Origin of the sequence: Sphingopyxis sp. (assembly GCF_051861155.1) — a bacterium.
Classification (GTDB): Bacteria; Pseudomonadota; Alphaproteobacteria; order Sphingomonadales; family Sphingomonadaceae; genus Sphingopyxis.
The window spans coordinates 114650-170911 of the sequence record NZ_JBHYDE010000003.1 but is presented as its reverse complement, the minus strand read 5'-3'; the positions used below and the strand labels follow the sequence as shown (position 1 = coordinate 170911).

Here is a 56262-nt window from a genome sequence, read left to right as displayed (position 1 = left end):
GCGCCCTGATCGTCGAAATGATGGCTCACTTCATGGCCGATGACCGCGCCGATGCCGCCATAGTTGATCGCCGGGTCGGCATGCGGGTCAAAGAAAGGCGGCTGCAGGATCGCGGCGGGGAAAACGATCTCGTTCATGCCGAAATTGGCATAGGCGTTGACCGTCATCGGGGTCATCCCCCATTCCCAGCGGCGGATCGGCCCGCCGAGGCGGCTGATATTGTCGTCATGCGCGAACTGGTTCGACCGCAGCGCGTTGCCGAACAGGTCGTCGCCGCGGATGTCGAGCTTGCTGTAATCCTTCCAGCGATCGGGATAGCCGATCTTGGTGGTGAAATTGGCCAGCTTCTGCTTGGCCTTGACCTTGGTTTCCGGCTGCATCCACGCCAGTCCGTCGATGCGGCGGCCCATCGCGGCGAGGACATTCTTCACCAGCTTGTCCATTTCCGCCTTGGTTTCGGGCGGGAAATATTTGGCGACATAGTCCTGGCCGACGGCCTCACCCAGATTGCCGGTGGTGAAATCGACCGCCCGCTTCCAGCGCTCCTGCATCTGCGGCGTGCCCGACAGCGCGGTGCCATAGAAGGAGAAGGCCTCCTGGGCGAATTTTTCGGGCAGCACGCCCGAGAAGCCATCGATGCTACGGATCATCAGCATGTCGCGCAGCACCGCAATCGGCGCATCGGCGAGCAGCTTGGCCTCGCCGGTAAAGGCGCTCGGCTGTGACACCAGGATCGCGTTCTCGTTGACCCCGATGCCGCGAACGAAGGTCGCCCAGTCGAAGCCCGGCGCCGCGGCGGCGAGTTCGGCGATCGTCATCTTGTTATACGCCTTGGTCGCGTCGCTGCTGTCGTTCTTGTCCCAATGGACCGCTGCGACCTGCTTTTCGAAATCATAGATCGCCTTGGCACGCGCCGCGGCGTTGGTTTCACCCGCCAGCGTCAGGACATTCTCGAGATGCTTGAGGTAGGCGCCCTGCAACTTGGCGTTGCGCTCATTGTCCTTCAGGTAGAAATCGCGGTCGGGCATGCCAATGCCACCCTGGAACATCGTGTAGATATAGACGTCGGGATTCTTGTCGTCCTGACCGACATAGCCGCCAAAGAAATGCTGGACGCCGCTGCGGTCGGCCTCGGCGAGCAGCGCGGCGAGGCCGGGCTTGTCGACGGCGCGGATCTTGGCGAGCCACGGCTGGATCGGCGCCAGCCCCTTCGCTTCGACGGCGGCGGCGTCGAGATAGGCGGCGTAGTTGCGGCCGATCATGCTGCTGGGATCGCCCTTGGCGGCGTCGAGGATTTCGCGGGTGCGCTGCTGCGACAGATCGCCGAGCGCGGTGAACATGCCATAGTTCGACTTGTCGGCCGGGATCGGCGTGTTCTTGGCCCAGGTGCCATTGGCATAGGCGTAGAAATCGTCGCCCGGCTGCACCGCGGTGTCCATGCCCGCGGTGTCGAAACCGAAGGTGCCGAGTTCGGGCTTGGCTGCGGTGTCGGCGGCGGGCGCAGGGGCCGACTTTTCCGTGGCGAAGGAGGGCGCGGCGGAAATCAGCATCGCGCCCAGCGCGGCGGTCGCCATCAGGCGCGAAGAAGCAAGCAAAAGAGTCATGATAGTCCCCAGTTTTCAAATCGAGGCAAGGATGCGGGGCGTCGTTGCCGCGCACGCGATTGCGATGGGATAGCTATACGACGGCGCGCGCGCCGTTCAACCGGCGGGGGTGTCGCTGGTCGATGCCTCATGTCGTTGGTCGCGCGCCCGCTGCAATTTGCGCCGCCAGCGCAGGCGAATCCAATTGTCCCAGAACAGCGAGGCGAGCACATAGCCGATCGCCGCCGACGCCAGCGAGATCACGAACAGCCCGGCGAGCATCGCGGGTGCGGCGTCCGAAAACACCCAGCGCGCCCATTCGCCCGCCGACGCGCCATGCTCGATCATCGCCGAAAAGGTCGCGCTGTTCGCCTGGAGCCCGAACAGCCAGTCGCCGAGCCACACCGACGCCAGGATGATGAACGGCGTCGTCACCGGGTTCGACAAAAAGGTCATCGCGGCGCCGATCGGGATGTTCGCGCGAACCGGCAACGCGAGCAGCGCGACGCCCAAGATCTGGATGCCGGGGATCAGGAAGAAGATGCCGACGAACAGCCCGAGCGCGGTCCCGCGCGGCACCGACGTGCGGGTGAAACGCCACAAATGGCTGTGCGCGACCCGATGGGCAAACGGCTTGACGAAGCGGCTTGCGAGCAGCTCTTCGCGCGTCGGCGAATTGCGGCGGATCCAGTTCATCACCGCCGCCTTGTCCTTGGGCTTGCCGCCGCTCACCCGCGCTCTTTCATCAACCGCTGCTTGTCGCGCTTCCAGTCGCGTTCCTTGATCGACTCCCGCTTGTCGTGCGCCTTTTTGCCCTTGGCGAGCGCGAGTTCGACCTTGGCGCGGCCGCGGCTGTTGAAATAGACGCTGAGCGGGACGAGCGTCATCCCCTGCCGCGCCACACCCGCATACATCTTGTTGATCTCGCGGCCGCTGAGCAGCAGCTTGCGCGGCCGCTTGGGTTCGTGATTGTGACGGTTGCCGTGGCTGAATTCGGGGATGTTGCTGTTGATCAGCCACACCTCATTGCCCTTCACCTCGGCGTAACTTTCCGCAATCGTGCCTTCGCCAAAGCGCAGCGATTTGACCTCGGTCCCTTGCAGCGCGATCCCTGCCTCGAACACCTGTTCGATGGCAAAGTCAAAGCGCGCGCGCCGGTTTTCGGCGACGATCTTTTTCTTGTCGAATTCGGCGGCGGACTGCGGACGGGCCATGGGAAACCTAAATCACTCCTGCCGCGGACAGTGCGGCATCGACGGCGGCGCACGAGGCTGCGTTCGCCGGGATGATAGGTAGGCGCACTTCGGGCGAAAACCAGTCGTGGACGCGCGACAGCGCATATTTGACCGGCCCCGGCGAGGTGTCGGAGAACATCGCCTGATGCAGGCCGAACATCCGGTCGTGCAAGGTCAGCGCCCGCGCCCAGTCGGCAGCGGCGCAAGCGGCGGCAAAATCGGCGCAAAGGCGCGGCGCGACATTGGCGGTGACCGAGATGCAGCCGACGCCGCCCAGGATTGCATGCGGCAGCCACAGGTCGTCGTTGCCACTGAGCTGGCAGAAATCATGCCCGGCACCGGCGCGGTGGATCGTCACCCGCGCCAGATCGCCGCTCGCATCCTTGATCGCGACGACCGAGGGGATTTCGGCGAGCTTGCACAAAGTTTCGGCGCTGATGTCGGCGACGGTGCGGCCGGGAACGTTATAGACGACGATCGGCAGGTCGCTGGCGTCGGCCAGCGCCTGAAAATGCGCGATCATCCCGTCCTGGCTGGGGCGGTTGTAATAGGGTGCGACGACCAGCGCCGCCGCGGCGCCGGCGGCTTGCGCGTGGCGCATATGGCGAACCGCGGTGGCAGTGTCGTTCGACCCGCACCCGGCGATCACCGGCACCCGCCCCGCCGCCGCCTGGATGCAGCTGTCGATCACCTGATAATGTTCGTCGAACCCCAGCGTCGGGCTTTCGCCCGTCGTGCCGCACGGGACGAGCGCACTGGTGCCTTCGTGGATCTGCCAATCGACCAGGCGCGCGAAGGCCGGGGCGTCGAACGCCCCATCGCGAAATGGCGTCACCAAGGCGGGAATCGACCCCGAAAACATGCCCCGCTCCTTTACAAAAACACAGGCCAGCCGGTAGAGTCGCGACGGCGCGCCGCTAATGGACGCCTATTCAGCGCCCCGCAAGGAGTTTGCCACTAACATGGCCGCCATGATTACGCTGCCCCGTATTTCGCGTCTGGCCTTGGCCTTTGCGCTGCTCGTCCCGACCACGGCCCAGGCCAGCGAGCTGACCCCTGAACAGATGGCCTGGTACCGCGCGCAAATGGGGCTGGCGTCGACGTCGGGGCCGCCGCCCTCCACCAATTCGGTCGGCGATGCGGTGATGGAATGGCGGCGGCTGACCGCGAACAGCGGCGCCTCGTTCGATCAGCTGTCGCGCTTTCTGATGACCAATCGCGGCTGGCCCGACGCCGACAAGATGCGCGTCCGCGCCGAAAAGGCGATCGCGATCGACAGCTTCGATCCGGCGCGCACCCTCGCCTATTTCCAGGCCTATCCGCCGCAGACCCCTAGCGGCCACCTGCGCTATGCCATGGCCCTCAACGCCTCGGGCCGCCGCGACGATGCCCATGCCGCGGTGCGCCGCGCGTGGACCGGCGGGCCGCTCGACGAATATGAAACCAGCCGCGCGCTCAGCCTGTTTCCGGGCGCGCTGTCGATCGCCGACCATGATGCGCGGATGGACCGGCTGCTGTGGTCGGGCGCCACCGCGGCGGCGAGCCGCCAGCTCGGCTATACCTCGCCCGAGCGGCGCAGCGTCTTTGCTGCGCGCCTGGCGATGCGCAACAGCTCGGTCGATGCCGCGTTGCAGGCGTCGGCGGTCGAAAGCGCCAACCCGTCGCTGACCCGCAGCGACGCGGGCTATATCACCGACAAGGCGACCTGGTTGCGCCAGACGGGCCGCGTCGGCGAAGCGCGCGCTTTGCTCGCGGCGCCGCGCGCGCTGGCCAAGGCGCCGACCGATCCCGAGGAATGGCTGGAAACCTTGCTGACCAACGCGCGGCAGGCCGACAGCGGCGGCGACAAGCTGACCGCCTATAATATCGCCCGGCAATTGAGCGACAGCTTTCCGCCGGGCACGGTGATCCGCGAAACCCCGCTCAGCGTGCGCGACGATTATACCTCGCTCGCCTGGCTCGCGGGCCAACTCGCCTACAAGGATCTCGGTCGCCCCGCCGAAGCGGTGGCGCTGTACCGCACCTATGGCGAAGCCGCCCGATCGGCGCAGACGCGCACCAAGGGCTTTTACTGGGCGGGGCGCGCCGCGCTCGCGGCGGGCGACCGCTCGGCCGCCAACGCGCATTTCGCCGACGCCGCGCAGCATTATGACCAATTCTACGGCCAGCTGGCGCTCGAACGGCTGAGCCGCCCGCAACCGCGTCCGACGCCCAATCCGACGATTCAGGTCAGCAACGACGAAAAACGGAGCTTCAACGACGATCGGCTGGTCCGCGCCGCGCGCGCGCTGGGCGAGATCGGCGCCTGGCGCGAACAGTCGCTGTTCCTGCGTGCGCTGGCGCAAAAGGCAACGTCGCCCGCCGACCATGTCCTGGCCGGGCAACTCGCGTCACAGATCGGGCGCCCCGACCTGGGCGTGATGATCGGCCGCAGCGCACAGGCGAACAGCCTCGACGCGGTCGAAGTTGCGGGTTTCCCGACCGTGCGCGTGCCCGCGGGGCATGAGGGCAACTGGACCTTCATCCACGCGATCACCCGGCAGGAAAGCCAGTTCGACCGCGCCGCGATCAGCCACGCCGGCGCGCGCGGGATGATGCAGCTGATGCCCGGCACCGCGAACGAGGTCGCGGGCAAGCTTGGACTGTCGTATAACCGCGACCTGCTGACCACCGACACCAATTACAACATGATGCTGGGGTCGACCTATTTCCAGCAGATGCTGCGCTATTTCGGCGGCAGCTATCCGCTCGCGGTCGCGGCGTATAATGCCGGGCCGGGCAATGTGAACAAGTGGCTGCGCGCCAACGGCGACCCGCGCACCGGATCGATCGAGATGATCGACTGGATCGAGGCGATCCCGATTTTCGAGACCAAGAATTACGTCCAGCGCGTGCTGGAAAACGCCGTGGTGTACGACACGCTGCGCGACGGCAGGACGGCGCCGCAGGCACCGCTGAGCTTCTACCTCGGCAAACGCACGCCGGGATAAGGCCGCGTGGCGGGCGAACGTAGCAACATCATCTCGCCGTCGGGCTTTGCCGCGCTGCGCGCCGAATATGACGCGCTGCTGCGCGACGAGCGGCCCAAGCTGGTCGAGGTGATCAGCTGGGCGGCGGGCAATGGCGACCGCAGCGAGAATGGCGACTATATCTATGGCCGCAAACGACTACGCGAAATCGATCGGCGGCTGTCGTTCCTGGCGCGGCGGATGAAGGCGGCGCGTGTCGTCGACCCCGTGCAGCAGCCCGACAAGAGCCGCATCTGGTTCGGCGCCACTGCCGAGCTGGCCGACGATGACGATGCGCGGCGCACCGTCACGCTGGTCGGCGATGACGAAGCCGAGGCGGGCGACGGCCGGATCGGCTGGAACAGCCCCCTCGCCCGCGCGCTGCGCGGCGCGGCGGTGGGCGATTTGCGGACGGTCCAGCTGCCGGCGGGGCCGAAAGAGTGGGAGGTGATGGCGGTCAGCTATCCCTGATCCGCTACTCGCCGACCCCCGCAATCAATTCGCGCTGATCCTTGCGCAATTCGGGCAGGCTGCGCGCGAGCCGCGCCCAATGCGCCGCCTCCTTCGCATCGGCAGCAACGCCGGCCCCCTTGATATGCGCATCCGCCAGGATCGCGCGCGACCCCGCAAAGCCAGCCCGCGCCGCGACGCCGCAATCCTCGATCGCCCCCGCCAGCGTCTTGGCCGCGAAATGCGCCTCGCACAGCCAATGATTGCCCTCGGGATTGCCGGCGGCGGCGATGGTGCGCAGCCGCGCGAGGTTCGCGGCGCGGGTGTCGGCGAAATAGGTCAGCGCAAAGATCGCCGCCGGATGCCCCTTTTCGGCCGCCTCGGCATAAAGCGCCTGCGAGCGGGCGAAATCGGCGGGGCCAAAGGTGCCCGCCGCCAGCCGATAGGCGAGATGCGTCTTGGCCTTGGAAAAGCCCGCGTTCGACGCCGCGACATAGAGGTCATAGGCACGTTTGACGTCGGCGGGCGACGGATCATTTTCGAGCAGCAGATAGGCAAGTTCCTGCTGCCCCGCGGGGAATCCCTGCGCCGCCGACGCCTCGAGATAGGTGCGGGCGCGCGGCAGATCGCGTTTCAACCCGACGCCGAGCGAGAACATATAGCCCGCCAGCTGCTGTGCCAGCGGATGCCCGCCATCGGCGAGCGCGACCAGTTCGCTGGCGGAATGGCGCGACAGGACGTCGGCGATCAGCACCGGCTCGTCCTCGATCGCCAGCCGGTCGAGCGCAATGTCGGCGAGCGGGTCCGCCGCCGGTGCGCGCGTCGCGGCCCCTGCCGCCGCCGCAGGTCTGCCCCCCGGAAGCGCGATCGTCACCGCGGCCGGTTTCGGGCGCGCAGGCGCCGCCGCCGGAAGTTCGGGCGGCGCGACGAGATAATAATCGTCGAACCAGCTACCATAATGGAACGGCTGCTGCGGCCCCAGTTCCATGCCATAGGTGCGCTTGTAAACCTCGCGCGACACGACCTTGAAATAATCGGATATTTCGAGGCCCGGGATCGCGAGTTGCGTCACCACCGCAGCGGCAAAGGGGCTGACCGGCGATCCGACCGGCGCGAAGTCGAGCGCGGGTCGCCCCTTGGCGGTCGAATAGAAGACCGCGCCCTGCCCGATGTCGAGCAGCCCGAGCGGCGCCGACCCGGCGTCGCCCGCGGCGACATTGACATCCTCGATCCGCACCACCGGCTCGGCGGTGCGGCAGGCATCGACGAACAGCAGGGTAAAGGCACCCGCGGGCACCACCCGCTTCACCACATTTTCGATCGACAGATAGCGTTTTTCGACATCGGCGCGGCGCGTCGCCGGCGGCGCCTCCATCGGTACCAACCAGTTGCGCCCGCCATATTCGAAACCATGGCCCGCGTAATAGACAATTACCGACTTCGCCCCCGCCGCCTCGGCGGCAAAGCGCGTCAGTTCGGTATCGAGCGCCGCCATGTCGGCGTTGCGGACGATGCGCGGCGAAATCCCCGCCTGGGCAAAGGCGGCGCAGACATGATCGATGTCGTTGACGGCATTTTTCAGCGATGGCCATTCCCAGTCATTATAGGCGCTGTTGCCGATCAGCAGCGCGACGCGCTCACCCTGCAGCGGCGCCGCGCCGCATGTCGGGGCCTGGGCAGCGGCGAGCGGCGCGGCGACCAGCGCCGCCAGAACCGCTATAAAAAAGGCGCAGATACGCGCTCGCTTCGCCATGCCTACCCCCATGAAGCGCCCGCGGGCGCCAGCATAAAAATGGCGGAATTCTGCGCAACTTCACGCTGAAATCGCATTACCCCGCGTCCCCCCGACCCGTCGGGACGATGGTAGGTGAGCGGCCCGATGTAGGAAAGCGGAAACTGGGATCAGGGCTGCAACAGCGCCGGGATGATCCAGATCGCCGACATCACGATCACCACCGCGATCAGCGAAAAGGCCAGCACATAGCGGACATTGTGGCCCTTGACCCCGCCGCTGGCTTCGGTCTCGGTCACTTCGACATGCTCATCGACGATCTTCATGGTCCGTTTCCCTTTCAACTGGTTCACCCAGAACGCGAACCGCGCGGCGGCGGTTCCCGCGTGCGGCCAGAGAGAGAATGTTGCCAGAGGGTCTGTAAGCCGGGTTCTGTCCACCCCTTTTGACGGGGGATGGGCGATCATTCCTCTAGGCGAACGGTTACCCGAACGCTCAAGCAGTCAACCCGGACGGCGGGGCCGGAACCAGCCCTGGAATTGCTTCCGTGCCATCCCTATTCGACCTTGCTCCCGGTGGGGTTTGCCGTGCCGCGCCTGTTACCAGCCGCGCGGTGCGCTCTTACCGCACCCTTTCACCTTTCGCCGGGCCAAAGCCTGTGGCGGTCTGCTCTCTGTGGCACTTTCCCTGAACCGATCCGAAGACCGGCCCGCCGGACGTTATCCGGCACCGTGATTTCCGTGGAGCCCGGACTTTCCTCCCCCGGCAGGATACCCCACCGGCGGCGATCGCCCGACCCCCTGGCACGAAGGAGTATAGCGCGAACGGATGCGCAATACGAGCGATTGTGATGAGGACTGTTTTTGCGGATAGGGCGCATCGACCATGGACTAGTTCCATTGGGCGGTCGCTCGACGGGCAATCGCTATGGTAACGTCACGCACCCTTTGGAGGCATCGATTATGAAATTGGCTGTCAAAGCCGCCTTTGCCGACGAAATGGCTGCCGCGCAGTCGGCCGAGGCGGCGGGCGATATGGTCCTGGCCAAATATCATCTGGAGCGCGCCCATATCCTGGGCCAGCGCTGGTATGGCACCCATGTGAGGACGCATTTTCACATGCTGCGGCTCGCGCTGAAACAGTCAGACGCCAAGGAGGCACGCGGCCAGCTGGTCAGGCTGATCGGCGCCGGTCCCTTTCACCTTGCCGGCTGGGTTCCCGTCGGCAACACCGGCGGGGCGGACGTGTCGGCAACGCTGCCGATGCCGATACCGTCGGATCTACAGGCGTATCTGGAGGGCCATTCGCTGCGTAATGGCTTGATTCTGCGGGGTGTTTTGGTCGCTGTTCTGATCGTCGGCTATCTGCTTTATTGGCGATAAACCGGCCATTGGTTCGGGTTGGCCACAGCCCGCCGCTCAATTCCCCTCAGGCTGCGGCAGCAGCAGCGCCAGCAGGATCGCGCGGCACTCGCCGCAGATCGTGCCGTCGATCAGTTCGGGGCGAAAGCGCCGCTGGAATGCCACCGTCGCAGCAAAACCGTCGGTCACGTCGTAACCGAAGCGCTCGAGCGCGAGCAGAAACCCCGCGTCGGTCCACAGCGGATCGGTCAGTTTCTTGCGCGGGCGCGGCAGCGCGAGGCGGCGGCGGGCGAGTTCGTCCCACGGGAATAATTCGCCCGGATCCTGCTTGCGCGTCGGCGCGACGTCCGAATGGCCGACGACATTGCCGCGGGTGATCGCGTGCCGGTCCTTGATGATATGGACCAGCCGCACGACCGAGGCGACCTGCGGGTCGGGGAACGGGACATAACCCCATTCATGCCCCGGATTGACGATTTCGATCCCGACGCTAGCCGAATTGATGTCGCTGATCCCGCGCCAGTGCGACTTGCCGGCGTGCCAGGCGCGCTTGTCCTCGGGCACCATGTGGGTGATCTGGCCATCCTCGCTGACGACATAGTGCGCCGACACCCCCGATTCAGGATTGGCCAGCCAATCAATGGCTTCGGCGCCGCTCTTCATGCCGGTATAATGGAGGACGATCATCGAAATGGGCAGCGCGCGCTCGTCGATATTGGGAGACCAGCGTTCGATAAAATCGCTCATGCGCTCGGGAGACCCGTCCTGTGCTTGCCAGCTCGTCGATTGCGCCAGTGGCGCGCAAAAAGCAAGGTCAGGCCGCCGCGGCGCGCCGCACTTGTTGATCCGCCGGCTCGTATAAACCCCGCAAGCGCGGACTCGCGACGAACTGATCGGTTTGCCCGAGCACCGTTTCGCCCGCGCCGAGCACGAGGAAGCTTTGCGGCGCCGCCATCGCGCGCAGCCGCGCAAAGGCTTTCTGCCGCATCGGCGCCGCGAAATAGAGCAGCAGGTTGCGGCAGAAGATCAGGTCGGCGGGGCTGGCGAGTGGTGGCCGGTCGGTCAGCATATTCTGCACCGAAAAATCGATCCGGCGGCGCAAATCCGCCTTGGCCAGCCAGCCGCCTTCGGTCTGGTCGAACCAGCGCACCATGCGCTGGATGGGCAGCCCGCGCTGGATTTCAAACTGGCTGTACAGCCCGACGCGGGCGCGGCTGATCGCGTGATAGCTGACGTCGGTCCCGACGATGTCGACCTGCCACCCCGCCCATTTCGCGCCCTGTTCGGCGATCAGCATCGCCAGCGAATAGGCCTCCTGCCCCGTCGAAACGCCGCAATGCCAAATCGTCAGCCGCCGACGCAGCTTGTTGATCTCGCGCAATTGCTCAAGCGCAGTGGCAGAAATTTCATCGAAAACGCTGTATTCGCGATAGAAATATGTTTCGTTGTTGAGCATCGCGTCGACCGTGTCGTCGAGCAGCTGGCGGCTGTTCGACGTCACCAGCGCGGCGACCAGCGCGTCGAGATCGGCGATGCCGTGGCGCTGCATCACCGGTTTCAGCGACATTTCGATGCGCCAGATGCGGCTGGGCGACAAGGTCTGCCCGGTTCGCGATTCCAAGACGCCCATCAGCACGCGATACGCCGATTCGCTGGCGCTGCCGCCCATCATGGCTGGCGCCGCCCGGGCAGGAAGCTACCGAGCATCAGCGCGATTGCATCGGGGTTAAGCGTCGCGGCGGCGATGCCTGCTTTCGCGACGGCGCCGGGCATGCCCCAGATCACGCAGCTTTCGGGCGCCTGCGCAAAAATCGTCCCGCCCGCCTCTTTCAGCCGCGCCGCGCCGATCGCGCCGTCGCGGCCCATGCCGCTCAGGATCACGGCAACGCCGCCCTTGCCATAGACGTCTGCGACCGCGTCGAGCATCGGGTCGGCCGACGGGCAGCAGCCATTATCGACGACGCGGCGATCGAGCGCGATTTCGCGGCGGCGGCCCTGCGCGACGACGAGCAGATGCGCGTCGCCGGGCGCCAGATAGATATGCCCGCGCTCGACGGGCATTCCCGCCTGCGCAACGCAGACGCGGCGCTCGGTCATCGTCGCGATCTGTTTGGCGTAAAATTCCATGAAGGCGTCGGGCAGATGCTGGGTCAGCAGGATCGGCGCGGTGATACGCGGGTCGAGATTGGCGAGAAAATTGGTGAAGGCGGGGATACCGCCGGTCGAGGCCGCCACCGCGATACATTCGAGCGGCTGGTCACTGTCGACCGCGAGCGCGACGGGCGCCGGCGGTCGCCGCTCGGCGACCGGGATTGGCGCCGGGAAATCCTGTTGATGCCCCAGCGTCATGATGCGGTCGGTGAGCACCTCGGCAAACCGACCCGAAAAGCTGCCGCGGCCGGGCTTGGCCAGCGTGTCGCTGGCGCCCAGCGCGAGCGCTTCGATCGCCGCCGGCCCGCCTTCGACGCAGTTCGACGAGAGGATAAGGACGCGGGCGCGGGCCGCGCGCGTCAATATGTGCGGCAGCGCGTCGATGCCGTTCATCCCGGGCATTTCGATGTCGAGCACGACGACATCGACCGGTTCGCGCGCCAGAAAAGCGAGCGCGTCGTGCGCCGAAGCGACCGAGGCGCAGACCTGTAGCCCGGCGCGCTGATCGACGATGCGTTCGAGGATGCTGCGCACGACCAGGCTGTCGTCGACCAGCATGACGCGGACTGTCCGCGCCGACGGTTCGGGATCGGAAATCAGGGGTTGCGGACGCGGCATCGCCATCGGCTTAGGCGATGCCGACGAGCTGCAATTTTCCTTCCAGCGTTTCGCGATCGAACGGCTTCATCACATATTCGTCAGCGCCCGCCTCGATCGCGGCGCGGATATGGTCGATGCTGTTTTCGGTGGTGCAGAACACGACCCGCGGCCGTTCCTCATGCCCATAATCTAGGTCGTTGAAGGCCCCGAGAAATTCCATCCCGCTCATCACCGGCATGTTCCAGTCGAGCAGGATGACGTCGGGGCGGTTGGCGCGGCAAAAGGTCAGCGCCTCTTGCCCGTCCGCCGCCTCTTCGACCGCGAAGGACATGCTTTCAAGGATATGGCGCGCGACCTTGCGAATGACTTTGCTGTCGTCGACGACCAGACAGGATTTCAACATATTACCTCCGCAACCCCCAGATTTCACGCCATGCTAATCGGAAGGAGTGTCCAGCCGGTTAACTCACGCGGCCTTTGCCGCAGGTAAGGTGATGAAATGCGACGGATCGACGACGAGCAGCGACGCGCCTTCATGCTCGATCATCGCGTCGGCGACCCGCGCCCAGCCGGGCAACAGCTTGCCCGCGACGCGCGTTTCGGGCGCTTCGATAAAACAGACATCCTCGATCGCATCGGCGAGCAGCGCATAGCCGTGGTCGGCAACATCGACGACGATCACCCGCTGCCCCGATTCGACCGGCACCGCGGGCAGGCCGATGACGACATGCGGATCGATCAGCGTGAAGACGCGGCTGCGCAGCGCAAACAGCCCCGCGACATGCGGCGGCGCGCCAGGGACTTCGACCGGGATGCCGACGGTGACCACCGAATTGATCGCGCGGCTGCGCAGCGCGACGCGCGTGTCGGCGATGCGCGCGACGAGGTAGAGCTTTTCCATCATGCGCGGCCTCCCCCGACGCGGCGTGCCAGCGCATCGAGCAGCGCCTGGCGGTCGTAGCGATACACGGTGTCGTCCTCGGGTCCGGTCGCAGCGATCGTCGCGCGGAGGCGGATCACCGGCACATCGTCGGCGGCATGCGCGCAAGCGGGGCCATCTTCGGTGAGGCACAGCATCACGTCGGGCGCTTCGCCCACCGCCTCATCGCCCGATGCAACACGGTAACCCGCATTGCGCAGGATCGGCGCGAGGAAATTTTCGCCCCACCCGTCATGGTCGTCGGCGAGGCGGCAGAGCGGCTGGCTTGCCGCCGGTGCGTCGCCGAGCGCGGCATATTGTTCCATCAGCCAGAAGGGATCGATCAGTTCGACCGGATCGCCCCCGACCAGTACGACCCCGGCGATCAGCCCCGGCGCCGCCGACGGCTGAACCGCGTCGGGCAGGCGGACGATGTCGATGACTTCGGCGATCGGATAACAGAGGATCGCATGGCCGTCGTGGAGACGGAGCAGCTTTTGCGTCACCTGCGCGTCGGGCAGCCTTGCGGCGTGGACCGCGAAAATATCGTCGCCGATCTGCGCCTGCACGCGGCCCGCGCTTTCGAACAGCGCCGATGCGGGGATTTCCTCGACCCGTTCGATCACCGACAGCCGGACCCCGCGGACGCGGCCATTGGTATCGCGGAACAACAGCAGCTGCGCCGCACTCCGCGCCGCCGACGCCTGCGCCTCGGCCTCCGCCGTCCGGTCGTGGCTGCGCCCCGCTTCGGAGGCATCGATCGCCGCAGCGGCGAGCAGCCCCTGGACGTCGAGCAGCAACACCGGGCGACCGTTGTCGGGCAGCGTCGTCCCGGCGTAGAGCCCGGTCGCCATGATCATCGGCGCCGCAGGTTTGATCACCAGTTCCTCATGGTCGTGGATCGCCGCGACGCTGAGCGCATAGCTTTGCCCCTGCCCCGGCCGGATGATCACCAGCGCGCGGTCGTCCATGTCTTCGTCATCGTCACCGCCTTCGCGGCCGAGCACGGTTTCGAGCCGCAGCAACGGATATTGTTCGCCGCGCACCGTCGCCAGTTCGCCGCCGCCGACGCGGTCGATCCGTACCGTATCGCCATTTTCGAGCAGGATTTCACGCACCGCGCCGCGTGGAATGGCGAAATATTGCCCCGCCGCGCGCACCATCAGCCCCGAAATGATCGTCAGCGTCATCGGTACGCGGAGCAGGATCGTCAGCCCGCGCCCTTCGTCGTTGCGCAGTTCGACGACGCCGCCGATCTTTTCGACATTCGCCTTGACGATATCCATGCCGACGCCGCGCCCCGACACCGCGGTGATTTTCGCCGCGGTCGAAAAGCCGGGGCGGAAGACGAGTTCGAGCTTGTCCTTGGGCGACAGTGCGCGCGCTTCGGCAGCGGTAATCGCGCGCGACGCGATCGCCTTGGCCACCAGCGCGTCGGGCGCCATGCCGCGGCCATCGTCGCGGATCTCGATTTCGATCTGGTTGCCCGACTGGCGCGCTGACACCGCGATCGTCGCGGTAATATTTTTGCCCGCGGCGACGCGGTCTTCGAGCGATTCGATGCCGTGGTCGATGGCGTTGCGGACAATATGGATCAGCGGATCGCGGATATTTTCCATCATCTCGCGGTCGAGCTCGACCTCGCCGCCGCTGGTCTGGAACGCAATCTTCTTGCCCATGTCCTGCGCGAGGTCGCGGACGATGCGCGGCAGCGGTGCGAACAGCTTGTCGATGCGCTGCATCCGCATCTGGCTGACCGACTGGCGCATGCCGGCGATCGAATCGGACAGGCGGTCGAACGACGCGATCACCGTCGGGCTGGCGCCCGCTTCGCGGAGCATCCGGGCAAATTCGTTGCGCGCGAGGACGATGTCGGTGACCCCGGTCATCACGCTGTCGAGCAATGGCAGCGGCACCCGGATCGAGCGCCAGCTTTGCAGTTCGGCCTGAAAATCATCGTCGCGGCGCAGCGGCACCCCCGCGACCTCAAAGGCGGCGTCGGCGGCGGTGTCGGTCGCTGCGAGCGCGCCGATGACATCGCGGTCATCGCCCGCAGGCTCGACCGCATCGCGGCCCAGCGCCGCGCACAGCATGTTCAGCCGGTCGACGATGCCGAGGACGCCGGTGACGAGCGCGGCGTTGGCGGGTCGGTTGCCGCGCCGCACCTGATCGAGTGCGTCTTCGGCAGCGTGCGACAGCGCGGTGACCCGCGGCAATGACAGGAAGCCCGAGCTGCCCTTGATCGTATGGACAAGCCGGAAAATCGCATCGAGCTGCGCGCGGTCGGCCGGATCAGCCTCCCACGCGACAAGCGCCCCGCCCGCTTCGGCGAGGATTTCCGCCGTTTCGGCCAAAAAGTCGTTCAGCAGATCGTCCATCACGGTACCGGTGCGCCCCAGAAACTGAAGCTGCACCATGGCCGATAATGGTTAAGGGAGGCTTTACCCGCGGCCGCGCAGCACCGCGCCGACCAGCAGCGACGTCGGGGTTTCGCGCGCGAGCATGACGGTGCCGCCGTTCTGCGCCGCGACTGCCTGGACCAGCACCGCGGGCGCGGTGCGCGAGGTCATGGCGGTGGCGCCTTCGCCATCACGCAGGATGGTTTCGACATCGGCGTCGAGGAAGATGCGTTCGGCCTCGACATGCAGGGCGATTTCGATGCCGCCGCCCTGATCGGCACCCTGATTCTCGCAGCCGACGTCGAGCCGTCCGCCGCGGACCAGGGCATCGACGAGCAGCAGCGACAGGTTGAGGATGATCTTGACCGCCGGTTTGGGCAGCGGATCAGTGCCGATCATCCAGTTGAGCTCGATCGCGCGGTCGCCGATGATCCCCTGAATCGCCGATTTCGCCTCGTCGGCCGGCACGAGTTCGCCGAAGCCGCCCGCCGAGCCGAAGGCCAGCCGAAAGAATTTCAGCTTGTTCGCCGACGTCCGCGCGCTTTGTTCGAGCAGTTCGAAGCAGCGTTCGCGCATCGCCGGGTCTTTTTCGTCGGCGAGTAGCTCAAGGCCGTTGGCAAAGGCGCCGACCGGGCTGAGCAGATCGTGGCACAGGCGCGAGGCCAGCATGGAGGCGAAATCGACGCGGTCGTCGGACATGGATTGGTAAACTCCCCGCGAACCGGACGTTTCCGGTTCGCGGATGCTCCCTAAGGCACGGACCCTGTCCAGAGCAAGGACGATCCCTACACTTTGTCATCCCGGCGGAGGCCGGGATCTCGCCGTTACTCGATAAGGCAACGTTGAGATCCCGGCCTCCGCCGGGAGGACGAATTGGAGGGTTGCGCTGAGCGCGAAGTCTTCCCCGTCCTCTTGAAATTCCGCCTGCAATTTCCACATCGTCATCAATGCAGGGGGATGATGATATTTTGACCGTGGCGCTGGATCACAGCGCGGCTGGACTGCGTCTGGACCGCGCGCTGGCCGAAGCCTTGCCCAGCCTGTCGCGCGAGCGGGTCAAGGGCCTGATCAAGGGCGGTCGCGTTGCCAATGTCGGCGGTACGGTCCTGTGGGATCCTGCCGCAAAAGCCACCGCCCCCACCACGCTGGAGATACGCGTCCCCGCCGCGACCCCGGCGCATAATGTCGCGCAGGACATGGGGCTGGTGATCGCATATGAGGACGAGCATCTGATCGTTGTCGACAAGCCCGCGGGGATGGTCGTCCATCCCGCCGCGGGCAATCTCGACGGGACGATGGTCAACGCGCTGCTCCATCATTGCGCGGGTCAGTTGTCGGGGATCGGCGGCGTCGCGCGCCCGGGGATTGTCCACCGGATCGACAAGGACACCAGCGGGCTGATCGTCGCTGCAAAGCACGACCGGGCGCACGAAGGGCTGGCGAAGCAGTTCGCCGCGCACAGCATCGACCGCCGCTATATCGCGATCGCCACCGGGCGTCCGATGCCCGCGAACGGCACGGTCGACGCGGCGCTGGGCCGGTCGACCACCAATCGCAAGAAAATGGCGGTGGTCGCCGAAGATCGCGGCAAGCGCGCGGTGACGCATTACCGCACGATCGAACCGCTCAAGGGCGCGGCGCTGGTCGAATGTCGCCTCGAAACCGGGCGGACGCATCAGGTGCGCGTCCATATGGCGCATATCGGCCATCCGCTGGTCGGTGACCCGGTCTATGGCCGCGCCAGAAAGCCGTTGTCCGAGGTGCTGAAAGCGCGGAATTTCGTGCGGCAGGCATTGCACGCGGCCCATTTGGGCTTTATTCATCCGGTGACCGGTAACAAAGTCGCGCTCGACAGCGAAATTCCCCCGGATATGCGGGAACTGATCGACGAATTGCGCGTTTAGGTTTCGAATGAAAATCTATCTCGACCGCTGGCAGCAACCGCGGCATATTCTGACTCAAGATATCAAAGGGAAGACGCTCTCCAATGGCTAAAAGCAATGTTCCGGCCACGGTGCCAGCGCTTGGCGGCGAAGCCAGCCTGAATCGTTATTTGTCGGAAATCCGCAAATTTCCCCTGCTGACCCCCGAGCAGGAATATATGCTCGCAAAGCGGTTCCAGGAGCATGGCGACAATGAAGCTGCGGCGCAGCTCGTCACCTCGCACCTGCGGCTCGTGGCGAAGATCGCGATGGGCTATCGCGGTTACGGCCTGCCGGTCAGCGAGCTGATCAGCGAAGGCAATATCGGCCTGATGCAGGGGGTGAAGAAATTTGACCCCGAGCGCGGCTTCCGCCTCGCAACCTATGCGATGTGGTGGATCCGCGCGTCGATCCAGGAATTCATCCTGCGCTCGTGGAGCCTGGTCAAGATGGGCACCACCGCGGCGCAGAAAAAGCTGTTCTTCAACCTCCGCCGGATGAAGAACAACCTGGAAGCGTTCGAGGACGGCGACCTGAGCCCCGAACATGTCGCCAAGATCGCCACCGACCTGGGCGTGACCGAGGACGAGGTGGTCAGCATGAACCGCCGCATGGCGATGGGCGGCGACACGTCGCTGAACGTCCCGATGGGCGAGGATGGCGACAGCCAGTGGCAGGATCTGCTCGGCGACGAAGGCCCCCTGCAGGACGAACGCGTCGCCGAGGCGCAAGAACGCGACGTGCGCCATTCGCTGCTGAGCGAAGCGCTCGAAACGCTCAACGAGCGCGAACGTCACATCCTGACCGAGCGCCGCCTGACCGACGATCCCAAGACGCTGGAAGACCTGAGCCAGGTTTACGACGTCAGCCGCGAACGCGTCCGCCAGATCGAGGTGCGCGCGTTCGAGAAGCTGCAAAAGGCGATGCTGAAGCTGGCCGGCGATCGGCGCCTCGTGGGCGCCTGAGCCGCGGTCGCGGCGGCTGTTCCTGTCCCGCAACCCCCGCGCGTGGAGCGCGCTCATCCTGTCGGGCTGGGCGCTCGTCGCGCTGGCGCAGGCGTTGCAGGGCAATTTCCTTGCCGCCTATCGCGGCGCGCCGCAGCCGTGGTGGCCAACCTTTGGCTATACCGCCGCGATCTATTCGATCTGGGCCTTGCTGAGCTGGCCGATCGTCGGCGCAGTAATCGCGATCGAGCGCCGCCTGCGCCGCCTCTGGACCCGCATCGCAGCCTATCTGTTGCTGTGGCCCATCGTGGTCGGTGCGCATGTCCTGCTGTTCGCGCTGATCTATTGGCCGATCTATCGCGGCGCGGCTGTCGCGACGCGGTGGGACATGACGTCGATCATGTTCGTGCGCAATCTCGACACCAACAGCCTGCTCTATGTGGCGCTGGTCGCGCTGACGATCGCCTGGCTACGCTGGCCGCGGCGGCAGGCGCTGCGCGCCGAACGGGCGGCGGCGCCCACCGATGATGGCGCGCTGATCGTGCGCAACCGCGGCACCGTCCACCGCCTGCCCTTTGACACGATCGACTGGATCGGCGCAGCGGGCGATTATGCCGAGATTCACAGCGCGGGCCGCGCGCATCTGATCGAAGAATCGCTGACCTCGCTGGCGCAGCGGCTGCCTGCCGGTCAGTTTGCGCGCATCCATCGCGGCGCGCTGATCCGCATCGACCGGGTGCGCGAGATCGAAGCCATCGGGCGCGGCGATGCGCATGTCCGGCTGGCGAACGGCGCCGAGCTGCGATTGAGCCGCCGTTACCGCGCCAACCTGACCGCACTGCTGGCGCCCGCCGAACCGGCGCAATAATCCCGCCCACAGATCGGCGCTCGATTGTCGGCGATGGCCGGCGGCAAAGCCTGGACCCGTTTCCTTGCTGGAGGTCCGCCGATGTTCTTTACCTTGCTAGCCACCCTCTCCACGTCCGTCGCCGTCCCGGTCGAGCCGCCCGCGGCGGTGCGCCCCTATCAGTCGCTCCACCTCGAGGTGCTTTATGTGCCGTCGATCGCCCGGATCGACGGCGAGGATCGGCTGGTTTACGAATTGCACGCGACCAATTTCGCCGCGCAGCCGCTGGCGGTTACCGCGATCGAGCTCTGCGCGGCGGCGGACGGCGCGCGATTGGCGCGGATCGACCCCGTCGGTGCGATGCGCCGAATCGGCGCGCAGGCGGGCGGCGCCACCGAGATCGCGCCGGGCGGCCGCGCGATCTTCTACCTGTCGGTCGCATGGACCGCCAAGGCTCCTAGACCGCTGTTCCACCGGATCAGCCTGACGCCGGCGCGGTCGGAGCGCGCCGGAACCAGCGTGGCGATCGCGGGCGGCGAATTTACCCCGACCCGCGCCTTCACGACAACGCTGGGCGCGCCGCTGCGTGGTGGGCCGTGGACCGCGGTCGCGCTGCCCGACATCGACAACGGTCATCGCCGCTTTCCCTATGCGGTCAGCGGCCGGGTGCGGTTGCCCGGGCGGCACGCGATCGACTGGATGCCAGCGGCTGGCTTCGACCCCGGCTCGACCGGCACCGACGTCGCCGCCGACGGATCGGGCGCCGATGTGCTGGCGGTGGCCGATGGCGAGGTCGTCACGGTCAAGGATGGCGCCGCGCCCGGCGCGCGCGCCAGCGTCGAGGACGAGACCGGGGCGATGATCGTGCTGCGGCTCCCCGACGGACGTTACGCTTTTTATCAGCATCTGGCGCCCGGCATCGGGATCAAGGCGGGGATGCGGGTGCGGCGCGGGCAGGTGATCGGGCGCGTCGGATCGTCGGGCCATGTTACCCAGCCCCATCTGCATTTCCATATCGCCGACCGCACGGCACCGCTCGATGGCGAAGGCCTGCCCTATCGCTTTGGCGCCGGGCGGATCGTCGGGCGCTACGCCGATAGGGACGACTTTAACCAAGGGAAAGCGTGGCAGGCGGCGGCGCCCCGCGCGATCGACGGCTTGCCGCCGGCCAATGCGGTGATCATTTTTGACACAGCCGATGATTTGACTCGCGGGCGGAAGTGACTAGCCTCCTGTTCGGGTTGAGCGAAGGGGGGACATATCATGTGGAAATGGATCCGTATTCCCAAGGGCATCGCGTTGCTGGCGTTCCTGTTGCCATGGATGACCGTTAGCTGTTCCGACCAGAAAATTGCCGAAGCGAGTGGTTTCGGCCTCGCCTTTGGCCGCATCTCGGCGATGGGCCAGGCGGCCAGTGCCGGTGACGGCGCATCGATGAATGTCTGGCTGATCCTGGCGCTGCTCGCGATCGCGGGCGGGTTGTTCCTGCTGTTCACCAAGGGCCGCGAGGCCGCGAGACTGGTGCTCGGCACCTCGGTCGCCGCGCTGGTGCTGATACTGGTCGGCACTTGGCGTTACAGCAAGGATGCGATCATGGCCGAAGCGGCCAAGAACGGGTCCGACGGCAGCATGGACCAGGCCGCGCTGGCGATGATCCAGGTCAATTGGCACTTCGGCTATTGGCTCGCGCTGCTGTCGCTGATCGCCGCCGCGGTGATGGCGTGGCTGGTGATGAGCGGCAAGGAGGCCGAGGCCGAGGCAAAGATGCGCTCGCTCGCCGCCGACGCCACCGACGCAGCCAAGGTCGCGGCAGCCAAGGCCAGCGAGGCGGCGAAGGATGCCGCCGCCAAGGCCAATGACGCGATCGACGCCGCCAAGGACAAGAAGGACGACGAGCCGCCGAAAAGCTGACGGCCGAAACGGGATCGGCGGCGGGCCGGGGCGCCCGCCGCGCGGAGCATGATCGGGGGGACCAATGAGCACAGAAAGCGCGGCGCCCGCCGCACCGACAGCGGCACCCGCCGCCCAGGTGGCAGTAGACAAGAGCAAAGGCGGCGACAAGCTGGCCGCCTGGTCGGTATTTTCGCTTATCCTGGGGCTGGCCGGCGACATGGCGAAACCGATCGGCAATTATTCGCTGTGGCTGATGGCGGCCGGTATTGTGGGTTTCATATTGTGCTTTGCGCTGCGCCGCGCCAGTTTCGCGCGGCGCGGCATGTTCCATGCGGGCATTTTCGCACTGATCATGGGCACGATCTGGGGCTTGCAGCAATTTGCCGTGCCCGACGACAAGGGCGACGAGCGCGGCGCGACGGTCGCTTTCCTGCCGATCCTGGCCCCGATCCAGACCAAGATTTTGCCGTTGCCGCAAAACCAGAAACTGCTGCTGCAATTTCAGGACGCGGTCGCCAAGGGCAGCGACAGCGAGCGCGTCGCGGCGGCGCGCGAGCTGTATGTAGCGACCGAAGACCCCGCGCTGCATCGCGGGATGATCGAGGCGATGATGGGTTCGGGCAACCCGGCATTGCAGCAGAGCGCGACGCTGCTCCGCTTTGCCGAGCGCAAGCGCGACCGGCTGACGCTGCCCCCAATCGATCGCGACAAGGACGATCCGCTGTCGCGGCGGCTGCTGTCCTTTTCATTCGAGGTCCGCGACGTCAATGTCGACAGCGGCGCGCTCGACCTGCGGTCCAGTACCAGCCGATCCTTTGGCACCGTCACGCGGCAGGGCACGACGATGCGGCTGCCGATCATCGTGGCCGAAGGCGGTAGTTTTCAGGAAATGCTGGTCGATCTGAAACCCGGCAACGACATGCGGCTGACCGGCAAGGCCCGGCTGGAGACGGGCGAAGTCGTCGCGGTCGAATTACCCTTGTTCTGATGCCATGTCGTCCGATACGGACGATGCGATGACGACCGCCGCCAAGAAACACACCAAGCGCCGCAAGCTCCCCTGGTATCTGCGGCCGGTGAAATGGCTGCTGTGGTTTGTCGCGATTTCGGTGCTGTGGGTGTTGGTCTATGCGGTGGTTCCGCCGCCGGTGACCTTTACGATGCTGGCCGACAGCAGCGGGATCACCAAGGACTGGACCAGCCTGTCCGGCATCGATCGCAACATGGTGCGCGCGGTGATCGCCGCCGAGGACGGCAAATTCTGTACCCACAACGGTTTCGACACCGAAGCGATCGAGGAAGCGATCGAGCGCAACGCCAAGGGCAAGCGGATGCGCGGCGGATCGACGGTCAGCCAGCAAACCGCCAAGAATGTGTTCCTGTGGCAGGGCAGCGGCTGGACGCGCTATGTCCGCAAGGTGCCCGAGGTATGGTTCACCTTTCTGATCGAAAAAATCTGGGGAAAGCGGCGGATCATGGAGGTCTATCTGAACGTCGCCGAGACGGGCATCGGCACCTATGGCGTCGAGGCGGGGGCGCAGCGCTATTTCAACCATGGCGCGGGCAAGCTGACCCCGGCCGAGGCGGCGCGCATCGCCGCGATCCTGCCACTGCCCAAGAAGCGCGAGGCGGTGAGCCCCTCGGGCTTTACCCGCCGTTACGGCAACACGATCCGCGCCCGCATCGGCCAGGTGCGGCGTGACGGGCTGGATGGGTGTGTTTATAAATAGCGACGCGATAGGCGATGCTGCGAAGTCAGCGATCGATCGGGACCGAAGGTTCGATGTCGAGGCGCCGCTCAGGTCGTCGTTTGGCTGACAGGAAAAGTTGAGCAATGCTGTAAGGGACGGCCCCGACTGCGAAAATTAGAGCGGCGCCAAAAGGAAAGAGTAGCAGCGCCATTCCTGCGCCGCCGCTAAGATCACTCGTCAATGCGACCCATGCACCATAAGCAAGAAAGACTATGCTTCCGGCAAAGCCGACGAGCCGAAACATTCGGAAACACCGCAAGATTCTGGAGAATAAGCCGCGGCGACCGCCAGCCTCGACGGCCAAGTGGCGGCGGTATCGTCTCAGCAATCCCATTGATCAACCTTCACCGCTGCACGCGGAATAGCTTATCAACAAACATAGCCGCCGGACAGCCGCAGCGAGATGGATGGCTGTATCTATAGTTAGTGCAGAGGTAAAAGTGCGGGCGATCCGCCCACTATCTGCGGCCTATTCACAACATTTCGAATCTTCCAGGGCGTCAGCCAGCAGAACGCCGCCCACAATCGCGGCGGCTCCGACACCGATGGCGATCCAGCCGAGCGTCGATACGCCCTGACGCTGCGATTTGTCGATCGGTCGGCCGTTAACAAGCAACCGGTTGTCGCGCTCCAGCGAAACGCCGATCCGCGTTTCGTTCAGCGGGATGCCGCGGCTTGATAGCCGGGTGCCGTCGATATTCACCACATCGCGGGTCAGGCGCAGTTCGACGCGCGGCGGCGCTTTTTGGCGGGTGCCACCGATCGGAATTGTGAGGCCTAGCCCGACGACGCCGTCGACGCGGCTCAAACCATTTTGATACGCCAGCGGCTCGGCCATCGCCGATGTCGTCAATGCCGCGCCGATGAGTAGTCCGCCGATGATCCGCATGTTTGCCCCTTCGTTCGATCGCAATCGATCCCGGTTTGATAAACGCGCATTGCGACAACCCGTCAATGAGGTTGGAGCCACCAGTACACCGGTGTGTGCGGCGCCTGACGTTACGCCGGTTTCCAGCTCTTGCGATCTTCGGCCTGTTTGAGCACCTCGAACGCCGCCTGCCCGGCGGCGAAGCGCTTCGCGGCGTCGGCATCGCCGGGTTTGACGTCGGGGTGGGTTTCCTTGGCGAGCGCGCGCCACGCCTTTTTGACCGCTTCGAAATCGGCGTCGGGTTCAAGGTCGAGAACGTCAAGCGCGCGCATTTCGTCGCTGCTGCGCGTGCCGTCGCCGGGGCCGCCCCAGGCATAATGCTGTGCCTTGGCATAGCTGCGCGCGCCCTGCATTTCCTCGGCGGCGCGCGCCGCGGCGTCTTCGGCGCTCAGCCCTTCGAAATAGTCCCAGCCGCGGTTATATTCGGCGGCGTGGGTTTCGCAGAAATACCAACGTTCTGGGCTGTTCGGTGACTTGGGCGCCGGGCAGTTACCGGGGTTGGTGCAGCCGTGCCGGTCACACAGCCGGACCTTTTGCGCTTCGTTGCTCGAGCCATAGGGACGCCAGCGGGGAAAACCCCAATCATCGGATCTTTTGGCGCGGCTCATCCATCCTATGTAGCCGTCCGGGGGCGTGATTGCTAGCCGCAGGCGGCGAAAAAGCTGGCCTTTCGGTGCTATTCCTGTGGTTTGTAGCCGAACGCCTTGACCGCCAGCTTGACCACCGCAGGGTCAAGATCGGGCGGGGTCATCGGCACCATCGCCTCCAGCGCGTCGGCGATATGCGCCAGCGCCGCGACCCGAGCCGCTTTCTTGTTGTTGCCGTCGATCACCTTCCACGGCGCCCAGCGCGTATGGGTCTGCGCGAACATCTCGTCGATCGCGGCGAGATACGCCTTGCGCTTGCCGCGGTTGCGATAATCTTCGCTGCCGGTCTTCCACCGCTTCCACGGATCGTCGAGGCGGTCGGCAAAACGCTTGTCCTGTTCCTCCTGCGTCAGGTGGACGAAAATCTTGACCAGATTGGTGCGGCTGCCGGTCAGCTGCGCCTCGAACTCGTTGATTTCGTCATAGCCCTTGCGCCACTCGGCCTCGGTCGCAAAGCCTTCGACCCGTTCAACCAGGACGCGGCCATACCAGCTGCGGTCAAAGATCGATATTTCGCGATTGCCGGGCAGCCGTTTCCAGAACCGCCACAGGAAGTGGCGCGCCCTCTCCTCATCGGTCGGGGCGCCGATCGGCCACACCTCGAAATAGCGCGGGTCGAGCAGCGCGGTCATCCGTTTGATGATCCCGCCCTTGCCTGCCGCGTCCCAGCCTTCGAACATGATGATGCTGCGTTGGCCGTGGGTGATGTGCGCCGCCTGGATGCGCTCCAACCGCTCTTGCAGCGCTTCGAGCGCGTCCGAATGATCACCGTCATATTTGGCGCCGGATTCGTAATCGGAAAGGGAGATGGTCATATCCCCCTCCCTAGCGCAAACCGCGCCGTCGTACCAAGCGTCATGCTGCGACGTCGATTTCCGGTACGGCGCACGCCGGCGTCGTCAATCGGAGCCCATGACCGATTTTCGTGCGCCCCATTCACCCAGCGCGCGCCGGTATCGATCGACGCGGGCCAAGGCTTCGGAAATGGTGCTGCTGCGCGCGCCCTGCCGCTGCGCGTCGCCATACCAATCGACCGCGGCGTCCAGATCGCCCTGCATTTCTTCGCAAAGCCCCAGGTTGAACGCCAGCGCCGCGGTCGGTTCGACGTCACGGGTGAGCGCCTGCCACGCGCCACATGCGCCAACCTGGTCGGTCTTGGTCAGGCGAACCGCGGCCTTGAACGCAGCCTGCGCCGGTTTCGTCAGTCCCTTCGTGCTCTCATCGACCCGAATGTCCTGCCGATAGTCGCGCGGCGCCAGATCGCGACGGATCGCGGCGATCTGGCTGCGCCGCACGCCAGCGAAATAATCCTCCAGCGATTGCGGCGCGCTGCGGTCGGGACAGACGGTTCGCTCATCGCGATCGTTGAAGGGCCGCGAATAGCGAACCGATCCGTCGCCGATCGCGACCAGCCGCACCGTCGTCGCGACGGTGGCCAGGCGGCGGCGGCAGCGGATGTCGACATCGACTTTTTTCAGGCATTTCTTTTTGTCCGCGGGATCATATTCGACGCAGCGCCGCCGTTGTTCGATGACCCGCGTCTCCTCCACCGCTTCGCGAACTGTCCCGGTCACCAGCGCGTCGAACCGCGCATCCGATTCGGGCGCAATCATGCGGAAATAGGGCTGTCCTGCAAAATGCGCCGCGCCAAGCTCTGCCTCGATCGCCTGCGCCCACACCAGGCCATCGCCGCCATCAAAGGACTGCACGGCAAGGCTGAACAGGTCGTTGGTCTCCGCCGCGGCAGGATCGGCGCTCTGGATCGACAGCGTCTCGGCGGCGGCGGGCGCCGCAACAACCAGCATGATGGCCGCAATATATAATCGCACACCCACTCCCCTCGCCATAGCGCAGCGACGGGCTATCGCAGCGTCCGGTGACTGTCAAAGCAGGCGAGGAACCCGGGTCAGATCGCCGCGGCGATCAGGTCGGCCAACCGCCGCGGCGCTTCCATCGGGATAAAATGACTGTGCTCGGCCCATTGCTCGTCACGCACTGCGCCGATCGCGGCGCCAAGGTCGGGCCAGGTCGGGCTGATCGAAAAGTCTAGCGGGCCGTCGCGTTCGCCGGTGCGGGCGCGGATAACGCTGGTCGGAACGGTCAGCGTCGCTAGCCAGCCATAGGGATCATTGCGCTGCGCGCCCTGATAGACCGATGCCTCGAGCGTCGGGGGACAGGCGAGCTCATATCCCTCGCCCGACGGCGCGGGCAGCAGGCCGTGGCGGCAATAGTCGGCAAGCACCTCGGGCTGCCACGCCGAATAGGGCAAGCGCTGGGCAAAGCGCGCGAACATCGCCTCGGCGCTGTCCCACGCATTGCGCCGCCGCGCGACCGGATGATCGCCGGGGTCGGGCACCGGCTGGCCCGGCGGCAGGTAGAGCGCGGGGTCAAAGATCGTCGGATCGACCAGGATCAGGTGGCGGAACGCCGCCGGGCGCTGCGCCGCGAGCCAGCCGAGCATATAGCCGCCGCCGCTGTGCCCGCAGGCGACGATCGGCGAACCGGCCAAATGATCGACGAGCGGCAGCATCGCCGCCGCATTGGCGGTCCAGTCGACCAGCGATGCCGGACGAAAGCTGCGCCCGTGGCCGGGCTGGTCGGGTGCGACGACATGCGCGCCCGCGGGCAGCGCGGCGACAAGCTGATCCCACAAGCGGCCGTGAAAGCCGGTGGCGTGGATGAGCAGGATGGTCGGCGCCTTCTCCGACCGCTGCCCCCATTCGAACCAGCAGATGTCGCCGCCGGGGCCGGCGATATAATGTTCGCGCGGCGCTTCGCTCACGCTCAGCCCTTGGGCCCATCCACGATGCGGATGCCGAGTTCCTTGAGCTGCTTGTCGCTGACCGGTGCCGGGGCGTTCATCATCAGATCCTCGGCCTTCTGGTTCATCGGGAAGACGACGACTTCGCGGATATTCGGTTCGTCGGCGAGCAGCATCACGATGCGGTCGACGCCGGGAGCCGAACCGCCGTGCGGCGGGGCGCCGAATTTGAACGCGTTGATCATGCCGCTGAAATTCGCGTCGACGTCGGCCTGCGAATAGCCTGCAATCTCGAACGCCTTGTACATGATGTCGGGGCGATGGTTGCGGATCGCGCCCGACGACAGTTCGACGCCGTTGCAGACGATGTCATACTGCCACGCCAGGATATCGAGCGGATCCTTGGTTTCCAGGGCCTCCAGCTCGCCCTGCGGCATCGAGAAGGGGTTGTGGCTGAAATCGATCTTGCCGGTGTCTTCGTCGGCCTCGAACATCGGGAAATCGACGATCCAGCACATTTCGAACTTGCTAGGGTCGATCAGGTCGAGCTGTTCGGCGACGCGAGTGCGGGCGAGGCCGGCGAGTTTCGCGGCGGTGGCTTCCTTGCCCGCGGCAAAGAACAGCCCGTCGTCGGGACCGATGCCGAGTTCGGCGGCGAGCGCGTCCATTTTTTCCGGTCCGTGGTTCTTGGCGATCGGGCCGCCCCATTCGCCGCCCTTGCGCGTCGCATAGCCAAGACCCGCAAAGCCCTCGCCCTGCGCCCAGCTGTTCATGTCGTCGAAGAATTTGCGGCTCTTTTCGGCGATCGCCGGTGCCGGGATCGCGCGCACGACGTCGCCCGCCGCAACGATGTCGGCAAAGCGGCCGAAGCCCGAGCCGGTGAAATGCGACGACACGTCGGTGATGATCAGCGGGTTGCGGAGATCGGGCTTGTCGTTGCCATATTTCAGCATCGACTCGCGGTACGGGATGCGCGGGAACGAACCCGCCGGGGTGACCGACTTGCCGTTCGCGAACTCTTCGAACACGCCAGCAAGGACGGGCTCGATCGCGTTGAACACGTCGTCCTGGGTCACGAAGCTCATTTCGAAGTCGAGCTGGTAGAATTCACCCGGCGAGCGGTCGGCGCGCGCGTCTTCGTCGCGGAAGCAGGGCGCGATCTGGAAATAGCGGTCGAAGCCCGCGACCATCAGCAACTGCTTGAACATCTGCGGTGCCTGCGGCAGCGCATAGAATTTGCCGGGGTGGACGCGGCTGGGCACCAGATAGTCGCGCGCGCCCTCGGGCGACGAGGCCGTCAGGATCGGGGTCTGAAATTCGGTGAAGCCCTGCCCGACCATGCGACGGCGCAAGGACGCGATCACGTTCGAGCGCAGCATGATGTTGGCGTGCAGGCGGTCGCGGCGCAGGTCGAGGAAGCGGTATTTCAGGCGAATATCCTCCGGATACTCCTGTTCGCCCGCGACCGGCATCGGCAGTTCGATCGCCGCCGACTGGACGGTGACGTCGCGCGCGCGGACTTCGATCGCGCCGGTCGGCAGGTTGGCGTTGGTCGTTTCCGCCGAGCGCGCGACGACGTCGCCGGTGATCGTCACGACGCTTTCGGCGCGCAGCCCGTCGAGCGTCGCAAACACCGCATCGCTGCTGTCGGCGACAATTTGCGTGAGGCCATAATGATCGCGCAGATCGACGAACAGCAGCCCGCCATGGTCGCGCTTGCGATGCACCCAGCCCGAGACGCGGACCGACTGGCCGACCTGTTCGGCGCGAAGCTGGCCGCAATTATGGGTGCGATAGGCGTGCATTTGATCGTCTTTCAATGTCTGGAAGCGCGCGAAAAATGTGCGCCGATATGGCCGCGCCTAAGGCAGCGCGACGCGGCATTTGTCAAGGTGGAAGGCCAAATCAACACGTCAGCCCCAGCCCGTCGAGCACCGCGCTGCCGAATAGCGCGCGGTGCGCGGGATCGGGGATCAGGCGATCGCGCGCGCTGCGCCAACGGCGGAAATCCTCGCCATAGTCGGCGGCGACGCGCGCCGCGTCGAGGTGGCAGCTTTTCGCCCAGTGGCGGGTGAAAGCGATCCCCTCGGCATCGAGCCGTTCGACGACGCGGGCATAAGCGTCTGCGGTCCGGCGGCTGCGCGGGCCGTCGAAATCGATCACCGCATTGTGCGAGAAACGCGCGGGCGCCAGCAGCCCCTCGGCGCGCGCCATGAAGCGCACGGTGACGACGGTCGAACCGCCATGGCGCGCATAAACATCGCAGATCAGCTCGAACGCATGCGCCAGATCGGCGCGGTCGATCGTCACCGACGCGTTGAACAGGTCGGCGAGCGGTCGATGCGTGTCGAGCCCCTCCCCCCAGCTGCCATAGACCGGCGGCGCGTCGACGTCGGGGCCGCTGGCATAGCCCTGTTTCATCGCAAATTGCAGCAGCGCGCCGCGCGCCCACGGATAATCGTCGAGCAGCCGCCCGAGCAGGCTGAGCGCATCATAGCCCGCGCCCAGCTGTCCCGGCGTGGCGCGCGGATAATCATCGCGCCAAGGTTCGCGGTACAGGAAGCGCAGCATCGCGGGGCGTTTGAACGGCTTGTACGGGTTGACGATCATCTGGACAAAATCGGGGTCGCGGTCGAGCGCATAGGCCGCCGAAAAGCGCCGAAAATCCCCCGCCGCCAGCCAGCCGAGCGCCGCGCGATCGACCTTGCGCAGATTCTGGATCGGCCGGACGAGGAATTTCGGCACGCTGCCGACGACCAGCGCGGTGACGATGCCGAGCGAGCCGACCGGCAGCTGCGCCGCGGCGAAAACATCGTCGTCGCGCAGCGGCACGGACCCGGTCGCAGCGACAAAGGCATCGCGCATCAGCCCGGCGGCGGGTTCGATCCAGTGGATGCCCGCAGGTGTCACGATCTGCACCGCGCGGATATGATCCTGAATGCCGCCGCTGGCGATCATCGACCCATGGGTGCCGGTGGCGGCGGCGCCCGCGAAGGTCTGGCCATTGCCCGCGCCGCTTGTCCACAGCGAGCGGCCCTGCGCCTCCAGCTTGTCCGACACTTCATCGACCAGCGCCCCCGCCTCGATCAGCATCAGCCCGCCCGCATCGACGCCGGGGCGGACGTCGGCAGCATCGATGCGGAAACAGCGGTTGAAGCGGCGCGTGTGGAGCAGCCAGCATTGCGAAGCGATATTGACGTTCGACGGCGACCAGCCGGCGCCGAGCGGGCGGACGCGGCGCTGCGCCGCTGCTGCATCGCGCAACCAGTCCTGCACCGATTTCGCGGCGATCGCGATTTCGTCGCGGCCGCACGGTGCGTCGCCGCTGCGCAGTGCAAAGCGCGTCGCCGCCTCGCAGGTGCCGGTGCCGTGATAATTGGTCCAGCGTCCTTCATCGCCGAGTCGTACCAGCGGCATCACGCGTCTCCCAACGGCAGGATACCGGCGTGGGCGCGCCACGCGACGGTGACCGGGCGCAGGAAACCGAAACTGGCGATCGCGACCAGCATCTGGCGCCGCGTCGCGAACATGCGAACATCGCTCAGGCCGTGATCGGATTCGGGGGTCACAAACGGCTGCGCCGCCTCTGCCGCTAACCCCCAGCCTTTCAGCGTCACCACCATCGATTCTTCATCGAGCGGCCGCGGATTGGCAATCGAGACGAAAATATCCGCCTGCCCCGCCAGATACTGGCCGAAAAGCAGCAGAAAACCGAGCGCGGCGAGCGCCCAACCAAGCCAGAACATGCCCCAAACCCCTTCGTTTTTCCCCTGACCGGTATTCCGGTTGTGCGACCCGAAGAGCACGGGCAATTTTTCCTGCCCGTTCCTTTCAACTAGCTGTATAGGCGCGCTATGCAAGTCCATCCGTTGATCGAAACCAACGCCGCGCTCGTCGAATTCTGCGACCTCATTCGGAACAGCGATTTCATCGCGGTCGATACCGAATTCATGCGCGAAAACACGTTCTGGCCAGAGCTTTGCCTGATCCAGGTCGCCGACCATGCGCATGCCGCGGCGATCGATCCGCTGGCGCCGGGCATGGACCTGAAGCCGCTGCTCGACCTGCTTGTCGACAATGAGGATATGCTGAAGGTCTTTCACGCCGGCGGGCAGGACGTCGAGATCATCTTCAACCTGACCGGCAAGACCCCGCATCCGATTTTCGACACCCAGATCGGCCAGATGGCGATCGGGCAGGCGGAACAGGTCGGTTATTCGAACCTGGTCGAGGCGTGGATCGGGCTGCAACTCGACAAGGGCGCGCGCTTTACCGACTGGAGCCGCCGCCCGCTCGACAAGCGCCAGATCGATTATGCGGTCGGCGACGTTACCCATCTCGCCAAGATTTTCCCGATGATGCTCGACAAGCTGGTCAAGACCGGCCGCGGTCACTGGCTCGACGAGGAAATGGAAAAGCTCGCCGATCCGGCCAATTACAGCGTCGATCCCGACAAGGCGTGGCAGCGGATCAAGATCCCGTCGCGCAAACCCGACGTGCTGGGCCGGTTGCAGGCGCTCGCCGCATGGCGCGAGCGCGAGGCGCGGTCGAAGAACCTGCCGCGCGGGCGCATCGTCAAGGACGAGACGCTGGCCGACCTCGCGGCGCATCCGCCGAAGGATCAGGACGGGCTAGGCCGCGTCCGCGGGCTGTCGGCGACCTGGCGCAGCAACGACATCGGCGCGCGGCTGATGGACGCGCTCGCCAATGCCCGGCCGATGGACAAGGACGACATGCCCGACCGCGCGCCGCGTGGTCCGGGGCTGGGCAAGGAAGGCGTGCTGGTCGCCGACCTTTTGAAGCTGCTGCTCAAGATTCGGGCGCGCGAGCTGAATGTCGCGTCGCGGCTGATCGCGCGCAGCGACGATCTGGAGGCGCTGGCGGCCGGCGGACGCGAGGGCATCGCGATGATGCAAGGGTGGCGCTATGACGTCTTTGGTCACGCCGCGCTCGATCTGGTCGAGGGGCGGATGGGCTTTGCTGTCAAACACGGCAAGCTGGTGATGAGCGAAATCGACGCCGCGACGGCGAGCGCCGACTGACCTTCTCCTACCCGTATATCGTCATCCCTGCGAAGGCCGGGATGACGAAGTGGGTTTAAAGCATCACCAGTTCGGCCTTGGCATCGAGCGCCTGCGCCAGCGAGCGCAGGCGGCGCTCGACCGATTCGCCCGCCAGATGATGCCAGCCATGGTCGAGGCTGAGCCGCAGCTTACCGTCAATCAGCGCGATATGGCTGGCCTTCAGCGGCGCCTCGACCCCGCCGGTCAGCCGCTGCGCCAGCCGGATCGCCAGCCCCCATTGCCGCGCCCGCGCCAGCCGGTCGGCCGCGACCAGCGGCCCCATATCGGGGAAATCGCTGTCGGCGCCGCCGAACCCCGCGTGCAGCGCGCGCGCCAGCAGGATGCGCCCGGGAATATCGATGCCGCGCCAGTTGCCGTGCAGCCCGATCTCGGTCCCGCGTTCGGCGCGAAAGTCGGGGTTGGCCGACCAGGCCACGTCGCTGAGCAGGCTGGCGGCGAGCCGGACGCGGTTGTCGGCAGGCGCCTCGCCGGTAAATAGCGGCGCGATCCATTCGGTGATGGCGCGGCCATGCGGCGCAAAACGCGCAAGGCGGCGGCCTTCGAATTCGGCGGCGACGATCAGCGGATCCTGCGCGCGCGTCTCCGCATCGAGCGCCTGATAGAGCAGCCCCTCGCGCAGCCCCGACGACGACACCGTCATTTCGGGGACGTCGAGGATGTTGACCAGCGCCGCCAGCAAGGCCGCGGCATCAGGCAAGGCGGCGGCGCGGTTCGACGCCATGCCGGGGATCGCGCGCAACTCCTCGAACGTCAGCCGATTGGTCGCGCGCACCAGCCGGCGCAGCGCGCTGCGCGGCAGGCTGTGCTGGTCGAGCACCGCGAGCGGATCATGCGTGAGTTCAAGGTCGAGGCGCGACAGCGCGCGCCACGACCCGCCGACCAGATAGAGCGGCAAGCCTGCCATGCCGTCGGGCCATCCTGCCGCCCGCAACATCTTGCGCACCGCGCGTTCGAAATTCTGCTGCCCTTCCTTGCGCAGCGCGGGCAGGCGCAGCACCCCGAGCGGGAAGGACGCGCGGCGCCCCACTTGGCCATTCGCCACTTCGGCCAGTTCGAGGCTGCCGCCGCCCAGATCGACCGCGATGCCGTGTGCGTCGGGGATCGCCGACAGCACGCCGTAGCCTGCCGCCTCGGCCTCTTCTTCGCCCGATAGCAGGCGAATTTTGAGCCCCGCTTCAGCCGCGGCGGCGATAAATTCGGGGCCGTTTTCGGCGTCGCGCACCGCCGCAGTGGCGACACATTGCAGGTCTTTGACCTCCATATGTTTGGCGAGCAGCGCGTAACGCCGCAGCGCCATCAATCCGCGCATCGCATCCTCGCCGGCGATGCGGCCGTCGATCGCGAGGCCGCGGCCCAGCCCGGCCGCGACCTTTTCGTTAAAGATCACCGCGGGCGCGCGCGCCGGTCCTTCATAGACGACGAGGCGAACCGAGTTCGAACCGATGTCGATAACCGCCGAGCGGTGGACCGCCGGCTTCGGGGAGCACAGCAATCCCAAGCGGTCAGACCTCGCGCATTGTGAAGGCGAGCGTCGGGACATCCTGGCGCTTGTGCAGCGCCGTCCCGCGACCCGACAGCGACGGGTTGTTCATGAAATAATGATGCAGATTGAACGGCTTGTCGTCCGGGGTTGTCCGCACATAGACGCCATCGGGTTGCAGCACCCAGCTTTGTTCATTGTCGATCAGGTTCGCGACCAGCACCTGATCGAGGATCTGGTCGTGGACGGTCGGGTTTTCGATCGGGATCATATATTCGACGCGGCGGTCGAAGTTGCGCGGCATCCAGTCGGCGCTGCTGATGTACAGTTTTGCCCCGCGGTGCGGCAGCGCCGCGCCGTTGGCGAACGCCCACACGCGGCTATGTTCGAGGAAGCGGCCGACGACCGATTTGACCCGGATCGTCTCCGACAGCCCCGGCACCCCGGGGCGCAGGCAGCAGATGCCGCGCACGATCAGCTCGACCGGCACGCCCGCCGCGCTCGCTTCATAGAGTTTATCGATGATGTCGGGATCGACCAGACTGTTCATCTTGGCCCAGACCCCCGACGGCTGCCCAGCGCTGGCCGCCGCGATTTCGGCGTCGATCAGCTCGCTGAGATGTGCGCGCATGTTGAGCGGCGACATGGTGATCATGTCGAGCCGTTCGGGTTCGACATAGCCGGTGATGTAATTGAACAGCTGTGCCGCATCGCGCCCGGCGCGCGGATCGGCGGTGAAAAAGCTGAGGTCGGTATAGATGCGCGCGGTGACCGGGTGGTAATTGCCGGTCCCGAAGTGGCAATAGGTGCGATACCCCTGCCCTTCGCGGCGCACGACCATCGAAATCTTGGCGTGCGTCTTCCACTCGATAAAGCCGTAAACGACCTGCACCCCGGCGCGTTCGAGCTGGTTCGCCCAGAGCAGATTCTGCTCCTCGTCGAAGCGCGCCTTCAGCTCGACCACCGCGGTCACCGACTTGCCCGCCTCGGCCGCCTCGATCAGCGCGCGGATCACCGGCGACTGGTCACCGGCGCGATAGAGCGTCTGCTTGATCGCGACGACATCGGGGTCGGCCGCCGCCTGACGCAAGAAGGCCAAGACGACCTCAAAGCTTTCATAGGGATGGTGGACGAGGATGTCCTTGCTGCGGATCGCGGCGAAACAATCGCCGCCATGTTCGCGAATACGTTCGGGAAACCGCGCCGAGTAGGCGGGAAATTTGAGGTCGGGGCGGTCGACATCGACGAGTGCCGAGAGCGCCGCGAGGCCGATGAAGCCACCGATCTTGGCGACGATCGCTTCGTGCCCCTGAATGTCGGCGTTGAGCACCGCGGCGATCTCGCCGGGCATATCGGCTTCGAGTTCGAGCAGGATGACGCGGCCGCGGCGGCGGCGGCGGATCGCGGTGCGGAACAGGCGGACAAGATCCTCGGCCTCTTCTTCCAGTTCGATGTCGCTGTCGCGGATGATGCGGAACACCCCGAGCGAGCGGATGGTGAAGCCGGGAAACAGCAAATCACCGAAAATCTCGATCAGATATTCGATCGGGACAAAGGCGCTGCCCTGCCCCGGCACCGGCACGAAGCGCGGCAGCGCCGCCGGGATCATCACCAATTCGCGCACCGTTTCGCCCGTCGCCTTGCGTTGCAGGTCGAAAATAATCCCCAGCCCGCGATTGGGGATGAAGGGAAAGGGGTGCGCGGGGTCGAGCACCTGCGGGGTCAGGATCGGAAAAATCTGGTCGATGAAATATTGGCGGAGCGCGGCGCGCAGCGCCTCGCGGTCGGAGCCGGTGCCGTGGACGACAATGCCCTGTTCGGCGAGCAGCCGGTGCAGCCGCTGCCACTCGCTCTGCTGCTGATCGACCAGCCGGTTCACCTCGGCCTCGATCTCGGCCAGTTGCTGTCCCGGTGAGCGGCCGTCAGCGGAGGGGTCGTCGATCCCCTGTAACTGCTGCCCCTTCAGCCCCGCGACGCGGACCATGAAGAATTCATCGAGATTGCTGCCCGAAATCGACAAGAAACGCAGCCGTTCGAGCAGCGGATGCGCCGCGTTGCGCGCCTCCTCCATCACCCGCCGGTTGAACGCCAGCCAGCTCAGCTCGCGGTTGAAAAAGCGTTCGGGACCGGGCGGCGTCTGGAACGCCCCGCTGGCGTCGTTGTCGGCGCGAAGGGGCTGGCCTGTTACTGACATGTGCCTGTTTCCTGCCTTTCGAGGAGATCGGGATCGATCAGCCCCTGTGACAGTAATGTTTCACGCGTAAGACGGATGCCGACGCGCCGCCCCTGCTCGAGCGAAGCAGCGTCGAGCGCTGCGACGATGCGGTGGATCATCGCATAGCTGCGTTCCATCCGCGGCACGATATAGGCGGCGACCTCGGGCGCCAGAGCGATACCGCGCTGCGCGAACAGCGCCTCGATCAGGTCGCGCGCCAGGCAATCGTCGGGTTCGGCGATCGTCAGCAGCGGCACCGCGCGCAGCCGCGAGGCAAGATCGGGCAGCGCAATGCCCCATTCGGACGGCGGCGCATCGGCGACGATCAGCAGCGGGATGTTCGACGATTGCGCGGCGTTCCACGCATGGAAAATCTCTTCTTCGGGCACGCTGTCATGCCCGTCGATCACCCGGCCGCCGGTTTCGGCGGCAAAGAGGCGGCCGATCAGGCTGCGCCCCGACCCGCGCGGCCCGGTGAGTACCGCGGTGCGCACCGGCCAGGTTGCAACATGGCGAAGATAGCGGATCGCGTCGGCGTTGCTGGTCCCGACAACCAGCGGCGCGTCGTTATTGCCCCCGGCGCTCCAGTCGAGCGGCAGCGCGATCTGGCTGGTCGAACGCGCCATCAGCGGCTGATCCGCAGCGTGCTGCCGCCTTCCTGCACCTTGTAACCCCGCGCCGCGAGCGCTGCGCTGAGCGCCGCAATGTCGCCGCGGAAGGTCACGCGCATCACCGACGTGCCGCCGAGCGCGAGGCTGGTGGTCGATGCCGACTGGACCCCCGCGATGCCGCCCACCGCGCGTTCGGTGGCGGTGACCGATTCGACGTCGGGCGAGCTGTACTGGACGGTGAAGCTTTGCACCCCAGTTGCCACGGTCGTCGGCACGCTGCTGTCGGTTTCGCTGGGCAGCGCCTCTTCGTCGGTCGCGACGATTTCTTCGGGCAGGTCTTCGCGTTCGACCGGCTTTTCGAGCACCAGATAGGTGTCGGTGCGCAGCACACCCTCGGCCAACGCGGTCGTATAAAGACTGTCCATCCGCGCGACCGCCTTTTCCATCATGTCGGGCAACGCCGCGGGGCTGGGGCCGGTCATCGTAAAGCCGCCGATCAGCTTGTTATCGGGGCCGAAGCGCGCGGTAAAAATGCCTTTGATCGGCCCACCGGGATAGCTGTACTCGACGCGCGCGATCGGCGTCAGCACGTCGGCCGCGCCATATTGATCGAGGATGACGCGCCACCAGATGCGACCGCGGCGACCCGTTTGCCCTGCATTGAGCAGCAGGGTGTCGGCGCCAGTGCCCGCGGTGCGGACGTAATCGATCGCGCTTTGCCCGGTGTTATATTCGGCCCAGGCGCGCTGCCAGGCGCTGCGCTGTTCGAATACCTGCGGGATGCCGTCGATCGAATAGACGGGAATGACGAGCAAGGGCGGCGAGCGCAGCGTCCGGCCGCTGACGCCCAAAATCTGCCCGGCGCGGACGCGGTCGAACTGGACCCCCAGCCGCGCGACATAGCGGCGCGGGCCGATCTGTTCCTGTTCGACGACGATCGCGGTGACGATGCCATCGAGCACCGAATCGCCGAGCGCGGGGCCATCGCTGCCGTTCAGTTTGCGATAGAGCTGGGCCCACCCCTTGCGCTGCGCCTCGCGCCAGCCCTTGGTGCGCGCGTCGTCGGCATTGTCGCCGGTGACGTCGACCAGGATGCCGCTGGCCAGGAAATCGCCGCTGCTGTTGATCGGGGTGATGCCGCGATTGCCGCGGCTGATCTGCCCCTCAACCACGCCGACGAGCAGGATGGCGAAGAACAGGGCGAAAAGCGCGGTCCAGCGACTGTCGCGAAGGCGACGCGCATCGAAAGCAAAACGGGGCGCGAGCCGGGGGAAAGCAACCGAAATCATATCTTCTCTATGCTCTGCCCAAAAGCGCACGCGCGGACAAGGAAATCATGGCATTTGTCGGCTGGAACCGTTAGTCGCGCGTGCCATGGATTCCAAGCACAACCCGCCCGCCTCTTACACTTATGCGCAGTCAGGCGTGTCGATCGACGCCGGTAACGCGCTGGTCCGTGCCATCGCCCCGCTCGCCCGAGCGACAAGGCGCCCCGGCGCCGATGCCGACCTGGGCGGATTTGGCGGCTTTTTCGACCTGAAGGCGGCGGGGTTCAACGATCCGCTGCTCGTCGCGGCGAACGACGGCGTCGGTACCAAGCTGAAACTGGCGATCGAATCGGGGCGGCACGACGGGGTCGGGGTCGATCTGGTTGCGATGTGCGTCAACGACCTGATCGTACAGGGCGCCGAGCCGCTGTTTTTCCTCGATTATTACGCAACCGCCAAGCTCGACACCGATGTCGCCACGCAAGTGGTCGCGAGCATCGCCGAGGGCTGCAAACAGGCCGGCTGCGCACTGATTGGCGGCGAAACCGCCGAAATGCCGGGGATGTATTCGGACGGCGACTATGACCTTGCGGGCTTCTGCGTCGGCGCGGTCGAGCGCGATCAGGTGCTGACCGCCGACAAGGTCGCGGCGGGCGACGTTATCCTGGGGCTTGCTTCGTCGGGGGTCCATTCGAACGGCTTTTCGCTGGTGCGGCGCCTCGCGACCGACAAGGGATGGAAGCTCGATCGCCCGGCGCTGTTCGACCAGACTATCCTGTTGATCGACGCGCTGATGGCGCCGACGCGCATCTATGTGAAGAGCCTGTTGCCGCTGGTAAAAACCGGCCGGATCCATGCGCTGGCGCATATCACCGGCGGCGGCTTGCTCGAAAATATCCCGCGCATCCTGCCGAAAACGTTGCACGCGCATATCGATGCCGACGCATGGGACCAGCCGCGGTTGATGGCGTTCCTGCAGGCGCAGGGCAATATCGAGCCCGAGGAAATGGCGCGGACGTTCAACTGCGGGATTGGTATGGCGGTGGTCGTTGCCGAAAGCGATGTTACCGAAGTGACCGCGGCGCTTGAGGCCGCGGGCGAAACCGTGTTCCGCATCGGCCATATCGCCGCGGGCGCCAAGGGCTGCACCGTCACCGGCGGCGCCGAAACATGGAGCGCGCGCGCGGCGTGGAGCGCGACGCATCACGGGTGATTTCCCGAACCGTTCGCCCTGAGCGTGTCGAAGGGCCGTTCTTCCTTTCAACCGCCGAAGAGATAAGAACAGTGCTTCGACAAGCTCAGCACGAACGGATTTAAGGAATGGCTCGATGACGAAAGCCAGGATCGCCGTCCTGATCTCGGGCGCCGGGACGAATATGGCGGCACTGCTCTATGCCGCGAAAGCCGCCGACTGCCCTTATGAGATCGTGCTGGTCGCCAGCAACAACCCCGATGCGCCGGGGCTGACGATCGCCGCGGCCGAAGACATCGCGACCTGGGCGCGCACGCACAAGGGCATGAACCGCGATGCGTTCGATGCGCTGGTTGACGCCCAATTGCGCGAGGCGAAGGCCGATTTCGTCGCACTTGCGGGTTATATGCGCATTTTGAGCGACGATTTCGTCGCGCGCTGGGCGGGCCGGATGCTGAACATTCACCCTAGTCTGCTGCCGCTCTACAAAGGGCTCGACACCCACCAAAAGGCGATCGACGCGGGCGACCGGTTCGGCGGGTGCAGCGTCCATATCGTCACCCCCGGCGTCGACGACGGCCCGGTGCTGGCGCAGACGCCGGTCGCGATCCTGCCCGGCGATACTGTCGAAACTCTCAGCGCACGGGTGCGGATCGCCGAGCATCAATTATACCCGCCGACCCTAGCGGCCTTTGTCACCCGCGAACGCTCGCCGGAGTATCTGATCGGTCGGGTGCGCGAATTGGCGATGGCGCTGCCCGAAGCTGACGAAGTGACCTCGCACGGCATGCCGTGCTTCGGCATCGTGAAGGGCAAGAAATTCGCCTATTTCACCGAAGATCATCATGGCGACGGCAAGATCGCCATTTTGGTCAAGATCAGCGGCGCCGACGAACAGGCAGCGCTGATCGAGATGGACGAGGACCGCTATTACCGCCCCGCCTATTTCGGCGACGGGTGGATCGGCATCCGGCTCGACCGGGGCGACACCGACTGGGACGCGATCGGCGAGTGGCTGCGCAAGAGCTGGCTGGCAGTGGCGCCGAAAAAGCTGGCAGGGCTGATGGGGATTGCGGACGAATTCTGACGACCCTCGTCATTGCGATCCCGGACTTGATCCGGGGGAAGCAATCGAGGGCGGCTTACGCACACTCTGGATTGCCGCGTCGCTTCGCTCCTCGCAATGACGATTCAGATCATCGCTATCGCGACTCACGAAAAAGGCCGCCGGATCGCTCCAGCGGCCTTTTTCATTTGCTTGTCCCGTCGGGATCAGCCGACGATTTCTTCAGGCTTGAAGAAGTACGCGATTTCGATCGCGGCATTTTCGTCGCTGTCCGAACCGTGAACCGTGTTCGCTTCGATGCTTTCGGCCAGTTCCTTGCGGATCGTTCCGGGTTCGGCGTTCGCGGGGTTGGTGGCGCCCATGATGTCGCGGTTCGCCTGCATGGCGTTTTCGCCTTCGAGAACCTGGACGACGACCGGGCCGCTGATCATGAAATCGACGAGTTCGCCGAAGAAGGGGCGTTCCTTGTGGACCGCGTAAAAGCCTTCGGCCTGTTCGCGGGTCATGTGGATGCGCTTCGACGCGACGACGCGCAGGCCGGCGTCTTCCAGCATCTTGGTGACCGCGCCGGTGATGTTGCGGCGCGTGGCATCGGGCTTGATGATCGAAAAGGTGCGAGTGACCGCCATGGGGGAAGCTCCTGGGTTATTATTGTCTGCGATGCGCGCGCCTCTAGCGGCGCTTTTGCGCCGCCGCAAGGTCGGAGCGCGGCTTCTCTACCTCCAAATTGCCGATAGGGTGCGGCGCATCCATGCTATGTTGCGGGCAAGAGGGGATCATCGATGACCAACGACCGGCTTGACCGAATGACACGCCGTGCCTTCGCGGGGTCGGCGCTCGCGGCTTCCGTCGCCTTGGCGGGCGGCGCGAAAGCGGCGGAGGCGATGCTGCGCCCGACCGTGCCGGGCGACCTTGGCCCCTTCTATCCGATCGAACGCCCGGCGGACGAAGACGCCGATCTTACCTGGATCAAGGGCCATGCCAAACGCGCGGCCGGCAATGTGATCGAGGTCAGCGGGCGCATCCTCGACCGGCGGGGCAATCCGGTGCAGGGCGCGATCGTCGAAGTCTGGCAGGCGAATGCTGCTGGCCGTTACGCGCATGCCAACGACATCGCCAAGGCGCCGCTCGATCCCGATTTTCAGGGCTATGCACAGATTCGGACCGGCGCGGGCGGCGACTGGCGCATCATCACGATCAAGCCCGCTGCCTATGACTCGCCGATCGGGCGGCGGACGCCGCACATCCATTTCGACGTGCGCGGCAAGAGCCAGCGGCTGGTCACCCAGATGTATTTTTCGGACGACGGGGCGAGCAACGCCACCGACACGCTGTACAAGGGGCTTGGCGACGGGGCGGCCACCGCCGTTGCAAAGCTCGACAACGCGGCGAAATATCGCTGGGACGTCGTGCTGATGGACGCCTAAGGCCCTTCCGACCAGCGGCCGCGGTCGTCCTGTTTCCAGAAGCGGTTGTCGACATCCTCGCGCGCCGAAAGCGTCCGCCAGGTCGCGCGGGCGTCGTCGATGCGGCTGTTGTCGAACAGCAGGAAGGTGCGATCGAACCCCAGCGCCTCGTCACGCCATTCGCCGTCGGCGAGTGCGATCAGCCGGGCGTGATTGGGCGGCGCGGGGTCGAGCGTTCCTGCAAGCAGGATCGGTTCGATGTCTTCATCGGGCGACCCTGCGGCGCCGTGCGGCAGAAAGCTCGCGGGGGTCAGCGTCCATAGCGCCTCGTCGATCGCCTGCCGCTGCATTGCCGGAGCCGCGACGATCAGCAAGCGGTCACCTGTGCCGAGGATGCGCGCCGCGATAGCGGGGAGCACGCGTTCGACCGGGTCGCGGGTCAGGCGGTAGAAGTCGACGCGCGGCATTGCCTGATCCCGTCATTGCGAGCGAAGCGAAGCAATCTCGAGCCATCGGCCTTGATTCAGGTCGACAGCTGTGGATTGCCGCGTCGCTTCGCTCCTCGCAATGACGGCCATTGGGGACGTCAACCCTCGTGGTTTTCGGCGATGTAGCGGTCGAGCAGGCGGACGCCATAGCCCGTTGCCCCCTTGGCCCACACCGGGCCGTCCTTGTCGGCCCACGCCATGCCCGCGATGTCGAGATGCGCCCAGGCGACGCCGTCTTCGACATAGCGTTTCAGGAACTGCGCCGCGGTGATCGAGCCGCCTTCGCGCGGGCCGATATTCTTCATGTCGGCAATCGGGCTGTCGATCAGCTTGTCGTAGGCCGCCGACAGCGGGAAGCGCCACAGCTTGTTGCCCGACGTCTCGCCCGCCGCGATCAGCTTGTCGGCCAGCGCATCGTCATTGGCAAAGATGCCGGCATATTCATGGCCGAGCGAGATCACCATCGCGCCGGTCAGCGTCGCGAGATCGACGATGACCTTGGGCGAATAGATTTTCTGCGCCCAGGTTATCGCGTCGCACAGTACCAGCCGACCCTCGGCATCGGTGTTGAGCACCTCGACCGTCTGGCCCGACATCGTCGAAACGATGTCGCCGGGGCGCATCGCATTGCCGTCGGGCATGTTCTCGACGAGCCCGACGACGCCGACGACATTCGCCTTCGCCTTGCGCCCGGCGATTGCCTTCATCGCGCCGGCGACGGCGCCCGCGCCGCCCATGTCCCATTTCATCATGTCCATGCCGGGTCCGGGCTTCAGGCTGATGCCGCCGGTGTCGAACGTCACGCCCTTGCCAATGAACACCACCGGCTTGTCGCCGTCCTTGGCGCCGTTCCAGCGCATCGCGAGCAGCCGCGGCGGACGGGTCGAGCCCTGCGCGACGCCGAGCAGCGCGCCCATGCCGAGCGCCTTCATCTGGCGTTCGTCGAGCACTTCGATTTCGACGCCGAGCTCGGCGAGGTGCTGACAGCGTTCGACGAAGCTCTCGGGATAGAGGATGTTCGGCGGCTCGGCGACCAGCGTCTGGGTCAGTGCCACGCCGTCGGCGATCGCTTCATTCGCGGCCCAGCGCGCCGACAGGTCGCGGTGCGGCGACGCGATGGTCAGCGTCTTGAGGCTGGGTTTGGCGTTGTCGGCGAGCCGGGTGCGATAGGTGTCGATGCGCCAGGCGCGCAGCTTTGCGCCCATCGCGAACGCCAGCACATCGTCTTCGTCGACCACGCCCGCGCTCGCGAAATCGACATGGACTGCGGTCGCGCCGCTGGTCTGCAAACGTGCGGTCAGCGCACCGCCGGCGCGTTCGAGGTCGTGGGCTGTCCCCTCGCCGATGCCGACGAGCAGGAGCCGCAACACGCGCCCGCCATCGACCGCCGCCGTCTCGGCGACACCGCCCGCCGCGCCTTCAAACCGTGCCTGTGCCGCAGCGCCGCCGAGCAGCGCACCATGCGGCTCACCGAGCGCCTGGACAAAGGCGTTCAGCTCGCCCTTGCGGACCGGAAAAGCGACAACGTCGGCAGACGCATCGATTTGCGCGACAAAGTGAATGTCCATTCGGTAACTCTCTCATGCGATGATTGATTGCAGCGTGCGGGACCGATAGGGGTTTCGCTTGCGAGTTGCAAAAACAAAGCAGCCGGTCCAACCCGGGCGGACGCGATCTACAAGTGGGACAAAGTGATTAAATGAGCTGGGCTTTGTTCCGACAAGCGCGCCGATCGCAGCCATTGTGGCTGGCGACGGCCAGCGGCTTCGCGCTGCTCGCCAGCCCCGCGGTCGCGCAGCAGGCAGACGAATCGCCGGCGGCGCAGGAGGTCGCGGGCGAACCCGATTTCCAGACTCCTGACGTTGCGCCCGTCACCACCGACGCCCCCAAGGTCGCGGCAGAAGACCAGGTCGGCTTTGCCGCCGACAACCTCAATTACGACAGCGACACGGAAGTCGTCGTGGCCGAAGGCAATGTCGCGATGAACCGCGAGGCGATTTCGATGCGCGCCGACAAGGTCACCTGGAACCGCAAGACGGGGCAGGTCTTTGCCGAGGGCAATGTCGCGATCAAGAATCCCGAGGGCGACACCGCCTATGGCGACCGGATCGAGCTGACCGACAGCCTGCGCGACGGCGTCGTCGAAAATCTGCTCGTCGTCCTCGACAATGGTTCGCGCCTCGCCGCGGTCAAGGGAACGCGGTTCGAGAATGGCAATATCGAGCTGGAAAATGCCGCCTATACCCCCTGCCCGGTCGAAGATGCCGAAGGATGCCCAAAAAATCCGAGCTGGCAAATCCGCGCCGTCCGCGTCACCTATGACCGGGCAAAGAACAAGATCCGCTACAAGGGCGCGCGGGTCGAGATTTTCGGGCTGCCGCTGATCCCGCTGCCCGGCCTCAGCCACCCGGCGAACAGCGAGGCGGGCAGCGGGCTGCTCGTCCCCGAAATCCGGCTCGACCGCAGCAACGGCTTTGAAGTCGCGGTACCCTATTATCTGCGCCTTGCCCCCGACCGCGACATCACGATCACCCCGCACCTCTACACCGGCGCCGCGCCGATGCTGGAGGGCGAGTTCCGCGCCCTCACCGACATCGGATCGTTCCGCATCAACGGCTATGCGACCTACAGCTCGCTGGTCCCGCTGACCGGCGAGGATCCCGACAGCCGCAAGCGTTTTCGCGGCTATCTGGAGAGCGCCGGCAAGTTCCAGTTCGACCCGCGCTGGAGCCTGACCTATTCGGGGCGCATCGCCACCGACCGCACCTTCATGCGCCGCTATGACATCAGCCGCGACGACCGGCTGCGTTCGACCTTCGAGCTTGAGCGGATCGGCGGCAATTCCTACCTGTCGATCGCCGGCTGGGCGACGCAGACGTTGCGCGCCAACGACGAGCAGGGGCAACAGCCGATCGCGCTACCGATCATCGATTATCGCCAGCGCTTTGCCGATCCGGTGCTGGGCGGCCAGGTCGAACTGCAGCTCAATACGCTGGCGATCGGGCGCACCGCGGGACAGGACACGCAGCGCGCCTTTGCTGGCGCCCGCTGGGATTTGCGCGGGCTGACGCGGCTGGGCCAGGAAGTGACGCTGACTGCGCTCGTCCGCGGCGACGTGTATCACAGCGACGAAAATCTGCTGACCGCGATCCCCGGCTATCGCGGCAAATCGGGCTGGCAGGCGCGCGGAATTGCCGCGGTCGCCGCCGACATGCGCTGGCCCTTTGTCGGCGAATTCGCCGGCGGCACCCAGACGCTGACCCCGCGCGTCCAGATCGTCGCCACCCCGCCGATCGAAAATGTCGATATTCCCAACGAGGATGCCCGCGCCTTTGATCTGGAGGACAGCAACCTGTTCGCGATCAACCGCTTTAATGGCTACGATCGGTTCGAGGATGGCGCGCGCATCACCTATGGCGTCGAATGGAATTTCAGTCGCCCTGGCTTCAACATCAGCAGCAGCGTCGGCCAAAGCTATCGCCTGTCGGACAAGCCCAGCCTGTTCGCCGACGGCACCGGGCTGACCGATCGCACGTCGGACGTCGTCGGGCGGACGACGATTGCCTATCGCGACTTCCTGCGCCTGACCCATCGTTACCGGCTCGACAAGGATAATTTCGCGATCCGCCGCAACGAATTCGACGCGACGATCGGCAGCCGCTCGACGTACGCGGTGCTTGGCTATTCGCGGCTCAACCGCGACATCCTGCTGCTTGGCGAGGATCTGCAGGACCGCGAGGAGGCGCGCGTCGGCGGCCGCGTCGCGGTGGCGCGCCACTGGTCGATCTTCGGCTCGGCGATCGTCGACCTGACCAAGCAGAGCGACGATCCGTTGAGCAGCGCCGACGGGTTCGAGCCGATTCGCCACCGGCTGGGGGTCGCTTATGACGACGAATGCCTGTCGATCGCGCTGACCTGGCGCCGCGACTATGCCGACACCGGCGACGCTCGGCGCGGCAACAGCTTTTCGTTCCGCATCGCGTTCCGCAACCTCGGCTTCTGATCGGATCGCTCAGCCTAGGTTCAGCGTTCATGCGCTATGCGCGGCTCTCAAACGGTCAAATGGCGGATTGCGCTGGACCATCGGGCGTATCCGCTGATACGGAGCGTGCCACCAATTCTCGAATAGGGTGAAGATGACCAAATTTTCGACCATGATCGGCCTGATCGCCGTGGCCGCCGTCGGCATCACGCCGGTGCTGGCGCAGACCGTCAGCGACGACCAAGTGCCGACGACCAGCCTCAACATTCCCGGGAATGTGCAGCTTTACGGCGATGCCAAGCGCAATGTGTATCGGCCGTCGGCGACCGTGAACGGCGAGATCATCACCGCGACCGACATCGAACAGCGCATGGCGCTGATCCGCATCGCGAACAATAACGTCGAGCTGCCGGCCGAGGAGCTCCAGCGGCTGCGCACGCAGGTGTTCAGTAACCTGATCGACGAGAAACTGCAGATTCAGGAAGCCAAGGCGGCCGACATCACGATCGACGAAAATGTCGTCAACGACCAGTTCGCCCGGCTCGCGACGCGCTTCAAACAGACGCCCGATCAGTTCGCAACCTATCTGACGTCGAAGGGCTCGTCAGCCGCGGCGGTCAAGCAGCAGATCCGCGGCGAATTCGCCTGGGATCGCCTGCTGTCGCGCAACATCCAGTCGACGACCAACGTGTCGACCGACGAAGTGACGTCGGTGGTTCAGCGGATGAACGATTCCAAGGGGCAGGACGAATTCCACCTTGGCGAAATCTATCTGTCGGCGCCGCCCGAAAATGTCGCGGCGGTCACCGAAAACGCCCAGAAAATCATTCAGGCACTGCAGGCGGGCGGCAGCTTTGCCGCCTATGCACGCCAGTTTTCGGAAGCATCGACCGCGGTCGTCGGCGGCGATCTGGGCTGGGTGAAACCCGGCCAGCTGCCCGCATCGATGGCCGAAGCGGCCGTTCAGATGCAGCCCGGCCAGCTGGTCGGCCCGATCCAGGTTCCCGGCGGTGTGTCGGTCATGCTGATGATCGACCGGCGCCAGGTGCTGACCGCTGACCCGCGCGACGCAGTGCTCAGCCTGAAGCAGATCTCGCTCGATTTCGCGGAAGGGACGACGCAAGCCCGCGCATCCGAGCTGGCCGGCCAGTTCGCCGAAGCCACCCGCAACATCGCGGGCTGCGGCGGGGCCGATGCGGTGGCCGCACAGCTGGGCGCCACCGTCGTGTCGCGCGACAATATCGAAATGCGCGCGCTGCCGATGCCGCTGCAAAATACGCTGATCAACCTGCAGATCGGGCAGACGACACAGCCGTTCGGCGCCGCCAATGAGGGCGTCAGCGTCCTGGTGCTGTGCGGCCGCGACCTGCCGCAGACCGCAACCGCCCCCAATCTGGAGCAGATCGAGGCGCGGCTGCTGGAAGAAAAGGTCAACAAGCGGGCCCAGCGTTATCTGCGCGACCTGCGCCGGGATGCCGTGATCGAATATAGCTAATGCCGTATCCCGATCTTCGACAGCCGATCGCGGTTACCATGGGTGACCCGGCCGGCGTCGGACCCGAAGTCACCGCCCGCGCCTGGGCCGCGCGCCGCGAAAGCCACCTGCCTCCCTTCGTCGCGATCGGCGACGCCGCGGCGATTGCCGCGGTGTGGGACGGCCCGGTCGCCCGCGTCGGCGACATGGACGAGGTTCAGCGCGCTTTCGACGACGCGCTGCCCGTCTGGCATCTGGAGGATAGCGGGCCGCTAACTCCCGGCACACCGACCGCGGCGGGCGCGACCTGCGCGCTGCACGCGCTCGAAACCGGCATCGGGCTGACCCGCAATCAGGCGAGTTCGGCGCTGGTCACCGGGTCGGTATCGAAATTCGCGCTGCACGGCATCGGCTATACCCATCCGGGCCAGACCGAATTTATCGCCGAACGCTGCGGCGTCACCGCGACCAATGCGGTGATGATGCTGGCGGGACCGTCGTTGCGTGTCGTGCCGCTGACCGTCCACATCCCGCTGATCGAAGTATCCGAGCGGCTGACGGTCGAGCTGATCGTTGCCAAGGCGCGGATTGTCGTGCGCGGGCTGAAGCGCGATTTCGGCATCGAGCACCCGCGCATCGCGCTGGCGGGGCTGAACCCCCATGCCGGCGAAAGCGGCCAGCTGGGCAGCGAGGAAGACCGCATCATGGCGCCCGCGGTCGCGCAGCTGGCCGAAGAAGGCATCATCGTCGATGGCCCGCTCGCTGCCGACAGCCTGTTCGCGCCCGCCGTCCGCGCGCGGTATGACGCGTTGCTCTGCGCCTACCATGATCAGGCGCTGACCCCGTTCAAGGCGCTGCATTTCCACGACGGGGTCAATCTGACCCTTGGCCTGCCGATCATCCGCACCTCGCCCGACCATGGCACCGCGTTCAACATCGCCGGCACCGGACTGGCCGACCCCGGCCCGACGATCGCGGCGATCGCGATGGCCGCCAAGCTGGCAACCGCGCGCGAGCGCAGCTGCGCCCCGGCCAAGTGAGCGCCCGCCCCGCGCCCCACCTGCCGCCACTACGCGAGGCGGTGCGCGCGCATGGGCTGCAAGCAAGCAAGGCGCTGGGCCAGAATTTCCTGTTCGACGAACAATTGCTCGATCGCATCGCCGCGATCCCCGGCGATCTGGACGGCGCGACGGTGTTCGAGGTCGGCCCCGGCCCCGGGGGACTGACGCGCGCGCTGCTGCGCGCGGGCGCAAAGGTGATCGCGGTCGAGCGCGACGACCGCTGCCTGCCGTTGCTCGCCGAGCTGGGCGAAGCCTTCCCCGGCCAGCTGACGGTGATCGCCGACGACGCGATGGCGGTCGACGTCGACGCGCTGACCGGCGGCGCGCCCTATCACATCGTCGCCAACCTGCCGTACAATGTCGGCACAGCGCTGTTCACCCGCTGGCTCGAACCCACGACGTGGCCGCCGCGCTGGCTATCGCTGACGTTGATGTTCCAGCAGGAAGTCGCCGAGCGCATCGTCGCGCCGGTCGATACCGGCGCTTATGGACGCCTCGCGGTGCTGGCGCAGTGGCGATCGACCGCAAAGATCGCGATGAAAGTCCACCGCTCGGCCTTTACCCCGCCGCCCAAGGTGATGTCGGCGATCGTCCATGTCGTGCCCGCGGACGAGCCCGCGGGGGTCGATCCGAAACGCCTGTCGAAGCTGACCGAAAAGGGTTTTGGCCAGCGGCGCAAGATGCTGCGCCAGAGCCTGAAAGGCGTCGAGGGCGCGGTGACGGCGGCCGAAGCTCTCGGCATCGATCCCACCCGCCGCGCCGAAACGGTCAGCGTTGCCGAATGGGTCGCGCTGGCGCGGGCGCTGGGATAAATCGTCACCCCGCGCAGCGTGACGACGCTCAGTTCTGGTTTGTGGTACCCACCGTCGCGACGACCGGTTTCGGCACCAGCACTTCGGCGGCGACGACGCGTTTCGAGGCGCTTGACGAGATCGTCTTTTCGAGCGCCGCGACCTGCGGGCATTTGTCGCCGCAGACGCGCTGCGCCTCGGCGAGTTTCTGGCGCGCCAGTTCGAGCGCGCCCTTGTCAGCCAGCGCTTCGCCCTGCCCGGTCAGCGCGACGACGTCATTGGGTTCGAGCACCAAAGCTTCGCGGTACAGCCCGATCGCCTTGCCCGGCAGACCCTGGGCCCGCGCGACCTGCGCCAGCGCGATGATCGCCGAACGGTTGCGCGGATCGGCGGCGAGCGCCGATTCATAGAGGTCGATCGCGAGGTTCAGGTCGCCCGCATCCTGTGCCGCCTGGCCTTCCTGCTGGAGCGCGATCGAGCGTGGGAAGATGTCATTGTCGGCGCGCTGGGCATCCGATGCCGTGGGCAAACTGGCGAGGACAACCCCCGCGGCAAGAGCCAGAAAACCGACGCGCATCGCATTCTCCCATCTTTTCATTGCCGGGGATGCTAACATGGCGCTGTCAGTCGTGCGAGAAAAAATCCGTCGCAGCCATCATGCCCCGGGGTGAGCAGAAAACCGCCGCCAGCGGCGCGCCCGGCGGCGCCCGGCAGATAGTCGGTATCGGCCGTCCAGCCGGGATTACGGGTCAGAAAATCATCCACCTGGCCGCGCCCCTCGCGAGCGATGATCGAGCAGACAGCATAGAGGAGTTTGCCCCCGGGCGCCACCAGCGCTGCGCCAAGCTCGATCAGCTTTGCCTGATCGGCGACATGCCGGTCGAGCCGCGCGGGGGTGAGGCGCCAGCGTAGTTCGGGGCTGCGCCGCCAGGTGCCGCTGCCCGAACAGGGGGCATCGACGATGACGCGGTCGGCCTGGCCCATCTGGCCCGCCAGCATCGCGGATTCCTGCCCGGGGTTGAGCAGCAGCGTTTCGATGCGCGTCGCCCCGGCCCGCTGGGCGCGTGGGGCCAGCTGTTGCAGCCGGGCGCGGTTGGTGTCGCAGGCGAGGATCGCGGCGTCGTCGCCGGTTGCCGACGCGATGGCGAGCGTCTTGCCGCCCGCTCCGGCGCACAGATCGATAGCCTGTTGCTCGGCTTCGACGCCGAGCGCGGCGGCGGCATATTGGCTCGCGGCATCCTGAACCTCAAACTGCCCCTCGGCATAAGCGGGGTGTTGGACCGCGGCGGTTTCGCCGGGCAGGCGCCAGCCGTCGGTCAGCCCTTCGATCGCCTCGCCCCCGGGGAAAATCGCCGCGAGTTCATCGCGGCTGGAGCGCAGGCGGTTGGCGCGCAGGTCGAGCGGGGCGCGGACGAGCATCGCATCATGCTCGGCCGTGCCGACCAGCGGGTCGAACAGCTTGATCAGCGCCGCCGAGGCGAGTCCGGTTTCGGCGCGCGGTTCGTCGGCGGTGATAACGGCGGGGCCATAGGAAGCGCCGTCGAACAGCGCAGCGAGTTCGGGATCGGCGTCGGCGAGCGCGAGCATCGCGGCGCGGCCCGACACGGGCGCCGAACGCACGCGCCGGATCGCGTCATAGACGAGGCCGCGGATCGCGCGGCGATCCTTCGACCCCGCATAGCGGCGGGCGCGCATCGCTTCGGCAAAGATCGCGTCGGCGGGGGCGCCGCCATCGCGCGCCGAGGCGGCGATGACGTCGAGGATTTCGATGGCGGTTTGAACACGGGCGGCGGGGGTCATCTAGATCTACCTCTTATCGTCATTGCGAGGAGCGAAGCGACGAAGCAATCCAGAGCCCACGCAAACCGCCCTGGATTGCTTCCCCCGGATCGAGCCCGGGGTCGCAATGACGAAGCGATTTTTACCCGGCCGGATAGTTCGGTGCCTCGCGTGTGATCGACACGTCATGGACATGGCTTTCGCGCAGGCCCGCATTGGTGATCCGCACGAATTTGGCACGCTCGCGGAAATCGGCGAGGGTGCGGCTGCCGGTATAGCCCATCGCGGCTTTCACGCCGCCGACCATCTGGTGGATGACATCCTTCGCCGGCCCCTTGAACGGCACCTGCCCCTCGATGCCTTCGGGGACCAGCTTCATCTGATCCTTGATATCCTGCTGGAAATAGCGGTCGGCCGAGCCGCGCGCCATCGCGCCGACGCTGCCCATGCCGCGATAGCTTTTGTAGGTGCGCCCTTGGTAGAGGAAGGTTTCGCCCGGCGCCTCGGCGGTGCCGGCGAGCATCGAGCCGACCATGACGCTGGACGCGCCCGCCGCCAGCGCCTTGGCCACGTCGCCCGAGGTGCGCAGGCCGCCATCGGCGATCACCGGCACGCCAAGCCGCGATGCCGCTTCGACACTGTCGAGGATCGCGGTCAACTGCGGTACGCCGACCCCCGCCACAATGCGCGTGGTGCAGATCGAGCCGGGGCCGATGCCGACCTTCACGCCGTCGGCGCCCGCGTCGATCAGGGCCTTGGTCGCATCGCCGGTCGCAACATTGCCCGCGAGCACCTGCACACGGTTCGACAATTTCTTAATCCGCGCGACGGTCTCACCCACGCCCTTGCTGTGGCCGTGTGCGGTATCGACGACAATCAGGTCGCATTCGGCATCGAGCAGCGCCTCTGCGCGTTCGACGCCGCTGTCGCCGGTGTTGGTCGCCGCCGCAACGCGCAGGCGGCCGCTGCCGTCCTTGGTCGCGTCGGGGAAATTGACCGCCTTTTCCATGTCCTTGACGGTGATCAGCCCGATGCAGCGATAATCGTCATCGACCACGAGCAGCTTTTCGATCCGGCGCTGGTGCAGCAATTTGCGCGCCTCGTCCTGCCCGACCCCGGAGCGCACGGTGGCCAGATTTTCGGCGGTCATCAACTCGCGCACCGGCTGACCGGGGTTATCGGCAAAGCGCACGTCGCGGTTGGTGAGGATGCCGACCAGCTTGCCACCGGTTTCGACGACGGGAATGCCCGAAATCTTGTGCTGCGCCATCAGCGCGGTCGCATAGGAGAGCGGCGCGTCGGGGGTGATGGTGATCGGATTGACGATCATCCCGCTTTCAAAGCGTTTGACCTGCCGCACCGCCGCCGCCTGTTCCTCGACCGTCAGATTGCGGTGCAGGACGCCGATGCCGCCGATCTGCGCCATCAGGATCGCCATGTCGGCCTCGGTCACCGTGTCCATCGCCGAGGACAGGATCGGAATATTGAGGCTGATTTCGCTGGTCAGCTGGGTCGACAGATTCGCATCCGACGGCAAAATGTCCGACGGGCCGGGCACCAGCAACACATCGTCAAAGGTCAGACCGGTCGTGATTTCCATCGGGGCCACTTTCTGGTGCGGGCGGCGCCTGTCCCGCATTTCGGGGCGGCACGCGCGATTCGTTTGGTGGCGGCCCATGTAACCAGTCGGCCCCGCGCGCGCCAGTGGGCGGCGCATGATTATTTCGCAGCCGTCGGTTTTGATGCCAAGAGACTGTTTGCGCGAACATTCGCGCTAAGGCCGGAACCGATGTAACCGGTTGCATTGACCCCGGCGTCCAGTTAGACCCCTCGTATAACATAATTACGGCGAAGAGGATAACAGGATGGACGTTCCGGGCCAGACGCCCGCCAGCGGCGGCGGACGATCGAATGCGATGGCGGCCTTTGCCGCAGTGACCATCCTCTTCTTCGCCTGGGGCTTCATCACCTCGCTCATCGATCCGCTCGTCGCCTCGGTCAAAGGCATTTTCACGCTGACCGATGCCGAGGCGCAGCTGTCGGCCTCGGCCTTTTTCATCGCTTATGGCCTGATGTCCTTTCCCGCCGCGGCGCTGATCGCGCGTTTTCATTCGGTGCCGTCGATCCTGGCCGCGCTGTCGACGATGGTCGTCGGCTGTCTCGTCATGCTCGCCGCCGCCAACCTCGCGGTGTATTCGCTCGTCCTCGCCGGGCTGTTCATTCTGGCCAGCGGCATCACCATTTTGCAGGTTGCGGCGAACCCGCTCGCGGCGGCGCTCGGCGATCCGAAACGCAGCCATTTTCGCCTGACCTTCAGCCAGACCTTCAACAGCTTTGGCACCTTCCTAGGCCCGCTGATCGGCGCGCATCTGTTTCTGGAGGGGGTCGAGGTCAAGCCCGGCACCGTCGTCACCGACGCGGTGCGCGCGCAGGCGCTGGCCGGGATCGACGCCGCCTATTTCTGGCTCTGCGGGCTGATCATCGCGCTGCTGCTGTTTTTCTGGTTCAGCAGGCGGATCGTCAACGAAGCGGTGCCGCCCGCCCCGATGGGCGCGCGCGCAGGCATGGGCGAATTGATCGCCGAAGCTTTTTCGTCGCGCTGGGCGCTGCTCGGTGGGCTCGCGATTTTCCTTTATGTCGGCGCCGAAGTCGCGATCGGGACGCAAATGGCGCTCTTTCTCAACAGCGATGCGGTGTGGGGCCAGTCGGACGCCGCGTTCGGCGTCCCGCTGCTCGGCTTTGCGATGGGCAGCGACGGCGTCGCCGGGGTGTCGCTCCAGGAGGCGGGCAAGGCGGTTGCTTTCTATTGGGGCGGCGCGATGGTCGGGCGCGCGATCGGATCGGTGCTGCTGGCGCGTATTTCGGCGGCGAAGCTGCTTATCGTCTTTACCGCGATCGCGGCGCTGCTCTGCCTCTATGTCCTGTCGGTCGGCGGGGTGAGCGGCGGTTTCGTGATGCTGTCGATCGGCCTGTTCAACTCGATCATGTTCCCGGTGATCTTCACGCTGACCCTCGAACGATCGACCGCGCGCGCCGAGGCGACGTCGGGGCTGCTGTGCACCGCGATTGTCGGCGGCGCCGCGATCCCCTACCTCGTCGGGCAGCTGTCGGATGCGGCGGGCTATGCCGCCGCGCTGGCGCTGCCCGCGGCCTGTTATATTCTGCTCTGTATCTTCGCCATCGCCGCCGCGCGCGCACCGGCGGCGCAGGCCAGCGCCAGCGCCACGGTCCACTGACCGCAAATAGAGGGGGGATGAGCTGAACCATGGCCGAACTGTCGATCGAGGGCGCGCGCAAGACTTTCGGCGAGACCGAGGTGCTGAAGGGCGTGTCGATCGACGTGGCCGACGGCGAGTTCACCGTGATCGTCGGGCCGTCGGGCTGCGGCAAATCGACCTTGCTCCGGTCGGTCGCCGGGCTGGAGGAACTGACCGGCGGCCGCATCCTCATCGGCGGCCGCGACGTCACCGACCTGCCGCCATCGGAGCGCGGCATCGCGATGGTGTTCCAATCCTACGCGCTTTACCCGCACCTGACCGTCCGCGAGAATATGGCGTTCGGGCTCAAGATCGCCAAGGCATCCAAGGCCGCGATCGACGACGCGGTGCGCCGCGCCGCCGCGATCCTGCACATCGAGCCGCTGCTCGATCGCAAGCCCGCGGCCTTGTCCGGCGGCCAGCGCCAGCGCGTCGCGATCGGCCGCGCGATCGTCCGCCAGCCGCAGATTTTCCTGTTCGACGAACCGCTGTCGAACCTCGATGCCGATTTGCGGGTGCGGATGCGGTATGAATTCGCCAGCCTGCACCGCCAGCTCGGCACGACGACGCTGTATGTCACCCACGATCAGGTCGAGGCGATGACGCTGGCCGACCGGATCATCGTGCTGCGCGACGGCGTCATCGAACAGGTCGGCAGCCCGCGCGAGCTCTATGAGCAGCCCGCGAACATCTTTGTCGCGCAGTTTCTGGGGACGCCGCGCATGAACATCCTGGCGGCGACGGCGATCGATGGCGGGCAGGCGCAGCTCGCCGACGGGCGCCGCATCGCCCTGCCCGCGCTCGCGGCGCCGCTGGCTCCGGACACCCCGTTGTCGGTGGGCATCCGGCCCGAGGACGTCGAAATCGGCGCCGCAGCAGGCACGCTGCCCTTTTCCATCGCCTTCGTCGAACGGCTCGGCGGGCTGGCGACGGTGCATCTGCAGGCCCAGGACAGCGGCGAACCGATCGCGTGCCAGCTGCGCGACGACGGCAGCCTGCGCGAAGGCGAAACGGTCGCGGCACGGTTCCCGCCCGACCGCCTGCACCTGTTCGACGCCGCTGGTCTTGCCCTGGCACGGGAGGCACGCAAATGACCTTGCATATTGCCGTTGTAACCGGTTACCTTGCGCGACTTGCCGCGCCCGACCGTCACGATCACGGAGTCGCTCCGGCGGTCAGGTGCCATCGGAAAATGGGGGGGCGAGCAGCATGACCACATTGAGAGACGTCGCCCGCGAGGCGGGGGTATCGGTCGCCACGGCATCGCGCGCCATCAACGGCCACAGCAATGTCACCGGCCCGACCAAGGCCGCAGTGCTGGCGGCGGTCAAGAAGCTCAATTTTGTCCCCCACAGCGGCGCACGCAGCCTGACCCGGCGCAAGACCGACACCGTCGGCGTCATCCTGCCCGACCTGTTCGGCGAGTTCTTCTCTGAAATCATTCGCGGCATCGACCTGGTCGCGCATGAATCGGGCATGCACCTGCTGCTGGGCAATATGCACGGCAGCACGCACGAAACCGCCGCCGCGATCGCCGCAATGCGCGGGCGCGTCGACGGGTTGCTGGTGATGCCGCCCGACGTGAAGCCCGAATTGCTGTCGGGCTATCTTGACCCGGCGCTGCCCACCGTGCTGCTCAACTATGATGCGGGGTCGCTCGACCTGCCCTTCGTCGCGGTCGACAATTATCACGGCGCCTATGCGATGACCGAAGCGCTGCTGGAGCGCGGCGCACAGCAGGTCGTGCATATCGCCGGCCCGAAACACAACCGCGACGCGCGCGACCGCCAGCGCGGTTTCGTCGACGCGATGGCGAAAATCGCCAAGGTGCAGAGCCCGGCGATCCTGCCCGGCGATTTTTCCGAGGAAAGCGGCGCACAGGCGGCGCGGCTGCTGGTGCAGGGGCGGCTGCCCGCCGACGCGGTCTTTGCCGCCAACGACCAGATGGCGGTCGGGCTGATCGCCGAACTTGCCGGA

52 protein-coding genes and 1 other RNA gene (2 of these 53 only partly in view) are annotated in these 56262 nt (G+C 65.9%); 21 read left to right on the top strand and 32 right to left on the bottom strand.

What is annotated here, in order from left to right:
- The 4 genes from ACTIFP_RS06780 to dapA form a co-directional block, all read right to left on the bottom strand.
- Window positions 1-1604, bottom strand: partial view of a M13 family metallopeptidase gene (locus ACTIFP_RS06780; RefSeq protein WP_439567958.1) — the 5' portion only. It extends 457 nt beyond the left edge of the window; the window shows 1604 of its 2061 coding nt (coding positions 1-1604); its start codon is at window positions 1602-1604; its stop codon lies off the left edge, out of view.
- 96 nt (window positions 1605-1700) lie between these two features.
- The gene (locus tag ACTIFP_RS06775) at window positions 1701-2279 is read right to left on the bottom strand and encodes a DUF2062 domain-containing protein (RefSeq protein WP_439568227.1); all 579 of its coding nucleotides are present in this window, start codon (window positions 2277-2279) and stop codon (window positions 1701-1703) included.
- Between the two features lie 32 nt (window positions 2280-2311).
- Window positions 2312-2797 (bottom strand): SsrA-binding protein SmpB, encoded by a 486-nt coding sequence (gene smpB, locus ACTIFP_RS06770; RefSeq protein WP_137753308.1) that lies wholly within the window; start codon window positions 2795-2797, stop codon window positions 2312-2314.
- Between the two features lie 7 nt (window positions 2798-2804).
- Window positions 2805-3680 (bottom strand): 4-hydroxy-tetrahydrodipicolinate synthase, encoded by an 876-nt coding sequence (gene dapA / locus ACTIFP_RS06765; protein WP_439567957.1) that lies wholly within the window; start codon window positions 3678-3680, stop codon window positions 2805-2807.
- A gap of 100 nt (window positions 3681-3780) precedes the next feature.
- On the opposite strand from dapA, the gene ACTIFP_RS06760 reads away from it, so the two are divergent.
- A complete protein-coding gene (locus tag ACTIFP_RS06760; protein WP_439567956.1) occupies window positions 3781-5808 on the top strand; it encodes a transglycosylase SLT domain-containing protein in 2028 nt (675 codons plus the stop codon).
- 6 nt (window positions 5809-5814) lie between these two features.
- Window positions 5815-6297: a transcription elongation factor GreB gene (gene greB, locus ACTIFP_RS06755; protein WP_439567955.1), complete on the top strand. Its 483-nt coding sequence runs from the start codon at window positions 5815-5817 to the stop codon at window positions 6295-6297.
- Between the two features lie 4 nt (window positions 6298-6301).
- Here the strand turns inward: greB and ACTIFP_RS06750 are convergent, their stop codons facing one another.
- The 3 genes from ACTIFP_RS06750 to rnpB form a co-directional block, all read right to left on the bottom strand.
- Window positions 6302-8029, bottom strand: a complete 1728-nt coding sequence (locus ACTIFP_RS06750) for a caspase family protein (protein ID WP_439567954.1) — start codon at window positions 8027-8029, stop codon at window positions 6302-6304.
- Between the two features lie 149 nt (window positions 8030-8178).
- Complete coding sequence (locus ACTIFP_RS06745; RefSeq protein ID WP_439567953.1) at window positions 8179-8334, bottom strand: hypothetical protein; 156 nt, start codon at window positions 8332-8334, stop codon at window positions 8179-8181.
- A 79-nt stretch (window positions 8335-8413) separates the two neighbouring features.
- Window positions 8414-8812: RNase P RNA component class A (gene rnpB / locus ACTIFP_RS06740), an RNA gene on the bottom strand.
- A 95-nt stretch (window positions 8813-8907) separates the two neighbouring features.
- Between rnpB and ACTIFP_RS06735 the strand changes: the two genes are divergently transcribed.
- Complete coding sequence (locus ACTIFP_RS06735) at window positions 8908-9390, top strand: DUF3703 domain-containing protein (RefSeq protein ID WP_439567952.1); 483 nt, start codon at window positions 8908-8910, stop codon at window positions 9388-9390.
- A 36-nt stretch (window positions 9391-9426) separates the two neighbouring features.
- Here ACTIFP_RS06735 and ACTIFP_RS06730 read toward each other — a convergent pair whose 3' ends face one another.
- From ACTIFP_RS06730 to ACTIFP_RS06700, 7 genes are all read right to left on the bottom strand, one after another.
- The gene (locus ACTIFP_RS06730; RefSeq protein ID WP_439567951.1) at window positions 9427-10116 is read right to left on the bottom strand and encodes an N-acetylmuramoyl-L-alanine amidase; all 690 of its coding nucleotides are present in this window, start codon (window positions 10114-10116) and stop codon (window positions 9427-9429) included.
- 67 nt (window positions 10117-10183) lie between these two features.
- Window positions 10184-11041 carry a CheR family methyltransferase gene (locus tag ACTIFP_RS06725; protein ID WP_439567950.1) on the bottom strand — a complete coding sequence of 286 codons (858 nt, stop codon included), beginning with the start codon at window positions 11039-11041 and terminating at the stop codon, window positions 10184-10186.
- Window positions 11038-12138 (bottom strand): chemotaxis-specific protein-glutamate methyltransferase CheB, encoded by a 1101-nt coding sequence (gene cheB, locus ACTIFP_RS06720; RefSeq protein WP_439567949.1) that lies wholly within the window; start codon window positions 12136-12138, stop codon window positions 11038-11040. The genes ACTIFP_RS06725 and cheB overlap by 4 nt, the downstream gene beginning before the upstream one ends.
- Window positions 12139-12148: 10 nt before the next feature.
- Window positions 12149-12520, bottom strand: a complete 372-nt coding sequence (locus ACTIFP_RS06715; protein ID WP_137753329.1) for a response regulator — start codon at window positions 12518-12520, stop codon at window positions 12149-12151.
- Between the two features lie 66 nt (window positions 12521-12586).
- The gene (locus ACTIFP_RS06710; RefSeq protein WP_439567948.1) at window positions 12587-13024 is read right to left on the bottom strand and encodes a chemotaxis protein CheW; all 438 of its coding nucleotides are present in this window, start codon (window positions 13022-13024) and stop codon (window positions 12587-12589) included.
- Window positions 13021-15456, bottom strand: coding sequence for a chemotaxis protein CheA (locus ACTIFP_RS06705; protein ID WP_439567947.1), 2436 nt, complete (start codon window positions 15454-15456; stop codon window positions 13021-13023). Before ACTIFP_RS06705 ends, ACTIFP_RS06710 begins: the two co-directional genes overlap by 4 nt.
- A gap of 24 nt (window positions 15457-15480) precedes the next feature.
- Window positions 15481-16137, bottom strand: a complete 657-nt coding sequence (locus tag ACTIFP_RS06700) for a histidine phosphotransferase family protein (protein WP_439567946.1) — start codon at window positions 16135-16137, stop codon at window positions 15481-15483.
- A 248-nt stretch (window positions 16138-16385) separates the two neighbouring features.
- On the opposite strand from ACTIFP_RS06700, the gene ACTIFP_RS06695 reads away from it, so the two are divergent.
- The 7 genes from ACTIFP_RS06695 to mtgA all read left to right on the top strand — a co-directional run bounded on the left by ACTIFP_RS06695 (window position 16386) and on the right by mtgA (window position 22774).
- Window positions 16386-17342, top strand: a complete 957-nt coding sequence (locus tag ACTIFP_RS06695) for an RluA family pseudouridine synthase (RefSeq protein ID WP_439567945.1) — start codon at window positions 16386-16388, stop codon at window positions 17340-17342.
- Window positions 17343-17425: 83 nt separating this feature from the next.
- Window positions 17426-18325, top strand: coding sequence for an RNA polymerase sigma factor RpoH (rpoH, locus tag ACTIFP_RS06690; RefSeq protein WP_439567944.1), 900 nt, complete (start codon window positions 17426-17428; stop codon window positions 18323-18325).
- Between the two features lie 94 nt (window positions 18326-18419).
- Window positions 18420-19172 carry a LytR/AlgR family response regulator transcription factor gene (locus tag ACTIFP_RS06685; protein WP_439567943.1) on the top strand — a complete coding sequence of 251 codons (753 nt, stop codon included), beginning with the start codon at window positions 18420-18422 and terminating at the stop codon, window positions 19170-19172.
- An 81-nt stretch (window positions 19173-19253) separates the two neighbouring features.
- Window positions 19254-20375 (top strand): M23 family metallopeptidase, encoded by a 1122-nt coding sequence (locus ACTIFP_RS06680; protein ID WP_439567942.1) that lies wholly within the window; start codon window positions 19254-19256, stop codon window positions 20373-20375.
- 39 nt (window positions 20376-20414) lie between these two features.
- The gene (locus ACTIFP_RS06675) at window positions 20415-21062 is read left to right on the top strand and encodes a hypothetical protein (protein ID WP_439567941.1); all 648 of its coding nucleotides are present in this window, start codon (window positions 20415-20417) and stop codon (window positions 21060-21062) included.
- 64 nt (window positions 21063-21126) lie between these two features.
- On the top strand, window positions 21127-22032 hold the full coding sequence (locus ACTIFP_RS06670; RefSeq protein WP_439567940.1) for a hypothetical protein: 906 nt from the start codon (window positions 21127-21129) through the stop codon (window positions 22030-22032).
- A 4-nt stretch (window positions 22033-22036) separates the two neighbouring features.
- The gene (mtgA, locus tag ACTIFP_RS06665; RefSeq protein WP_439567939.1) at window positions 22037-22774 is read left to right on the top strand and encodes a monofunctional biosynthetic peptidoglycan transglycosylase; all 738 of its coding nucleotides are present in this window, start codon (window positions 22037-22039) and stop codon (window positions 22772-22774) included.
- Window positions 22775-23264: 490 nt separating this feature from the next.
- Here mtgA and ACTIFP_RS06660 read toward each other — a convergent pair whose 3' ends face one another.
- From ACTIFP_RS06660 to ACTIFP_RS06625, 8 genes are all read right to left on the bottom strand, one after another.
- Window positions 23265-23684 (bottom strand): hypothetical protein, encoded by a 420-nt coding sequence (locus ACTIFP_RS06660; protein WP_439567938.1) that lies wholly within the window; start codon window positions 23682-23684, stop codon window positions 23265-23267.
- 110 nt (window positions 23685-23794) lie between these two features.
- Window positions 23795-24331: a J domain-containing protein gene (locus tag ACTIFP_RS06655; protein ID WP_439567937.1), complete on the bottom strand. Its 537-nt coding sequence runs from the start codon at window positions 24329-24331 to the stop codon at window positions 23795-23797.
- A 68-nt stretch (window positions 24332-24399) separates the two neighbouring features.
- The gene (locus tag ACTIFP_RS06650; protein ID WP_439567936.1) at window positions 24400-25185 is read right to left on the bottom strand and encodes a polyphosphate kinase 2 family protein; all 786 of its coding nucleotides are present in this window, start codon (window positions 25183-25185) and stop codon (window positions 24400-24402) included.
- A gap of 84 nt (window positions 25186-25269) precedes the next feature.
- A complete protein-coding gene (locus ACTIFP_RS06645) occupies window positions 25270-26175 on the bottom strand; it encodes a hypothetical protein (RefSeq protein ID WP_439567935.1) in 906 nt (301 codons plus the stop codon).
- Window positions 26176-26276: 101 nt separating this feature from the next.
- Window positions 26277-27152, bottom strand: a complete 876-nt coding sequence (locus ACTIFP_RS06640) for an alpha/beta fold hydrolase (protein WP_439567934.1) — start codon at window positions 27150-27152, stop codon at window positions 26277-26279.
- A 2-nt stretch (window positions 27153-27154) separates the two neighbouring features.
- Complete coding sequence (gene aspS / locus ACTIFP_RS06635) at window positions 27155-28936, bottom strand: aspartate--tRNA ligase (protein ID WP_439568226.1); 1782 nt, start codon at window positions 28934-28936, stop codon at window positions 27155-27157.
- Window positions 28937-29036: 100 nt separating this feature from the next.
- Window positions 29037-30548, bottom strand: coding sequence for an FAD-binding protein (locus tag ACTIFP_RS06630; RefSeq protein WP_439567933.1), 1512 nt, complete (start codon window positions 30546-30548; stop codon window positions 29037-29039).
- Window positions 30548-30877: a hypothetical protein gene (locus ACTIFP_RS06625; protein WP_439567932.1), complete on the bottom strand. Its 330-nt coding sequence runs from the start codon at window positions 30875-30877 to the stop codon at window positions 30548-30550. Before ACTIFP_RS06625 ends, ACTIFP_RS06630 begins: the two co-directional genes overlap by 1 nt.
- A 108-nt stretch (window positions 30878-30985) precedes the next feature.
- On the opposite strand from ACTIFP_RS06625, the gene rnd reads away from it, so the two are divergent.
- Window positions 30986-32173 carry a ribonuclease D gene (gene rnd, locus ACTIFP_RS06620; RefSeq protein WP_439567931.1) on the top strand — a complete coding sequence of 396 codons (1188 nt, stop codon included), beginning with the start codon at window positions 30986-30988 and terminating at the stop codon, window positions 32171-32173.
- 55 nt (window positions 32174-32228) lie between these two features.
- Here the strand turns inward: rnd and ACTIFP_RS06615 are convergent, their stop codons facing one another.
- Genes ACTIFP_RS06615 through ACTIFP_RS06600 form a run of 4 tightly spaced genes read right to left on the bottom strand, consistent with a single transcriptional unit; the run spans window position 32229 to window position 37810 of the window.
- Complete coding sequence (locus ACTIFP_RS06615) at window positions 32229-33755, bottom strand: Ppx/GppA family phosphatase (protein ID WP_439567930.1); 1527 nt, start codon at window positions 33753-33755, stop codon at window positions 32229-32231.
- Window positions 33718-35889 carry an RNA degradosome polyphosphate kinase gene (locus tag ACTIFP_RS06610; protein WP_439567929.1) on the bottom strand — a complete coding sequence of 724 codons (2172 nt, stop codon included), beginning with the start codon at window positions 35887-35889 and terminating at the stop codon, window positions 33718-33720. Before ACTIFP_RS06610 ends, ACTIFP_RS06615 begins: the two co-directional genes overlap by 38 nt.
- The gene (locus ACTIFP_RS06605) at window positions 35880-36536 is read right to left on the bottom strand and encodes an HdaA/DnaA family protein (protein ID WP_439567928.1); all 657 of its coding nucleotides are present in this window, start codon (window positions 36534-36536) and stop codon (window positions 35880-35882) included. The genes ACTIFP_RS06610 and ACTIFP_RS06605 overlap by 10 nt, the downstream gene beginning before the upstream one ends.
- Entirely contained in the window at window positions 36536-37810 is a 1275-nt protein-coding gene (locus ACTIFP_RS06600; protein ID WP_439567927.1) for a heavy-metal-associated domain-containing protein, read from the bottom strand. Before ACTIFP_RS06600 ends, ACTIFP_RS06605 begins: the two co-directional genes overlap by 1 nt.
- An 85-nt stretch (window positions 37811-37895) precedes the next feature.
- Between ACTIFP_RS06600 and purM the strand changes: the two genes are divergently transcribed.
- Both purM and purN read left to right on the top strand, forming a co-directional pair.
- Window positions 37896-39002 carry a phosphoribosylformylglycinamidine cyclo-ligase gene (gene purM / locus ACTIFP_RS06595; protein WP_439567926.1) on the top strand — a complete coding sequence of 369 codons (1107 nt, stop codon included), beginning with the start codon at window positions 37896-37898 and terminating at the stop codon, window positions 39000-39002.
- Window positions 39003-39117: 115 nt separating this feature from the next.
- Window positions 39118-40068, top strand: a complete 951-nt coding sequence (gene purN / locus ACTIFP_RS06590; RefSeq protein WP_439567925.1) for a phosphoribosylglycinamide formyltransferase — start codon at window positions 39118-39120, stop codon at window positions 40066-40068.
- Window positions 40069-40253: 185 nt separating this feature from the next.
- Here the strand turns inward: purN and ndk are convergent, their stop codons facing one another.
- Entirely contained in the window at window positions 40254-40676 is a 423-nt protein-coding gene (ndk, locus tag ACTIFP_RS06585; protein ID WP_056371231.1) for a nucleoside-diphosphate kinase, read from the bottom strand.
- 153 nt (window positions 40677-40829) lie between these two features.
- On the opposite strand from ndk, the gene ACTIFP_RS06580 reads away from it, so the two are divergent.
- Window positions 40830-41474: a hypothetical protein gene (locus ACTIFP_RS06580; protein WP_439567924.1), complete on the top strand. Its 645-nt coding sequence runs from the start codon at window positions 40830-40832 to the stop codon at window positions 41472-41474.
- On the opposite strand, the gene ACTIFP_RS06575 is transcribed toward ACTIFP_RS06580, so the two are convergent.
- Together ACTIFP_RS06575 and ACTIFP_RS06570 are read right to left on the bottom strand one after the other, a co-directional pair.
- Window positions 41471-41920, bottom strand: coding sequence for a DNA polymerase III subunit chi (locus tag ACTIFP_RS06575; protein ID WP_439567923.1), 450 nt, complete (start codon window positions 41918-41920; stop codon window positions 41471-41473). The genes ACTIFP_RS06580 and ACTIFP_RS06575 overlap by 4 nt on opposite strands.
- 119 nt (window positions 41921-42039) lie before the next feature.
- On the bottom strand, window positions 42040-43509 hold the full coding sequence (locus ACTIFP_RS06570) for a leucyl aminopeptidase (protein ID WP_439567922.1): 1470 nt from the start codon (window positions 43507-43509) through the stop codon (window positions 42040-42042).
- A 131-nt stretch (window positions 43510-43640) separates the two neighbouring features.
- Between ACTIFP_RS06570 and ACTIFP_RS06565 the strand changes: the two genes are divergently transcribed.
- The 4 genes from ACTIFP_RS06565 to rsmA all read left to right on the top strand — a co-directional run bounded on the left by ACTIFP_RS06565 (window position 43641) and on the right by rsmA (window position 49270).
- The gene (locus tag ACTIFP_RS06565) at window positions 43641-45944 is read left to right on the top strand and encodes an LPS-assembly protein LptD (RefSeq protein ID WP_439567921.1); all 2304 of its coding nucleotides are present in this window, start codon (window positions 43641-43643) and stop codon (window positions 45942-45944) included.
- A gap of 133 nt (window positions 45945-46077) precedes the next feature.
- Entirely contained in the window at window positions 46078-47418 is a 1341-nt protein-coding gene (locus ACTIFP_RS06560) for a peptidylprolyl isomerase (protein WP_439567920.1), read from the top strand.
- Window positions 47418-48437 (top strand): 4-hydroxythreonine-4-phosphate dehydrogenase PdxA, encoded by a 1020-nt coding sequence (gene pdxA / locus ACTIFP_RS06555; RefSeq protein WP_439567919.1) that lies wholly within the window; start codon window positions 47418-47420, stop codon window positions 48435-48437. The genes ACTIFP_RS06560 and pdxA overlap by 1 nt, the downstream gene beginning before the upstream one ends.
- 20 nt (window positions 48438-48457) lie before the next feature.
- The gene (gene rsmA, locus ACTIFP_RS06550) at window positions 48458-49270 is read left to right on the top strand and encodes a 16S rRNA (adenine(1518)-N(6)/adenine(1519)-N(6))-dimethyltransferase RsmA (protein ID WP_439568225.1); all 813 of its coding nucleotides are present in this window, start codon (window positions 48458-48460) and stop codon (window positions 49268-49270) included.
- 28 nt (window positions 49271-49298) lie between these two features.
- Here the strand turns inward: rsmA and ACTIFP_RS06545 are convergent, their stop codons facing one another.
- The 3 genes from ACTIFP_RS06545 to guaB all read right to left on the bottom strand — a co-directional run bounded on the left by ACTIFP_RS06545 (window position 49299) and on the right by guaB (window position 52628).
- Window positions 49299-49826, bottom strand: coding sequence for a tetratricopeptide repeat protein (locus tag ACTIFP_RS06545; protein WP_439567918.1), 528 nt, complete (start codon window positions 49824-49826; stop codon window positions 49299-49301).
- A 32-nt stretch (window positions 49827-49858) separates the two neighbouring features.
- Window positions 49859-51049: an RsmB/NOP family class I SAM-dependent RNA methyltransferase gene (locus ACTIFP_RS06540; protein ID WP_439567917.1), complete on the bottom strand. Its 1191-nt coding sequence runs from the start codon at window positions 51047-51049 to the stop codon at window positions 49859-49861.
- A 121-nt stretch (window positions 51050-51170) separates the two neighbouring features.
- Window positions 51171-52628 (bottom strand): IMP dehydrogenase, encoded by a 1458-nt coding sequence (guaB, locus tag ACTIFP_RS06535; RefSeq protein ID WP_439567916.1) that lies wholly within the window; start codon window positions 52626-52628, stop codon window positions 51171-51173.
- Window positions 52629-52893: 265 nt separating this feature from the next.
- Between guaB and ACTIFP_RS06530 the strand changes: the two genes are divergently transcribed.
- From ACTIFP_RS06530 to ACTIFP_RS06520, 3 genes are all read left to right on the top strand, one after another.
- On the top strand, window positions 52894-54264 hold the full coding sequence (locus ACTIFP_RS06530) for an MFS transporter (RefSeq protein ID WP_439567915.1): 1371 nt from the start codon (window positions 52894-52896) through the stop codon (window positions 54262-54264).
- A gap of 29 nt (window positions 54265-54293) precedes the next feature.
- Entirely contained in the window at window positions 54294-55379 is a 1086-nt protein-coding gene (locus tag ACTIFP_RS06525) for an ABC transporter ATP-binding protein (protein ID WP_439567914.1), read from the top strand.
- A gap of 115 nt (window positions 55380-55494) precedes the next feature.
- A protein-coding gene (locus tag ACTIFP_RS06520) for a LacI family DNA-binding transcriptional regulator (protein WP_439567913.1) crosses the window boundary here: on the top strand, window positions 55495-56262 show its 5' portion. Its footprint extends 276 nt past the window's final position; the window shows 768 of its 1044 coding nt (coding positions 1-768); the start codon lies at window positions 55495-55497; the stop codon falls past the right edge of the window.

What these genes read in the sequence shown, in the direction of transcription:
- ACTIFP_RS06775 (WP_439568227.1), bottom strand. Translation starts at nt 2,279, where the DNA reads ATGAACTGGATCCGCCGCAATTCGCCGACGCGCGAAGAGCTGCTCGCA.
- smpB (WP_137753308.1), bottom strand. Translation starts at nt 2,797, where the DNA reads ATGGCCCGTCCGCAGTCCGCCGCCGAATTCGACAAGAAAAAGATCGTC.
- dapA (WP_439567957.1), bottom strand. Translation starts at nt 3,680, where the DNA reads ATGTTTTCGGGGTCGATTCCCGCCTTGGTGACGCCATTTCGCGATGGG.
- ACTIFP_RS06760 (WP_439567956.1), top strand. Translation starts at nt 3,781, where the DNA reads ATGGCCGCCATGATTACGCTGCCCCGTATTTCGCGTCTGGCCTTGGCC.
- ACTIFP_RS06750 (WP_439567954.1), bottom strand. Translation starts at nt 8,029, where the DNA reads ATGGCGAAGCGAGCGCGTATCTGCGCCTTTTTTATAGCGGTTCTGGCG.
- ACTIFP_RS06745 (WP_439567953.1), bottom strand. Translation starts at nt 8,334, where the DNA reads ATGAAGATCGTCGATGAGCATGTCGAAGTGACCGAGACCGAAGCCAGC.
- ACTIFP_RS06730 (WP_439567951.1), bottom strand. Translation starts at nt 10,116, where the DNA reads ATGAGCGATTTTATCGAACGCTGGTCTCCCAATATCGACGAGCGCGCG.
- ACTIFP_RS06725 (WP_439567950.1), bottom strand. Translation starts at nt 11,041, where the DNA reads ATGATGGGCGGCAGCGCCAGCGAATCGGCGTATCGCGTGCTGATGGGC.
- cheB (WP_439567949.1), bottom strand. Translation starts at nt 12,138, where the DNA reads ATGCCGCGTCCGCAACCCCTGATTTCCGATCCCGAACCGTCGGCGCGG.
- ACTIFP_RS06710 (WP_439567948.1), bottom strand. Translation starts at nt 13,024, where the DNA reads ATGATGGAAAAGCTCTACCTCGTCGCGCGCATCGCCGACACGCGCGTC.
- ACTIFP_RS06705 (WP_439567947.1), bottom strand. Translation starts at nt 15,456, where the DNA reads ATGGTGCAGCTTCAGTTTCTGGGGCGCACCGGTACCGTGATGGACGAT.
- ACTIFP_RS06700 (WP_439567946.1), bottom strand. Translation starts at nt 16,137, where the DNA reads ATGTCCGACGACCGCGTCGATTTCGCCTCCATGCTGGCCTCGCGCCTG.
- ACTIFP_RS06695 (WP_439567945.1), top strand. Translation starts at nt 16,386, where the DNA reads ATGCAGGGGGATGATGATATTTTGACCGTGGCGCTGGATCACAGCGCG.
- rpoH (WP_439567944.1), top strand. Translation starts at nt 17,426, where the DNA reads ATGGCTAAAAGCAATGTTCCGGCCACGGTGCCAGCGCTTGGCGGCGAA.
- ACTIFP_RS06680 (WP_439567942.1), top strand. Translation starts at nt 19,254, where the DNA reads ATGTTCTTTACCTTGCTAGCCACCCTCTCCACGTCCGTCGCCGTCCCG.
- ACTIFP_RS06675 (WP_439567941.1), top strand. Translation starts at nt 20,415, where the DNA reads ATGTGGAAATGGATCCGTATTCCCAAGGGCATCGCGTTGCTGGCGTTC.
- ACTIFP_RS06670 (WP_439567940.1), top strand. Translation starts at nt 21,127, where the DNA reads ATGAGCACAGAAAGCGCGGCGCCCGCCGCACCGACAGCGGCACCCGCC.
- mtgA (WP_439567939.1), top strand. Translation starts at nt 22,037, where the DNA reads ATGTCGTCCGATACGGACGATGCGATGACGACCGCCGCCAAGAAACAC.
- ACTIFP_RS06660 (WP_439567938.1), bottom strand. Translation starts at nt 23,684, where the DNA reads ATGCGGATCATCGGCGGACTACTCATCGGCGCGGCATTGACGACATCG.
- ACTIFP_RS06655 (WP_439567937.1), bottom strand. Translation starts at nt 24,331, where the DNA reads ATGAGCCGCGCCAAAAGATCCGATGATTGGGGTTTTCCCCGCTGGCGT.
- ACTIFP_RS06650 (WP_439567936.1), bottom strand. Translation starts at nt 25,185, where the DNA reads ATGACCATCTCCCTTTCCGATTACGAATCCGGCGCCAAATATGACGGT.
- ACTIFP_RS06645 (WP_439567935.1), bottom strand. Translation starts at nt 26,175, where the DNA reads ATGCTGGTTGTTGCGGCGCCCGCCGCCGCCGAGACGCTGTCGATCCAG.
- aspS (WP_439568226.1), bottom strand. Translation starts at nt 28,936, where the DNA reads ATGCACGCCTATCGCACCCATAATTGCGGCCAGCTTCGCGCCGAACAG.
- ACTIFP_RS06630 (WP_439567933.1), bottom strand. Translation starts at nt 30,548, where the DNA reads ATGCCGCTGGTACGACTCGGCGATGAAGGACGCTGGACCAATTATCAC.
- ACTIFP_RS06625 (WP_439567932.1), bottom strand. Translation starts at nt 30,877, where the DNA reads ATGTTCTGGCTTGGTTGGGCGCTCGCCGCGCTCGGTTTTCTGCTGCTT.
- rnd (WP_439567931.1), top strand. Translation starts at nt 30,986, where the DNA reads ATGCAAGTCCATCCGTTGATCGAAACCAACGCCGCGCTCGTCGAATTC.
- ACTIFP_RS06615 (WP_439567930.1), bottom strand. Translation starts at nt 33,755, where the DNA reads ATGTCCCGACGCTCGCCTTCACAATGCGCGAGGTCTGACCGCTTGGGA.
- ACTIFP_RS06610 (WP_439567929.1), bottom strand. Translation starts at nt 35,889, where the DNA reads ATGTCAGTAACAGGCCAGCCCCTTCGCGCCGACAACGACGCCAGCGGG.
- ACTIFP_RS06605 (WP_439567928.1), bottom strand. Translation starts at nt 36,536, where the DNA reads ATGGCGCGTTCGACCAGCCAGATCGCGCTGCCGCTCGACTGGAGCGCC.
- ACTIFP_RS06600 (WP_439567927.1), bottom strand. Translation starts at nt 37,810, where the DNA reads ATGATTTCGGTTGCTTTCCCCCGGCTCGCGCCCCGTTTTGCTTTCGAT.
- purM (WP_439567926.1), top strand. Translation starts at nt 37,896, where the DNA reads ATGGATTCCAAGCACAACCCGCCCGCCTCTTACACTTATGCGCAGTCA.
- purN (WP_439567925.1), top strand. Translation starts at nt 39,118, where the DNA reads ATGACGAAAGCCAGGATCGCCGTCCTGATCTCGGGCGCCGGGACGAAT.
- ndk (WP_056371231.1), bottom strand. Translation starts at nt 40,676, where the DNA reads ATGGCGGTCACTCGCACCTTTTCGATCATCAAGCCCGATGCCACGCGC.
- ACTIFP_RS06580 (WP_439567924.1), top strand. Translation starts at nt 40,830, where the DNA reads ATGACCAACGACCGGCTTGACCGAATGACACGCCGTGCCTTCGCGGGG.
- ACTIFP_RS06575 (WP_439567923.1), bottom strand. Translation starts at nt 41,920, where the DNA reads ATGCCGCGCGTCGACTTCTACCGCCTGACCCGCGACCCGGTCGAACGC.
- ACTIFP_RS06570 (WP_439567922.1), bottom strand. Translation starts at nt 43,509, where the DNA reads ATGGACATTCACTTTGTCGCGCAAATCGATGCGTCTGCCGACGTTGTC.
- ACTIFP_RS06565 (WP_439567921.1), top strand. Translation starts at nt 43,641, where the DNA reads ATGAGCTGGGCTTTGTTCCGACAAGCGCGCCGATCGCAGCCATTGTGG.
- ACTIFP_RS06560 (WP_439567920.1), top strand. Translation starts at nt 46,078, where the DNA reads ATGACCAAATTTTCGACCATGATCGGCCTGATCGCCGTGGCCGCCGTC.
- pdxA (WP_439567919.1), top strand. Translation starts at nt 47,418, where the DNA reads ATGCCGTATCCCGATCTTCGACAGCCGATCGCGGTTACCATGGGTGAC.
- ACTIFP_RS06545 (WP_439567918.1), bottom strand. Translation starts at nt 49,826, where the DNA reads ATGCGCGTCGGTTTTCTGGCTCTTGCCGCGGGGGTTGTCCTCGCCAGT.
- ACTIFP_RS06540 (WP_439567917.1), bottom strand. Translation starts at nt 51,049, where the DNA reads ATGACCCCCGCCGCCCGTGTTCAAACCGCCATCGAAATCCTCGACGTC.
- guaB (WP_439567916.1), bottom strand. Translation starts at nt 52,628, where the DNA reads ATGGAAATCACGACCGGTCTGACCTTTGACGATGTGTTGCTGGTGCCC.
- ACTIFP_RS06530 (WP_439567915.1), top strand. Translation starts at nt 52,894, where the DNA reads ATGGACGTTCCGGGCCAGACGCCCGCCAGCGGCGGCGGACGATCGAAT.
- ACTIFP_RS06525 (WP_439567914.1), top strand. Translation starts at nt 54,294, where the DNA reads ATGGCCGAACTGTCGATCGAGGGCGCGCGCAAGACTTTCGGCGAGACC.